The following is a 56,003-nucleotide window of genomic DNA, read 5'->3' as shown; positions in this document are numbered from 1 at the left end:
GCGGTGGCGGTCTACCAGGGCAATCCGAGCGTGCACAACTACGGCCTGATGACCCATAGCAACTACTTCCTCGGCCTGCTGAAAACGCGCAACCGCTTCTCCGCGACTTCCGTCGACCAGTTGCCGCATCACCTGGTCAGCCAGCAGATGTACGGCCATGGTTTGTTGATCCCGATCCCCGACATCGACCACACCGACTTCATGCTGGTGCTCGGCGGCAACCCGCTGGCGTCCAACGGCAGCATCATGACCGTGCCGGACGTGGAGAAGCGCCTGAAGGCGCTGAAGGCACGCGGCGGCCGGTTGGTGGTGGTCGATCCCCGGCGCAGCGAGACCGCGGCTATCGCCGACCGGCACCTGTTCATTCGTCCCGGCCAGGATGCGGCGCTGTTGCTCGGGATACTCAACACCCTGTTCGAGGAGAACCTCGGTCGCCCCACGCCGCTGCCGGTCGACGGGCTGGAGCGGGTGCGCGAGGCGGTCGCGGCCTTCGACGCCGAGTCCATGAGCGCGCGCTGTGGCGTGCCGGCCGAAAGCATTCGCCAACTGGCGCGGGATTTCGCCGCCGCCGAACGGGCGGTCTGCTATGGCCGGATGGGCGTTTCCACCCAGGCCTTCGGCACGCTCTGCCAGTGGCTGGTGCAACTGATCAACCTGGTCACCGGCAACCTCGACCGGGTCGGTGGCGCGCTGTGCACCTCGCCGGCCCTGGACCTGGTGGCGAGTACCTCGGGTGGCCACTTCGGCCGTTGGCGCAGCCGCGTCTCGGGGCTGCCGGAATATGGCGGCGAACTGCCGGTGGCGGCATTGGCGGAAGAAATCCTCGGTGAAGGCGAGGGGCAGGTGCGCGCGCTGGTCACGGTAGCCGGCAACCCGGTGCTGTCCACGCCCAACGGGAGGCGGCTCGAACAGGCCCTGGACGGCCTGGAGTTCATGCTCAGCATCGACCTCTACATCAACGAGACGACCCGCTACGCCGATCTCATCCTGCCGCCCACCGCGCCGCTGGAGCACGATCACTACGACACCACCTTCAACGTCTTCGCCGTGCGTAACGTGACCCGTTTCAACGAGGCCGTGCTGCCGCGTCCCGAGGGTGCGCTGCACGACTGGGAGATCTTCGTCGGCCTGGCGCGGGCCTTCGCCGCGCGCAACGGCCTGGAGCTGAAACCGACCCTGGAGCCGCAGCAGATGATCGACCTCGGCCTGCGCGCTGGCGCCTACGGCGACCGTTCCGAGCACAGGCTGAGCCTGGCCACTCTGCGCGAACATCCCCACGGCATCGACCTCGGGCCGCTGCGGCCGAACCTGGCGCCGCGCCTGAAGACCGCCGACCAGCGCATCCAGGCCGCGCCGCCGCTGTTCGTCGACGACCTGCAACGCTTCGCCGCACAGCCGCTGCCTGCGTCCGACCAGTTGCTGCTGATCGGACGACGCCACGTGCGCAGCAACAATTCCTGGATGCACAACTACCATCGCCTGGTGAAGGGCAAGCCGCGTCATCAGTTGCTGATGCACCCGCGGGACCTGGAGGGTCGCGGCCTGGTCGACGGGCAACGGGTGCGGGTGCGCTCGCGGGTCGGCAGCGTGGAGGTGGAGGTGGCGGCGAGCAGCGAGATGATGCCCGGGGTGGTCAGCCTGCCGCACGGCTGGGGCCACGCGCGGCCCGGCGTGCAACTGGCGATCGCCCGCGCCCAGGCCGGCGTCAGCGCCAACGACCTGACCGACGAGCGTCATCTCGACCTGCTGTCGGGTAACGCCGCGCTCAACGGCCTGCCGGTGGAGGTGGAAGCGGCCTGAGCGGGTCGACGGAACGCGAGAGTAAAGCCGAGCGTCGCGCTAGGCTTTCCGATACAATACCGGTCATTATTTGCCGAGTTACCGTGTCGAAACGTTCCTGTTGAGGTAAGCCATGGACATCATCGAAACCATTAAAGAGCAGATCGCCAACAACCCCATCCTGCTGTACATGAAGGGTTCGCCGAACGCCCCGCAGTGCGGTTTCTCCTCGCGCGCGGCCCAGGTGCTGATGGCCTGTGGCGAGAAGTTCGCCTACGTCGACATCCTGCAGAACCCGGAAATCCGCGCCAACCTGCCGAAGTACGCGAACTGGCCGACCTTCCCGCAGCTGTGGGTCAATGGCGAACTGGTCGGCGGCAGCGACATCCTCGCCGAGATGTTCGAGAAGGGCGAACTGCAGACCCTGGTCAAGGACGCGGCGGCCAAAGCCAACGCCTGATCCGCGCATCCGACGAAGAGCCCCGCCTTGTGCGGGGTTTCTTTTTTGTCCGGAGAAACCAGCAAGGAAACCGGGAGCCTCCATGTCGGAAGTCAATCCTCGCCAGGGTCGCCTGGCTTGCATCTATTTCTTCGCCATGGCCGGGCTGGTCATCGGCAACCTGATGGGACGCATCCCGGCGCTCAAGGAGCAGACCCAGCTGGACGAGCGCGCGCTCGGCCAGGCCCTGCTCGGCGTCGGGGTCGGCGCGCTCACGGCGTTCCCGTTGAGCGGTTTCCTGGTCCAGCGCATCGGCAGCCGCAGCGTAGTGATCGGCGGTTGCCTGATCATGCTGCTGGTGTTTCCGCTGCTCGGCCTGAGCCAGGGCTGGTGGCAACTGGCGTTGGCCTTCTACGTGCTGGGCGTGAGCTTCGCCGGGATGGACGTGGCGATGAACATCCAGGCGGTGGATGTCGAGCGCCTGCTCGGCAAGCCCTGCATGTCCATGCTGCATGGCATGTACAGCCTCGGTTGCCTGGTCGGTGCGTTGAGCGCCGCGGCCCTGGCCGGACTGACGCCGTTCTGGCACTTCCTCATTCTCACCGCACTCGGCCTGCTGAGCCTGCCATTCTTCGTACGCGCGTTGCTTCCGCCGGACCCGAGCAAGGCGGGCGCGCGCAAGGGCGGCGGCTTCACCTTGCCGCCGCGGGCCTTGCTCGGCCTGGGCCTGCTGATTCTCTGCGCGTTCGTTTCCGAGGGCGGCGTGGCTGACTGGAGCGCGCTGTTCCTGCACAGCGTTCTGGATGCTTCCGAGCGGGTGGCGGCGCTGGGCTTCGCGGCGTTTTCCGCGGCGATGGTGGTGGGGCGGCTGTTCGGCGACCGCCTGCGCGGACGCATCGACGATGCGCCGTTGCTGCGCGGCCTGGGTTCGCTGGCCACGCTGGGCATGCTGGTGGCGCTGTTCAGCCCCTGGCCGGCGCTGAGCATCGCCGGTTTCGGGGTGGTTGGCCTGGGACTGTCGGTGATGGTGCCGATCGTGATCAGCGCTGCTGGCAACCAGCCGGGCATCGATCCGGTGATCGGGGTCGCCGCCGTCTCTACCGTGGGGTATGGCGGACTGCTGATGGGACCGCCGCTGATCGGCCTGCTGGCCCACGAGATCGGCCTGCGCTGGGCATTGCTGGTACTGGTCGGTCTTTGCCTGTTGCTGGCCCTGCGCGCCGATCTGGTCCGGCGCAGGCCGCGCAGCGCCTGAGGCTTTCTGGCGGCAAGAAAAAAGCGCCGGCGGGGCAGGCCGCCGGCGCTTCGTCGTGGTTCCCGATCAGTCGTCTTCGTGCATGTGCGACTGCAGGTAGTTCTCCAGGCCGACTTTCTGGATCAGGCCCAGCTGGGTTTCCAAGTAGTCGATGTGCTCTTCTTCCGACTCCAGGATGTCCTTCAGCAGGTCGCGGCTGACGTAGTCGTGCACCTGCTCGCAATGCACGATGGCTTCGCGCAGGTCCTTGGTCGCCTTCAGCTCCAGGTTCAGGTCGCACTGCAGCATTTCCTGGGTGTTCTCGCCGATCAGCAGCTTGCCGAGGTCCTGCAGGTTGGGCAGGCCTTCGAGGAAGAGGATGCGCTCGATGAGCTTGTCGGCATGCTTCATCTCGTCGATCGACTCGTGGTACTCGTGGGCGCCGAGGCGCTTCAGGCCCCAGTCGTTCCACATGCGCGAGTGGAGGAAGTACTGGTTGATCGCGATCAGCTCGTTGCCGAGGATCTTGTTGAGGTGCTGGATGACTTTCTTGTCGCCTTTCATGCCGAATCCTGCCGTCGTAGTGGGTGTGATTCGCCAAGTTTGGCCGCGACGAAGCAGGGTGTCAAACCTAAGTTATTGAAATATAAGGGAAAAAGAATATGAATACGAATGTTTTCTTTCCGCGTTCTGCCGCTAAGTCATTGAATTGAAGGCATAAAAAAATCGGGCGCCAGGCCCGGTTCTTCTGAAAGAGGGATAAAAAATATTTTTCAGGCAGCGACGAACGCCGTAGTCCCGAACGCCGGTACCGGCTGGGCACTCTGCAGGTCGTTGAGGGTTTCGCGTACCACCTGCTTGGCCAGGCATGCGCACTTGCCGCACTGGGTACCGACGCCGGTGGCTTCGCGAACCTCACGATAGCTGCAGCAGCCTTCGTAGATGGCATCGCGGATCTGGTTGTCGGTAACACCTTGGCAGAGGCAGACGTACATGGCGATCTGGCTACTGGGAAGTTGAGTTGGAAAAGATACTAATAATAATGAGAATGATTGTCAAAGTTCCCTGGAGCGTTTTAGTCGGGTTTTTTTCGCCCCCCGACAAATGGCTTTGTCGGACAAAGACTTAGCGCCGGCTGGGGCGGGGTGTATGATGGTTGTTTCCCGGGGAACGGCGCCCCTGCCATCGAGGCTTCACGAGGAGCCGGCAGGCTGCGGTGCCGTCCTTCAACCTTCCGCTTAAAGGAGACATGGAATGAGCGTACTCGTAGGTAAGAAAGCGCCTGACTTCAACGTTGCCGCGGTACTGGGCAATGGCGAGATCGTCGAGAGCTTCACCCTGTCCGAGGCCATCAAGGGCAAGTACGGCCTGGTGTTCTTCTATCCGCTGGACTTCACCTTCGTCTGCCCGTCCGAGCTGATCGCCCTGGACCACCGCATCCCGGAATTCCAGGCGCGCAACGTCGAGGTGATCGGCGTTTCCATCGACTCCCACTTCACCCACAACGCCTGGCGCAACACCCCGGTGGACAAGGGCGGCATCGGCGCCGTCAAGTACACCCTGGCGGCCGACACCAAGCACGAGATCGCCAAGGCCTATGACGTCGAGTCCGACGGCGGCGTGGCCTTCCGTGGCGCGTTCCTGATCGACAAGGAAGGCGTTGTGCGCTCGCAGATCGTCAACGACCTGCCGCTGGGCCGCAACATGGACGAGCTGCTGCGTCTGGTCGATGCCCTGCAGTTCCATGAGGAGCACGGCGAAGTCTGCCCGGCCAACTGGAAGAAGGGCGACAAGGGCATGACCGCATCGCCCGAAGGCGTGGCCAAGTACCTGGCCGAGAACGCCAGCAAGCTGTAAGAAGAGCCTGCTTCGCGCGTTGGAAAAAGCCCCGCTTCGGCGGGGCTTTTTCATGGGCTCGCGAGGGCCGGCAGCCCCATCCCAGGTCACGCGCCTCGCTCCGAAGAGGGGGAGATTGCCTGACCGGTCGCGTAGGACGGATAACGTCCTGGCGTTATCCGCCTAAGTGGGCCGAGGCTCAGTCGTCGTCATCCATCCAGCCGCCCATTTCCTTCCAGCGGTTGACGATGCCGCAGAACAGCTCGGCGGTCTTCTCGGTGTCGTAGCGTGCCGAGTGCGCCTCGCGGTTGTCGAACTCCATGCCGGCGGCCTGGCAGGCCTTGGCCAGGACCGTCTGGCCGTAGGCGAGGCCAGCCAGGGTGGCGGTGTCGAAGCTGGAGAAGGGATGGAACGGATTGCGCTTGATCCCGGTACGCGCCACGGCGGCATTGAGGAAACCGAGGTCGAAGCTGCTGTTGTGGCCGACCAGGATCGCCCGCTTGCAGCCATTGGCCTTCAGCGCCTTGCGGATGCCGCGGAAGATCTCGGTGAGTGCCGCTTCCTCCTGCACCGCCATGCGTAGCGGGTGGTCGAGCTTGATGCCGGTGAATTCCAACGCGGCCGGCTCGATGTTGGCGCCTTCGAAGGGCTCGATGCGGAAGAAGTAGGTGTGTTCCGGGAACAGGAAGCCTTTCTCGTCCATGCCGACGGTGGTCGCGGCGATTTCCAGCAGCGCGTCGGTGGCCGAGTTGAAGCCGCCGGTCTCGACGTCCACCACTACCGGCAGGTAGCCGCGGAAGCGGCGCGCCATCGGATGGCGCGGGCCGCTGGGGAGGCTGCCGTCGAATTCGTCGTCGAAGTTGTCTTCGTTCATGCCCCGGCCTCCAGCAGTTTCCAGCGGAGTGTCTCGCCGGCGCGCAGCGGCACCACGTCGAAGTCGCCGAAGGGGAGGCTGGCGGGCGCCTGCCATTCCTCGCGGACCAGGGTGATCCGGTCGGTGTTGCGCGGCAGGCCATAGAAGTCCGGGCCGTGCAGGCTGGCGAAGCCTTCCAGCTTGTCCAGCGCATTGCGCTGTTCGAAGGCCTCGGCATACAGCTCGATGGCGGCGTAGGCGCTGTAGCAGCCGGCGCAACCGCAGGCGGCTTCCTTGGCGTGGCGGGCGTGCGGCGCCGAGTCGGTGCCGAGGAAGAATTTCGGATTGCCGCTCACCGCGGCGTCCAGCAGGGCTTCCTGGTGGGTGTTGCGCTTGAGGATCGGCAGGCAATAGAAATGCGGGCGGATACCGCCGACCAGCATGTGGTTGCGGTTGTACAGCAGGTGATGGGCGGTAATGGTCGCGCCGACGTTGGCCGGGGCTTCCCGGACGAACTGGGCAGCGTCGCCGGTGGTGATGTGCTCGAAGACCACTTTCAGGGTCGGGAAGCGCTCGACCACCCGGCGCAGGTGCTCGTCGATGAACTGCTTCTCACGATCGAATACGTCGACCTCGGCGCGGGTCACCTCGCCATGCACCAGCAGCGGCATGCCGACCTCGGCCATCGCCTCGAGCGCTTCGAAGATATTGTCGATGCGGGTCACGCCAGAGTCCGAGTTGGTGGTGGCGCCTGCCGGATAGAGCTTGGCGGCATGCACGAAGCCGCTGGCCTTGGCGGTACGGATTTCCTCAGCGCTGGTGCGGTCGGTGAGGTACAGCACCATCAGCGGCTCGAAGCGGCTGGCGGCGGGGCGGGCGGCGAGGATGCGCTGCCGGTAGGCGTCGGCTTCGGCGGCGTTGCGCACCGGCGGCACCAGGTTCGGCATGACGATGGCGCGGCCGAAGGTGCGGGCGGCGTCGCCGACGGTATTGGCCAGCGCGGCACCGTCACGCAGGTGAATGTGCCAGTCGTCGGGGCGCAGGAGGGTGAGACGGTCGGACATGGGGCTTCCAGGACGGGATTTCGTGGGGGGAAATGCTACCGGAAAAGGGGGGGCGGGGCACTCGCTATCAAGTTTTGTCCGGGCCGTCCGATACATCCTTCGTATTTGGACGCTTTCCCCGGAGCCCGCCGTCGTGCAGCCGCGCCTTCTTCTATTGCCTTTCCTGCTCAGCAGCCTGCCGGCGCTGGCGGTGACCTTCCAGACGCGGCTGGAGAGCGTCGAGTGGAAGGTCGAAGGCGACCAGTTCGAATGCCGCCTGTCGCAGCCGGTGGCGAATTTCGGAGTCGGCGAGTTCGTCCGGCGTGCCGGCGAGCAGGCGACCTTCCGCCTGAAGCCCGAGGCCCAGTGGCTGGGGCGCGGGTCGGCGACCCTGCTGGCTGCCGCGCCGCCCTGGCGACCGGGGCAGGGCGACATCAACCTTGGCCAGGTCAGCATCGGTAGCGGCGAGGTGCCGTTCAACAGCAGCCAGCAACAGGCCGGTCGGTTGCTCACCGGCCTGCTCGAGGGGCGCAGCCCGCTGGTCCGCCATCGCACCTGGCAGGGCGATCGCCTGGAGGTGCGCCTGCTGCCGGCGCGCTTCGCCAGCGTCTACAGCCAGTACCAGGCCTGCATCGCCAAGCTGCTGCCGGTGAACTTCGACCAGGTCAAGCTGGCCCAGGTCGGCTTCCCCGACGGCGGCACGGCGCTGAACGACGTGGCGCGAGCCAAGCTGGACATCATCCTGCAACTGCTCAAGGCCGATCCGAGCATCAACCGGATCGAACTCGACGGGCACTCCGACAACAGCGGCAACCGCCTGACCAACCGCGACCTGTCGCGCCGCCGCGCGCTGGCGGTGCAGGAGTACCTGAAGAGCAACGGGGTGCCGGAAAGCCAGATCAACGTGCGCTTCTACGGCGAGCGCTACCCGCTGGTGGCCAACAACAGCGCCGCCAACCGTGCGCGCAACCGCCGGGTCACCGTGCACCTGTCGCGCGAGGCGGTGGTCGAGCCGGCGACGGAAGCGCCGAAGGCCGAGGACAAGCCGGCGCCGCCCGCGGCAGAACCTGCCGCACCGAAGCCTCCGGCCGCCTCGCTTCAGGGAAAACCCACGGTTTGAGTCGCGCAAACGATAGAATCTGTCGCTTTTGCGTCTAAAGCTGTCGCCCCTCTGTAATTTCCCGAATGCCCTGCGTAGAATTGTCGCTTTTCGTGACGACCCCCGTGGAGTGATGGCATGGCGGATGTGAAGAAGGTAGTCCTGGCGTATTCCGGCGGCCTGGATACCTCGGTAATTCTGAAGTGGTTGCAAGATACCTATAACTGCGAAGTGGTGACCTTCACCGCCGACCTCGGCCAGGGCGAGGAAGTCGAACCGGCTCGCGCCAAGGCCCGCGCGATGGGCGTCAAGGAAATCTACATCGACGACCTGCGCGAAGAATTCGTCCGCGACTTCGTCTACCCGATGTTCCGCGCCAACACCGTCTACGAAGGCGAGTACCTGCTGGGCACCTCCATCGCTCGTCCGCTGATCGCCAAGCGCCTGATCGAGATCGCCAACGAGACCGGCGCCGACGCCATCTCCCACGGCGCCACCGGCAAGGGCAACGACCAGGTCCGCTTCGAGCTGGGCGCCTACGCGCTGAAGCCCGGCGTCAAGGTGATCGCGCCCTGGCGCGAGTGGGACCTGCTGTCCCGCGAGAAGCTGATGGACTATGCCGAGAAGCACGGCATCCCCATCGAGCGCCACGGCAAGAAGAAGTCGCCGTACTCGATGGACGCCAACCTCCTGCATATCTCCTACGAAGGCGGCGTGCTGGAAGATACCTGGACCGAGCACGAAGAAGACATGTGGAAGTGGACCGCTTCCCCGGAAAACGCGCCGGACACCCCGACCTACATCGAGCTGACCTACCGCAAGGGCGACATCGTCGCCATCGACGGCAAGGACATGACCCCGGCCGAGGTGCTCACCGAGCTGAACCGCGTCGGCGGGATCAACGGCATCGGCCGCCTCGACATCGTCGAGAACCGCTATGTCGGCATGAAGTCCCGTGGCTGCTACGAGACCCCCGGCGGCACCATCATGCTCAAGGCCCACCGCGCCATCGAGTCGATCACCCTGGACCGCGAAGTGGCCCACCTGAAAGACGAGCTGATGCCCAAGTACGCCAGCCTGATCTACACCGGCTACTGGTGGAGCCCGGAGCGCCTGATGCTGCAGCAGATGATCGACGCCTCGCAGGTCAACGTGAACGGCGTAGTGCGCCTGAAGCTGTACAAGGGCAACGTCGTGGTGGTGGGCCGCAAGTCCGACGACTCGCTGTTCGACGCCAACATCGCGACCTTCGAGGAAGACGGCGGCGCCTACAACCAGGCCGATGCCGCGGGCTTCATCAAGCTCAACGCGCTGCGCATGCGCATCGCCGCGAACAAGGGCCGCACGCTGTCCTGACCGACGCGCGCCGCCTGAGATGGAACGAAGAACCCCGGCCATGAGCCGGGGTTCTTCGTTCCTGATTGCTGAAAGCGATAGCCGGGGCCGTTCAGGAAGACTTCTGGATCAGTTCGATCTTGTAGCCGTCCGGGTCGGTCACGAAGGCGATCACGGTGGTACCGTGCTTCATCGGCCCGGCTTCGCGGGTGACCTGGCCGCCGTTGTTGCGGATGTCGTCGCAGGCCTGGTAGGCGTCGTCGACCTCGATGGCGATATGGCCGTAGCCGGTGCCGATCTCGTAGGCATCCACGCCCCAGTTGTGGGTAAGCTCGATCACCGCGGAATCCGCCTCGTTGCCATAGCCGACGAAGGCGAGGGTGAACTGGCCGTCGGGATAGTCGTTCTTCCTGAGCAGGGTCATGCCTAGCACCCGGGTATAGAAATCGATCGAGCGATCGATGTTTCCGACCCGGATCATGGTATGGAGAATGCGCATTTTCATTGCCTCGAGCTTCACGGTCAAAGGCGGATTTTACCATGTGGCCGGCAACCGGCTGCGAGATCGGGATCGTCCCCGTCCCGGCGACCGGCCCTTTGCCGGACTTCCCTTCCTACAGGGCGTTTCGCCTCTTCCCTGGGCCGGCCGTCGATAGCCGGTCGGCCTGCCTCCGCCACCCTCCCGAGCTGCCCGCTGCGTCTCCGAGCGTGCCAGGCGTCCCGCCCCCGGTGACCGGCCGAAAGCTCGCTGCGCCTTCGCCATGAGGTCGGAAAAAAGGGGGGTTGACCTTGCCAAGGTGTCAAGGTCGATAACCGGCCACGGAAGCGGTTTCGTCCAGCCAGGCCACGCAGGCTCAGACCAGGAAGGCACAACAATGAATCTCAGACACTTCATCCGCATCACCGCGACGCTAGGTGTCGCGGCCCTTATCGCTGGCTGCGGGGAGTCGGCGCCGCCGGGGGCGGCGAGCGCCCCGCCAAGCGTTCCCGTCGCCGAGGTGGTGGTTCGCCCGGTGACACCCTACGCCGAGTTCACCGGCTCGCTGACCGCTGTCGAGCAGGTAGAACTGCGGCCGCGCGTCGCCGGCTACATCCAGGACGTTACGGTGCCGGAAGGCCGCCTGGTGGAGAAGGGCCAGCAACTGTTCCTCATCGACCCGCGCGTGTTCAAGGCGGCGCAGGATGCCGCCAGGGCACGCCTGCGCGAGGCCGAGGCCGCGGCGTTGCTGGCGCGCACCGAACACGAGCGAGCCGAGCTGCTGTATGCGCGGAAGGTCGTCGCCCGGGAGCGGCTCGACAGCGCCATCGCCTCGCGCAATGCCAGCAAGGCCCAGGTCGATGCGGCCAGGGCCGCCCTCGACGCGGCGCAACTGGATCTCGGCTTCACGCGGGTGACGGCACCGATCGGCGGGCGTGTCGGGCATATCCAGGTCACCGAGGGCAACTACGTCACCAATGGCGTCACCGCGCTGACCAGCATCGTTTCGGTCGATCCGCTGTACGTGTACTTCGATGTCGACGAGCGCACCTACCTGCAGGCCCTGGCGCCGACCCGCGGCAGGGAAGGCGAGCAGGCCCCCAGGGTCAAGGTGGCGCTGCTCACCGACGAGTCCTATGGACGAAGCAGTCGCCTCGATTTCCTCGCCAACGCCGCCGACCGCGGGACCGGCACGGTCCGGGTTCGGGCGGTGGTGGACAACCCGGACGGGCAACTGACGCCGGGGCTGTTCGCCAAGGTCAGGCTGGAGACCGGCAAGCCTCGCGCGCAGGTGCTGGTCGCCGACCATTCCATCGGCACCGACCAGGGCAGGCGCTATGTGCTGGTCGTCGACGAAGGCAACAAGACCCAGTACCGGCCGGTGGAACTCGGCCCGATGGTCGACGGCCTGCGGGTCGTCCGCCAGGGCCTGCAGCCGGGCGAGCGCATCGTCGTCAAGGGCCTGGTGCGGCCGGACATGCAGATCACGCCGCTCCTTGCGGAAATCGATGGCACGCCCGTCGACCTGTCGAAGACCGTGGGGGCCGCACAATGACATTCCCACGCTTCTTCATCGATAGGCCGATCTTCGCCATCGTTCTTTCGGTGCTGATGATGATCGGAGGCATCGTTTCGTTCTTCCAGTTGCCGCTGAGCGAATACCCGGCGGTGACGCCGCCGACCGTGCAGGTGACTACCGCCTATCCCGGCGCCAACCCCGACGTGATCGCGCAGACGGTGGCGACACCGCTGGAGCAGGCGATCACCGGGGTCGAGGGGATGCTGTACATGTCCTCGCAGTCGGCCACCGACGGGCGAATGATCCTGACCATCACCTTCGACCAGCACATCGATCCCGACATGGCCCAGATCCAGGTGCAGAACCGGGTCTCGCGGGTGCTCTCGCGCCTGCCCGACGAGGTGCAGCGGCAGGGCGTGGTCACCCAGAAGACCTCGCCGGACATCCTCATGGTGGTGCACCTGCTGTCGCCGGAGCAACGCTACGACCCGCTGTACATCTCGAACTACGCCTACCTCCAGGTGCGCGACGAACTGCTTCGCCTGCCGGGGATCAGCGATGTGGTGGTGTGGGGCGCCGGCGAGTACAGCATGCGCCTGTGGCTCGACCCCGACCTGATCGCCGCGCGCGGGCTGACGGCGGGCGAGGTGATCGCCGCGGTACGCGAACAGAACGTCCAGGTGGCGGCCGGCGCCGTCGGCCAGGCGCCGGACTCCACCGCGGCCTTCCAGGTCACGGTGAATACCCTCGGGCGGCTGAGCGACGAAGAGCAGTTCGGCGACATCATCGTCCGCACCGGCGCCGACGGCCAGGTGACGCGCCTGCGCGACGTCGCGCGGATCGAGATGGGCGGCGATGCCTATGCGCTGCGCAGCCTGCTGGACGGCGAGCCGGCGGTGGCCTTGCAGATCATCCAGAGCCCCGGAGCCAACGCGCTGGATACCGCCGAGGCGGTGCGTGCCACCGTGGCGAGGCTCGAAGGCAACTTCCCGGCCGGCCTGAGCGCGCGCATCGCCTACGACCCGACGGTGTTCGTCCGCGCTTCGTTGCAGACCGTGGCCACCACCCTGCTGGAGGCGATCCTGCTGGTCGTGGTGGTGGTGGTGCTGTTCCTGCGTAGCTGGCGTGCTTCGCTGATTCCGCTGATGGCCGTGCCGGTCTCGCTGGTCGGCACCTTCGCCGTCATGCACCTGATGGGTTTCTCGCTGAATACCCTGTCGTTGTTCGGCCTGGTGTTGTCGATCGGCATCGTCGTCGATGACGCCATCGTGGTGGTGGAAAACGTCGAGCGCCACATCGAGAACGGCGAGCCGCCGCTCCAGGCCGCGCGGCGTGCGATGGACGAGGTCACCGGGCCGATCATGGCGATCACCTCGGTGCTGGCGGCGGTGTTCATCCCCACGGCCTTTCTCAGTGGCCTGCAGGGCGAGTTCTATCGTCAGTTCGCCCTGACCATCGCCATCTCCACCATCCTGTCGGCGCTCAACTCGCTGACCCTCAGCCCGGCCCTGGCGGGCCTGCTGTTGCGTCCGCGGCCGGCCGGAGGTGCGGTGGCGGGGCGCTTCCAGCGACTGCTCCAGGCCCTCGGCCGACCGTTGCGAAATGCCCCCGAGGCCTACGGCAACGCGGTGCGCAAGGTGGTGCGGGTGAGCGGCCTGGCCCTGGTGGTGTATGGGGGCCTGCTTGGCCTGACCTGGGTCGGTTTCCAGGCGGTGCCGCCGGGCTTCGTGCCGATGCAGGACAAGTACTATCTGGTCGGCATCGCCCAGTTGCCGAACGGAGCGTCGCTGGAGCGTACCGATGCGGTGGTCAGGCAGATGTCCCGGATCGGCCTCGACGAGCCGGGGGTGGAGAGCGTCGTGGCCTTTCCGGGCCTGTCGGTGAACGGTTTCGTCAACGTGCCGAACGCCGCGGTCATGTTCTTCATGCTCGATCCGTTCGAATCGCGCACCTCCGCCGATCTCGGCGCGCTGGCCATCGCCGGGCGCCTGCAAGCCAGGTTCGCCAGCATTCCCGACGGCTTCCTCGGGGTCTTCCCGCCGCCGCCGGTACCGGGGCTGGGAACCATCGGCGGCTTCAAGATGCAGGTCGAGGATCGCGGCGGCGCCGGGCTGGAAGCCCTGGCCAGGCAGACCCAGGTGCTGATGATGAAGGCCACTGAGTCCGGCCAGCTCGGGGGCTTGATGACCAGCTTCGATATCAATGCCCCGCAGCTCGAGGTGGTGGTCGACCGCACCAAGGTGAAGAGCCAGGGCGTTCGCCTGGCCGATGTGTTCGAGGCATTGCAGGTCTACCTCGGCTCGCTGTACATCAACGACTTCAACCGCTTCGGTCGCACCTACAAGGTCACTGCCCAGGCCGATGCGCCGCACCGCATGCAGGCCGAAGCCATCGGGCGCCTGCAGGTACGCAATGCCGCCGGGGCGATGTTGCCGCTGTCCTCGTTCGTCACCGTGACGCCCAGCTCCGGTCCCGACCGGGTGATCCACTACAACGGCTATCCGTCGGCGGATATCAGCGGCGGCGCGCTTCCCGGCGTCAGTTCGGGACAGGCGGTGGTGTTGATGGAGCGCCTGGCCGGCGAAGTGCTGCCCGAGGGCATGACCTTCGAATGGACCGACCTGACCTACCAGCAGAAGCTGGCCGGCAACAGCGCGCTGTTCATCTTCCCGCTGTGCGTGCTGCTGGCCTACCTGATCCTCGCCGCGCAGTACAACAGCTGGCTGTTGCCGCTGGCGGTCCTGCTGATCGTGCCGATGTGCCTGCTCAGCGCGATCGCCGGGGTGTGGCTGGTGGGCGGCGACAACAACGTGTTCGTCCAGATCGGGCTGGTGGTGCTGGTAGGCCTGGCGGCGAAGAACGCGATCCTGATCGTCGAGTTTGCCCGCACGCTGGAGGCCGAGGGCGCCCGTGCGCTGGAGGCGGTGGTCGAGGCTTGCCGCCTGCGCCTGCGGCCGATCCTGATGACCTCGCTGGCGTTCATCGCCGGCGTGGTGCCGTTGGTCATGGCCAGCGGCGCCGGAGCGGAAATGCGCCAGGCGATGGGCGTCGCGGTATTCGCCGGGATGCTCGGGGTGACGCTGTTCGGCCTGTTCCTCACGCCGGTGTTCTACGTACTGGTACGGGCACTGGCGGCGCGCCTGGAGCGACGCGCCGGCGGCAGCCTGGCGCATCTGGAGGGAGGCCGTCCATGAAGCCATACCTGCGGTCTTCGTTGAGCGCGCTGATCCTGCTGGGCGGCTGTGCCGCGGTGGGGCCCGACTATGCGCCGCCGAGCGCGTCCGCACCGGCCAGCTTCGGCGCGATGCCGGCGGGTATCGATGGCGGTGGCGTGGAGATCGAGTGGTGGCGCGGGTTCGACGAGCCAGCCCTGGAGTCTCTGATCCAGCGGGCGCTCGCGGCGAACCTCGACATCGCCCTTGCCGGCGCGCGCCTGGACGAAGCGAAGGCGCTGCTGCGCGAGAACCGCGAAGAGTTCCTGCCGCGCGGCGGCCCGGCGTTCGATTACCAGGCCCGGCGGCGCGGCGAGGTGGAAACACCGGCCGGCCAGCAGCGCGACATCGAGACTTATCGCGGCGCGCTGGATGCTTCCTGGGAAATCGACCTGTTCGGTCGGGTGCGGCGCTCGGTGGAGGCCGCCGAGGCGCAGGCGGGCTCGCGCGAGGCCCTGCTGCGCAACGTGCAGGCGAGCGTCGCGGCTACGGTTGCCATGACCTGGTTCCAGCTACAGGGCATCGAGGCCGAACTTGCGGTGGTCCATGACATCGCCGGCAACCAGCGCGACAGCCTGGAGATGGTCGAACGCCTGGTCAGCGCCGGCTCCGCCCACGAGTTCGACCGGTTGCGCGCCGAAGCGTTATTGCACAACGTCGAGGCGGCCGTGCCCGACCTCGAACGGCGCCGCGCCGCCACCCGCAATGCGCTGGCCGTTCTCCTCGCGGAAGCCCCGCAGGCCTTCAGCCCGCCGGTCGCCCGTGCCTCCGGGGAAAGGCTGACGCTCCGCACCCTCGGGGTCGGCGACCCGGCGGGACTGCTGGCGCGTCGCGCCGACATCGCCGCGGCCGAACGCAACCTGGCGGCCGCGACCGCACGTATCGGCGTCGAGACCGCGGGGCTGTATCCGCGGGTCGAGGTACGCGGCTCGATTGGCCTGGTCGCCGGCAATCTCGATGCTTTGGACGAGAGTGGTACGTCCTTCAACGTCCTGAACCCGGTGATTCGCTGGGCGCTACTCGACCGCGGTCGCGTGCGGGCGCGGATCGCCGCCAGCGAGGCCCGTGCGCAGGAGGCATTGATCCTCTACGACCGGACGGTGCTGCGCGCCCTGCAGGAGACCGATGATGCCTTCAACGGCTATGGCGCTGCCGCTGACAGGCTCCGCCTGCGCCTGCTCGAGGCGACGGCCAATCGCGAGGCGGCGCGCCTGGCCCGGGAACGCTTCGTCCAGGGGGAGTACCTGGACGTGCTCGAGGCGGAACGCTCGGACTACCTCAGCCGGCGCGCATTGAGCATCGCGCGCACCGAGCAGCGCCTTGCCGTCGTGGGTATCTACAAGGCGCTGGGTGGTGGCTGGGAAGCCTGCGCGGGGGCGCGGCGCTGTGGCGTGGCTACCGACGATACCTCTCCAGGCGTGGCACGGCAGCGCGACAGTCGCTCCTGATCAGCCGCCGGCGGTTTCCGGCCGCCGGCCTTCGCTCGACTGCCTAGGTCGAGGGCCGTGCGGCGCGTCCTCCGGTTATTTGGCGAACCCCGGGAGTACGGATTGCCTGGCGCGGATCGCTCGTCCCTGTCCGCCTTATCGATAAGTCGGTTCCGAACTCTTTTTCGGTAGTTCATTCAGATGGATGAGTGAAGAGGGCAGATGGAAAGTATCTGCTCGGGACTTCAATGTTCAGAAGAGTGGGGAAGTATTACTTCCTCATTGTTCTTCAGGTACGTTCCGGCTGCCCGCCGTTTCTTATTGGATGAAGTCACTCCTGTGCCTCTGCGCTCGCGCCGCACGGAGACGTCGAATACATATCGTCGAGAGGTTCTTCAGTGGTGAGTGGAGCTGGCTGACGCGGTATCTCGGTTGTCGGGCGGAGTTGTTCTATATGTTCGAACTTGGCTTTGCTCGTTGTTTTAAGTTTGCGGAATAACCTCTGGAACTATTCATATGAATTTTTGAAAGTTTGGTTTACCTGAGAGATTTATGAGTTGACCTTGTCACGATGGCAGGACTCATGGTTCGCAGGAGTCAACAAACCAGGAGGTTGCGATGTTTTCTTTCCATATTCCGAACATGACCTGCGGCGGTTGTGCCAAGACTGTCACCCGTATCCTGCACGGCGTCGATCCCCAGGCGCGCGTAGAGACCGATCCTCCTCGGCGCGAGGCCAGGGTCGAGAGCACTCTGGACAAGCACGCATTCCTCGAGGCGTTGAGCGAGGCCGGTTATCCGGAGGGCCGTTGAGTGCATGGGCATGACGCAGGCGTAGGGTCGGATAGTAGCGTTTCGCCCAGTGCCGGCAATAGGAAAATGATTTTCATTGAAGTCCGCGTTCCATATGCCATCAATGGCGCTTGGCTATTGTGGAAAGAACTCTTTGGAATTTGTAAATCAATATTTCAGTCGGCCGCGAGGTGACAGTTATGTGAACGGCAAGAGGCGCTGACAGGAAACCCTAAAAGTTATTCTCCGATGGATTCGCAGGCCTTTAGATCGGGGTTTTTCGCAGCGCATCCAGTGTTATCGAAGAGCACCTTTCGGCGAACTCCGTTGTCCGCCGACATGGCCACTGCATTGCTTGACCTTGCCACCGTGGCAAGCTTTACGGTCGCCCCGCACAACAACAAAAACAAGGGTGATCCAAATGACTTCAAATCCGTTACAGCAATGCTGCAATTCTTCCTCCGATATGAATATCCGCCCCCAGCGGACAATGTCGGAACCTGCCCGAAATGCATCGGCTCTCCTGGCTGAAGCCTTGAAACCGGGTGCCTCCCTGGACCAGATCACGCTCGCGCTCGAGGCGATTCTCGCGGTCACGGCCAAAGGCCTGGGCGGTGATGCTTCGGCTTACGCGCAGTACCAGGCGTTGCTCCTGGAACTGCACGTAGGCAGCGATCCGCATACGGAGCCGACCCGCCGCTGGATGGCGAGCCAGGTCTACCTGGTCGAGGATCGTTTCGCTCCCGAGCCGGCCGGTTTCAGCGCCGTCCCGGTGGAGGAGTTCCGCAAGAAGGTCGACGCCGAGATCGAGGCGCGCAGCCGGGTGCGCCATCCCATGTCGGTCCACCTGTTCCAGGGCACGCCGCCGGTCGAGGACGTGCGCTTCTTCCTGGAACACCATTGGGTCCGTTCCTACAACTTCTACAGCCTCCTGGCGGAGCTGGCCTTCCGTTTCGAAAACATCGAGGACGCCTCGGTGTTCTACCGCAACCTCTACGGCGAGGCCGGGGCGGAGACGCCGGAGCGCTCGCACCCCGCGTTGCTGTCCCACCTGATGACCTACTTCGACATTCCGCTGCGCATCGATTTCCCGGCGCTGCATCCGCTGGAGAAGGCCTACCTCAACAACCGTATCCGTTGCGTGCGGCACACCGATGTCGCCTGGGGCCTTGCGCTCCTGTACGCGGTCGAGTCGGTGAGCTGCGTCAACCACCGGCGTATCTACGAACTCCTGCAGCGCCTGGGCGTGCCCGAGCAACCCAGCGAGTTCCATCGCCTGCACGGCACCCAGGACGAGATCGATACCGAGGAGATGTGGGCGCTGATCGCCAAGTTCGCGCCGAGCGAAGACTTCCAGCGCAAGTTCATGCAGTCGCTGGCGCGCCACTTCGAAATCAACCGGGCCTACTTCGACCTGCTCTGGGAGCAGATGCAGGCGAATTCCCTGGCCATGGCCTGATGCCTATCCAGAACAAGAACAAGGAGTACAGGATGAATACCCGCAATTTTTCCCTGCCGCAGTTGCAGAACCTGCCCATCGATGAAGCACGCATCGTTGCCGATGCGCTGGCCGTCCACGCTACTTCCCGCCAGATCGATAGCGCCGCGAGCAAGCTGGCCGCGCTGGCCGAGGCAGGGCTCAAGGGCGACCGCCAGGCCTATGCCGCGTACCAGCAGTTGCTCTACGTCCTTTCGTTGAGCGACGACGTGGCGACCGCCCAGACCCGGCGCTGGCTGGCCCGGGCGATCTATCGCGTCGAAGAGCGTTTCATGCCCGCCGCCGATCTTTCCAGGGCGTTGTCCGAGGAGGATTTCCAGAAGCGACTCGAACAGGAAATCGCCGCGCAGTCCCGCGAGCGGCACCCGATGTCGCAGTACGTGTTCTCCGGCTCGGCCTCCCGCGCGCAGCTCCAGGTGTTCCTCCGTCACCAGTGGTTCCGCACCTTCCGCCTGTACCGCGATGCGGCCGACCTGTTGGTCAACCTGACCGATGTGGACGAGGCCGCGGCGCTCGCGCGTTACCTCTATGGCGAGTTGGGCGAGGAAGACGAAAAGGGTTCGCATCCGCGCCTGCTGGCCAAGCTGCTCGAGGCCATCGGCCTTGAGGCGGACTTCCAGGCCGTGTCGACGATGCCCGAGGAAATCGCCTACCTGAACAATCGCGCCCGTGCCTTCCGGCATGCCGAGGTCGGTTGGGGGCTGGCGGTGTTCTACATCACCGAACTGGTCGTGCCGGGGAACCACGAAAAGCTCTATCGGGCCCTGCTCCAGGCCGGCCTGAGCGAGGACCAGGCGGAGTACTACAAGGTCCACATCAGCCTCGTACCGCCGCGGGCCAAGCGCGAATGGCAACTCATCGCGCGGCGGGTTCCGGACGTGCAGTTCCAGAATGCGTTCCTGACCTCGCTATCGCAGCACTTCCGTGTGGAAAGGGCCTATTACGACGCGATCTGGGAAGAGATGCAGAGCGTCAAGTGACTTCCACCGGGACAAAGCGAGCACTCGAAAATGCCAAGTCACATTACGGAATCCCGTATACACGGGGGCGCCTACTCGTCCCCGGCATTCGCCGCGATCTTTTCCGATACCAACCAGGTGCGGAGGTGGCTGGATGTCGAGCGAGCCTTGGCGGCGACCCAGGGCGAGATGGGCATCATCCCCCACGAGGCGGCGCGGGAGATCGACCGCGCCGCCCAGGTGGAGCGCTTCGACCTCACCCAACTGGGCCGCGAAAGCCTGGAGACAGGGCACCTGCTGGTGCCTACCATCCGCGCCCTGGCGAGGTTGTGCGAGGGTAGCTGGGGGGAGTACGTGCACTATGGCGTGACCACCCAGGACATCCTCGACACCGGGCTGATGCTGCAGGTCAAGGAAGCCTGGGGCCATGCGCTCGGGCTCCTGCACTCGATCCGTGGCCATCTGCTGGCGCTCGCCCTGCGCCACCAGCACACGCCGATGGTTGCACGCACCCACGGGCAGCAGGCGCTGCCCACGACCTTCGGCTACAAGGTCGCCGTCTGGGTGGATGAAATCGACCGTCACCTGGCGCGCTTCGACGAGGCGCGCGAACGCGTCCTGGTCGGCAATCTGACCGGTGCCGTGGGAACCCTGGCGTCGTTCGGCGCCCAGGGCTTCGAGCTACAGCGGCGAACCCTGGCCAGGCTTGGTCTCGGCGCGCCGTCGACCAGTTGGCACAGCGCCCGGGACCGGGTGCTGGAGGTTGCCGGGTTGCTGGTCCAGGTGTCGGTGACGCTGGGCCGGGTGGCGAACGAGATCTACCACCTGCAGCGCAGCGAAATCGACGAGGTACGCGAGGGCAGCCGGCCGGGACAGGTGGGCAGCAGCACCATGCCGCACAAGCGGAACCCGTCGTCGGTCGACCTGGTCAGCGCGCTGTCGCGGCTGGTGCGGGCACAGATGGTGGCGCTCACCGATGCCGCGTTCCAGTTGCACGAGCGCGACGGCACCGCCTGGCGCATCGAGTGGGCGGCGTTGCCGGAGCTGTTCGTCTACGCCGGCGCCTTGCTGACCCGCATGGAGGCGGTGCTGGCCGAGGGGCTCGAGGTGCGCGAGGAACGCATGCGCGCCAACCTCGACCTGCTGGGTGGGCTGATCCTGTCGGAGCGGGTCATGCTCGCGCTGGCGGGGCAGTTCGGCAAGCAGACCGCCCACGAACTGCTCCATGAGATAACCCAGGCCTCCCAGCGGCAGGGCGTTCCGTTCCGCGAGGCGCTGCTCGGGCAGCCAAGGTTGCGCGGCTGTTTCAGCGCCGAGGCGCTCGAAGAACTGCTCGACCCCGTCGGCTACGTCGGCCTCGCCGCGGAGATGGTCGACCTGGTCGCCGGCAAACCACGAACCGGCGCGTCGGGCGACAGGCCCGAAGGCGCCGCCTCTTCCCAAGGAAATCCCGGTCAGTCCCAGTACGTGATGGAGGATAGGTGATGGATGCTGAATCGCTGGAAATGCTTGCCCGTTCCTCGTGCACCGCGCATCCGCAGAGCTTCGGCGGCGCACCGGCCGAGTCGTCCTGCAAGCACGAACACAGTCACATCGTTGACTCTAAAACCCATGGCGGCGGCTACGCCGGTCCGGTGAGCCGACGGATCTTCTGTAGCCACTGCCGCCTGCAACGCTGGCTCGACGTGGAGGCGGCGCTGGCGCTGGCGCAGGCCGATGTCGGCGTCATCCCGCCCGAGGCCGCGCTGGAGATCGCGAAGGCCGCCAGGCTTTCGGCCGTCGACCTGCAGCAGATCGCCGACGGCGTGGCCAGCACCGGGCACTCGCTGATGCCCCTGCTGGGCGCGCTGCAAAGGAACTGCAGCCCCAGCGCGCGCGAGTACGTGCATTTCGGCGCGACCACGCAGGATATCCAGGACACCGCGCAGTCCCTGGAAATGCGCGATGTGCTGGATGAAACGGAGCGGGCGCTGGACATCCTCCTGGACCGGCTCTCGGTGCTGGCGAGCGGGACCCGCAATGCGTTGATGGTCGCCAGGACCCACTCGATCCCGGCGTTGCCGACCACCTTCGGGCTGAAGGTGGCCGGCTGGATCGACGAGTTGCTGCGTCACCGCGAACGCCTGGGCGAGGCGCGCAAGCGGATCCTGGTGGTGCAACTGTTCGGCGGCGTGGGCACGATGGCCGCCTTCGGCGACGAGGCCATGCTCCTGCTCGAAAGCTTCGCGCGGCGGCTGTCGCTGGACGTGCCGCTGGCGGGTTGGCACGTGTCCCGCGACCGGGTTACCGAGTTCGTCAGCACCCTGGCCATGGTCACCGCGTCCCTGGCGCGGATCGCCGACGAGATCCGCACCCTGAACCGCTGGGAGATCGGCGAGCTGGAGGTGGGCTGGACGCAGCAGCAGATCGGTAGCAGCACCATGCCCCACAAGCGCAATCCGGAAGGCTGCGAGCAGGTCGTGGTGCTGGCCCGGCTGGCCAAGGCCCAGGTCCTGCTCGCGTTGGACGCCATGATCCTCGAGCACGAGCGGGACTACCGCGGCACGCGCCTGGAATGGTGTGCGGTGGCGGACGTTTCCCACTATGCGCTGATGGCGCTGTCGCTGCTGACCGACACCATCGACGGGCTCACGGTCCACGACGAGACCATGGCGCGGACGGCGAATGCATACAGCGATGCGATCTGTACCGAGGCGTTCGTCTTCGAGATGGCCAAGCAACTGGGCAAGAGCAGCGCTTACGAAATCATCTTCGAGATCACCCAGGCCTGCCAGCGCAAGCGGATTCCGATGCGCCAGGCGCTCGAGTCGGATCCGCGGGTGGGCGCCGTCATGCCGAAGGAAACCCTGGCCAGGCTGTTCGAGCCGCGGACCCATCTCGGCATGGCCGGGACCATCGTCGACAAGGTGCTGGACAAGGTCGCCAGCCACCACTGAATCACCCGCCGCCAGAGGCGGCGGTACTGCATATCAACGGAGAACAAGAATGACAAAGGCTAACGAGATCGAAACCGCGAAGGTCAAGCAGTTTTCAGCACGGATCATGGAGGACTACGGCAATACCCTGCGCGGCGCGATGCTCTACATCGGCGACCGCCTGGGGCTGTTCAAGGCGCTCGCCCATGGCCAATGGGTGACCCTGGAAGAGCTGGCGCAGCAGACCGGCTACACCACCCGCTACCTGCGCGAATGGCTGGGCAGCATGGTCACCGGCAACTACCTGGCCTACGATCCGCAGAGCAGGAGCTATCGGTTGCCGGCCGAGTTCGTCCCGGTGCTCGCCGACGAGGACTCGCCTTATTTCGCCGGCGGGATCATCCAGTTGAGCGTGCCCTTCGTGAGCATGGCGCCGAAGATCATCGAGGCCTTCCGCTGCGGCGGCGGTTGCCCCGAGGAATCCTTCCCGCTGGAAACCTGGGAAGGCATGGAGCGCATGACCATGCCCTGGTACAAGCACTTCCTCGTGCAGCACTGGATTCCTTCGCTGGATGGCGTCAAGGAAAAGCTCCAGGCGGGTGGCAGCGTGCTCGATTTCGGCTGCGGCAGCGGGCTGGCCGCGATCATGATGGCCAAGGCGTTCCCCGAAGCCCAGGTCTATGGCTGTGACTTCCACGCGCCGTCCATCGAACGCGCGCGGGCGAACGCCGAGGCCGCGGGGGTCGGCGACCGGGTGCGCTTCGAGGTCAGCGATTCCGATGCGTTGGCGGGCAAGAAGTTCGACTTCGTCACGACCTTCGTGGTCATCCACGACGCGACCGACCCGCAGCAGATGATGAAGGACCTGCGCGAGTCGACCGCCGACGATGGGACCTACCTGATGGTGGAACTCAACCTGTCGCAGGAACTGCACGAGAACATGAACCTGTTCGGTCGCGTGATGTACCCGCAGAGCACGCTGTATTGCATGACCTGTTCGCTGTCCCACGGCGGCGAGGGCCTCGGCGCCTTCATGGGCGAGGACCGCGCGCGGCAGATGGCCGAGGCCGCCGGCTTCAGTCGCTTCCGCAAGGTGCCTTCGGAGTGGCCGCCGCTGCCGGCGCTGTTCGAACTGCGACCCTGACGGCGTTATCCGGGACGGCCGGGACGGCGACCGTCGGATAGCGGTTGCCGTGGCCGCCGCCCGGCGCGTGCCGGCTGGGCATGGCGGTCTCGGCTCGATCGCACCGGTGTTCAGGCCCGCTTCGGCGGGCTTTTCATGGCCCCCGGAAAAACGAAGCCCCGCCAATTGCGGGGCTTGCTTGCGGTGTGGGCGGCGCTCTCACAGGTCGAAGTCGTAGTCCGACAACTGGCGCTGCAGGCGGCGTTCTTCCAGCAGGTTGTCGATGATGCGACGCTTGGTCAGGTTGGTCTTGGCCACCTCGACGCTGGTTTCCTCGCCGTCATCCTCTTCAACGCCGGCTTCGTCGTCGATCTCGAGTTCTTCTTTGGCTTTTGCCATGACATTCACTCCAACTTATGGGGTGGTAATGGCGCACCTTATAGCGACAAAGCCGTGGCTGGTAAAAAAGATTTTTTCAATCGTAAAGATAGGATTTCGAATAGTTGATCAATCGTCTGAAGTCTTGTGCTTGTATTCGCACAGGTCCTCGATCCGGCAGCTTCCGCATTGCGGCTTGCGCGCCTTGCAGACGTAGCGGCCATGCAGGATCAGCCAGTGGTGGGCATCGAGCAGGTACTCGCGCGGCACGAACTTCAGCAGTTTCTTCTCCACCTCCAGAACGTTCTTTCCCGGTGCTATGCCGGTGCGGTTGGCGACGCGGAAGATATGCGTGTCCACCGCCATGGCCAGTTGCCGGAAGGCGGTGTTGAGCACCACGTTGGCGGTCTTGCGGCCAACCCCGGGCAGGGCTTCGAGGTCCTCGCGGTTGTCGGGGACCTGGCCGCCGTGCTTTTCGATGAGGATGCGGCAGGTTTCGATGACGTTCTTCGCCTTGCTGTTGTAGAGGCCGATGGTCTTGATGTACTCCGACAGCCCCTCGACGCCGAGGGCGTGGATCGCCTCGGGGGTGTTGGCCACCGGATAGAGGCGGGCGGTGGCCTTGTTCACCCCGACGTCGGTGGCCTGGGCGGAGAGGATCACCGCGATGAGCAGTTCGAAGGGGGTGGTGTAGGCCAGTTCGGTCCTTGGCTCGGGGTTGTCTTCGTGCAGTCGGCGGAAGATCTCCGCGCGCTTGGCGGCATTCATTCAATCACTCCGGTGACGCGGACGCGCTGGCGCTGGGTGGCGAGTACGTCGCCCGCCTGCACCTTGGCGCGTTCCGCCAGGCTTTCATCGATACGGTTCTTCAGGGCGATCAGCAGGCCGAGCATGATGAACGCGCCCGGCGGCAGGATCGCCAGCAGGAAGCCCTGGTACTGCGGGAACGGCTGGATCTTCCAGTCCGCCGCCGCCGGGCCGAACAGCAAGTGCATGTCGGCCAGCAGGGTACCCTGGCCGAGCAGCTCGCGCAGGCCGCCGAGGACCAGCAGGACCAGGGCGAAGCCGAGGCCCATCAGCAGTCCGTCGAAGCTGGCGCGCAGCACGCCGTTCTTCGCCGCGAAGGCCTCGGCGCGACCGAGGATCACGCAGTTGGTGGTGATCAGCGGGATGAAGATGCCGAGGACCTGGTACAGCTCGTAGGTCCAGGCCTGCATCAGCAGTTCGATGCAGGTGGTCAGCACGGCGATGATCATGACGAACGCCGGTAGCCGGATCGCCTCGCTCACCGCGCCGCGCACCAACGATACCGCGGCATTGGAGCAGGCCAGCACGAGCATGGTGGCCAGGCCCAGGCCGAGGGCGTTGACCGTCGAGTTGCTGGTGCCCAGCAGCGGGCACAGGCCGAGCAACTGGACCAGGCCCGGGTTGTTGCGCCACAGGCCGTTGCGGGCGATCTCGCGGAAATCTTGTTCACTCATGTCCGGCAGCCTCTTCGGGGGCGAGCAGGCGTTCGCGGTTGGCGTCGAAGTAGCGCAGCGCCTTGTGCACGGCGCGGACCACGGCGCGCGGGGTGACGGTGGCGCCGGCGAACTGGTCGAACGTACCGCCGTCCTTCTTCACCGCCCAGCCGGCGTCCGCCGGATCGCCCAGGCTCTTGCCGTCGAAACCGTGCACCCAGGGACTCTTGGCCAGTTCGATGCGGTCGCCGAGGCCGGGGGTTTCCTTGTGCGCGACGACCCGCACGCCGAGCAGCCGGCCCTGGGCGGTGACCCCGACCAGTAGCTGGATGGCGCCGCTGTAGCCATCCGGCGCGCTGGCCTGGAGGATGACTGCGCTGGCCTGGCCGTGCAGGCGGGCGACATAGGCCGGACGCGGCGCATCCAGGCCGAGCAGCTTCGGCGCGAAGGTTGGCACCTGGCTGTCCAGCGGATGGTTGTCGTAGCTGCCCGGCGGCAGCAGTTCCAGCAGGGCGCGGCCGCGCGCCTCGCGCTGGGCTTCGGCGATGCGCGCCTCTGTGAATTGCTGCACCAGGGCCACCAGGCCCACCCCGACCAGGGCGAAGAGCCCGAGCAGGAGGGCGTTGCGCAGCATCGAACGGCGAGTCGCGGCGTCCATCAGTCGCCTGCCTTGAAGCCGCGCTCGGCCTTGCGATGGCCGTAGGTGCGCGGCCGGGTGTAGTAGTCGATGGTCGGCGCCGCCAGGTTCATCAGCAGCACGGCGAACGCCACGCCATCGGGATAGCCGCCCCAGGTGCGGATGACGTAGGTGAGGACGCCGACGCCGAGGCCGAAGACCAGCCGCCCGCGATTGCTGGTGGCGCCGGACACCGGGTCGGTGACGATGAAGAAGGCGCCGAGCATGGTCGCCCCGCTGAACAGATGGAACAGTGGCGAGCCATGGGAATCGGAGCCGGAACCATTCCAGAACAGCAGGCTCATGGCGAACAGGCCGGCGAGCATGCCCAGCGGCGCGTGCCAGGTGAACAGCCGGCGCCAGAGCAGGAACAGGCCGCCGAGGAGGAACGCCAGGTTGACCCACTCGCTGCCGGCGCTACCGAGGTGGCCGAAGGCCGGGTTGCCGGCGAACAGCTCATCGACGGTCAGGCTGCGGTCGGTCTTCAGCACGTCGAGGGCGGTGGCGTGGGCCCAGGCGTCCGGCCGGCTAGCGAGGCCGAGGAATTCGCGGAGGCTGTCGGGCAGGCCGAGGGCGCTGTCCGGCGAGGGCCAGCGGGTCATTTCCAGGGGAAACGAGACCAGCGCCACGACGTAGCCGAGCATCGCCGGGTTGAACGGGTTCTGTCCGAGGCCACCGTACAGGTGCTTGCCGAATACCAGGGCGAAGAAGGTCGCCACCAGGGTCAGCCACCAGGGGGCGTAGGGCGGCAGGGCGACTGCCAGCAACAGGGCGGTGACCAGCGCGCTGCCGTCCTTGAGGAACACCCCCGGCGGACGTTTGCGCAGGGCCAGCATGGCGGCTTCGCAGGCCAGCGCGACGAGGCTGGCCCAGGCCAGGTTGAGCAGGGTGCCCGGGCCGTACAGCCAGGTCAGCGTCAGCAGGCCGGGGACGCAGGCGCCGAGCACCAGGCGCATGATCGCCGGGGTACGGTTGGAGCCGCGGGCGTGGGGCGAGGTGGGGCGGGGCAGGGCCATGGTCACTCCGTGCCGTGTTCGGTCAGGGCGCGCTCGGCGGCGCTCAGGCGCGCGCGGGCGGCGGCGAGTGCGGCGGCGTCGGCGTTCGCCAGGCGTTCGAGCTTCTTCAGGGCGGCGCGGGCGTAGGCCAGCTCGGTCTTCAGCTCGCGGGTGCGCGGGTCGACCGGGCGCTTGTCGATCCGCACCAGCTCCGGCGCCGGCTTGCCGCAGGCGTCCTCGGCGGCATGCAGGTCGCGCTCGGCGGCTTGCAGCTCGCCGCGCAGGCGTTCCAGCTCGCTGTCCATCACCCCGGCCTGCTCGGCCTTCTTCAAGGCCGCGCGCTTGCCGACCAGGGCGATCTTCGCCCGCTTCAGCGCCGCCTGGCCGTCGTCGCCGGGCGCCGCGGGCTTCGGCGCGTGACGCTCGAGGCGGGCCAGGGTGGCTTCGCAACGCTCGACCTCGGCGCGCAGTTCGTCGAGGGTCGCCCGTTGCTCGGCGCCGGGCGCTTCGCCGAAGGCCTTTTCCGAGCGCTTGAGCTGGGCGCGGGCCATGGCGGCCTGGGCCTTGGCCTTCTTCAGTTCGGCTTCGTCGTCGAGCGCGGCAGGCGGTGCGCTGGGTAGGTCGCGCGGCAGGCTGGCTTCGGCATCGGCCAGGGCCTTGTCGGCGGCCTCGGCGGCGGCGCGCAGTTCCGCGACCAGGCCATGCTGTTCCGGGGTGTCGTGGCTGAGCAACTGTTTCTCGGCCTTCTTCAGGGCCACCCGCGCCATGCTCGCTTCGATCTTCAGCCGTTTCAGCCGTTCGCTGCCGCTACCGGCCTGCTTGCGCGCCCTGGCCCGCTCGATCGCCGCCTGCACCGGGTCGACCGCCGTGGCGGGGGCGGCTTCCTCGCGCTCGGCCTGGGCGGCGCGCGCCAGCGCGGCCTTCTCCGCGCGTTGGGCGCGTTCTGCGGCCCGGCGCTCCTCGTCGCGGCGCAGGCGAGCCTGGCGTTGCTCGAAACGCTCACGGGATTGTTCGGCCTTCAGCAGCTTCTGCCGCTGCTCGCGGATCTCCGCCTTGGACGCGCGGTAGTACTGCACCAGGGGAATGCTCGACGGGCAGACGTAGGCGCAGGCGCCGCATTCGATGCAATCGAACAGGTTGTGGGCGAGCAATTGCTCGTGCTCGTCGCCCAGGGCGAAGAAATGCAGTTGTTGTGGCAGCAGGCTGACGGGGCAGACCTGGGCGCAGTCGCCGCAGCGGATACAGGGCATGGCCGGCACTGGTTCCGGCAGCTCCGTGGCATCGCCGGCGAGCAGGCAGTTGCAGGTCTTGATCAGCGGCACCGAGAGATCGGGCAGGGCGAAGCCCATCATCGGCCCGCCCATCAGCACGCGTTCCAGGCGTCCCTCGGCGAGGCCGGCGAACGCCAGCAACTCGTGTACCGGCGTACCGATCAGCGCCTCGACGTTCATCGGCCGCTCCAGGGCGCCGCCGGCGAGGGTAGTGATCCGCGAGATCAGCGGCCGACCGAGGACGACGGCATCGTGCACGGCGGCCAGGGTGCCGACGTTCTGGCACAGGATGCCGATGTCCGCCGGCAGGCCGTCCGCCGGGACTTCCCTGCCGGTGAGCAACTGGATCAGCTGGCGCTCGCCGCCCGAGGGATAGCGGGTCGGCAGGGCGACGATGCGATAGGGCCGTTCACCGAGGGCGGCGCCGAGGGCGGCGATGGCTTCCGGTTTGTCGTCCTCGATGCCGACCAGCACCTCTTCGGGGCACAGGATCTGCACCAGGATATCGATGCCGCCCAGCACCTGCGTGGCGCGCTCGCGCATGAGCAGGTCGTCGGCGCTGATGTAGGGCTCGCATTCGGCGCCGTTCACCACCAGCGTATGGATCTTTTCCGCCGGGCGCGCGGCGAGCTTGGCCGCGGTGGGGAAGCCGGCGCCGCCGAGACCGCCGATGCCGGCCGCGCGGATGCGTTCGAGCAACGCCAGCGGACTTTCGGCGCGGAAGTCCGGGCAGGGATGCAGCTCGGTCCAGCGCTCCAGGCCGTCGCTGGCGATGACGATGGCCGGCGCGGGAAGACCGGAGGCATGCGGATAGGGGTGTGCGCCGATCGCCACCACGGTACCCGAGGTCGGGGCATGCAGCGCGGCGCTGACGGTGCCGTCCGGGAGGGCGATGGTCTGGCCCTTGAGTACGGCCTGGCCGACTTCCACGCAAGGTCGCGCCGGCGCGCCGATGTGCTGGCCGAGCGGCACGATGTAGCGCTGCGCCAGCGGCGCCTGCTGGATCGGCAGGGCGGTGGAGCGCTCCTTGTTGGCCGGCAGGCAGAGGCCGCCGGGGAAGGCGTGCAGGGCGCTCATGCCGCTCGCTCCCGGTCGCTGGCGATCAGTCGCGGCGACGGCTGGGGCCACTTCCAGTGGCGCACGTCGTCCGGTATCTCGCGCATCTCGATGCAGTCCACCGGACAGGGCTCCAGGCACAGGTCGCAACCGGTGCATTCGTCGGCGATCACCGTGTGCATCAACCGTGCGGCGCCGACGATGGCGTCCACCGGGCAGGCCTGGATGCACTTGGTGCAGCCGATGCATTCGGCCTCGCGGATGTAGGCTACCCGCGGCGGGGTTTCCTCGGCGGCGTCGAGCGGCTCGGGCTCCAGGTCGAGCAGGTCGGCGAGGGCGCGGATGGTCGCTTCGCCGCCCGGCGGGCACTTGTTGATCTTGTCGCCGGCGGCGATCGCCTCGGCGTAGGGCTTGCAGCCGGGGTAGCCACACTGGCCGCACTGGGTCTGCGGCAACAGGGCGTTGACCTGCTCGGCGACCGGATCGCCCTGGACGCGGAAGCGCACCGCCGCATAGCCGAGCAGCGCACCGCCGGCCAGGCAGATCGGCAGCAGCGCGCCGATCGCCAGGAACACGCCGTTCATGGCCGGACCAACCCACTGAAGCCCATGAACGCCAGCGACATCAGGCCGGCGGTGATCATGCCGATGGCCGCGCCGCGGAACGGCGCCGGCACGTCGGCGATGGCGATGCGCTCGCGCAGGGCGGCGAACAGCACCAGCACCAGGGAAAAGCCCAGCCCGGCGCCGAAGCCCTGGGTAGTGGCCTGGAGGAAGCCGTATTCAGCCTTGTTGGCGTTGAGCAGGGCGACGCCGAGGACGATGCAATTGGTGGTGATCAGCGGCAGGAAGATGCCGAGCACCCGGTACAGCAGCGGGCTGGTCTTCTTCACCAGCATCTCGGTGAACTGCACCACCACCGCGATCACCAGGATGAAGCCGATGGTGCGCAGGTACTCCAGGTCCAGCGGGCGCAGCACGTAGCGTTGCAGGATATGGCTGCACATCGCCGCCAGGGTCAGGACGAAGGTGGTGGCGAGGGACAGGCCGATGGCCGTCTCGATCTTCCGCGACACGCCCATGAACGGGCACAGGCCGAGGAACTGCACCAGGACAAAGTTGTTGACCAGGATGGCGCTGACCAGGATCAGGGCGAGTTCAGTCATACGCGAAGCATTCGTTGCAGGGCCGGGGCCGTCGGGGGAAATCCCCTATTATCGGGTGGGATTGCCCTGCAAGGCTAGCGCAAACACGTACGAAAGACCGGGAGACGGACTGCCGTTGCGTCTCCCGGGGTCGCGCTCACTGCAACCTGGCCCGCTCCAGCAGCGCCCAGGCCAGGGCGAAGGTCGGTTCGCCATCCTCGCTCTGCTCGCTGGCGCTGACCACGATCCACCGCGCGCCCGCCGGCTTGGCTGCCCACAGGCGGTATTCGCTGCCTGCGGAGCCGCCGTCGTCTTCCTCTACCTTGTAGCGCGCCTCGCCGTCGCCCAGGCGCCTGCTCGCCAGGTCGGTCGGGGGCGGCGCGTCCCGGCGCTGGACCTCCAGTTGGCGTGGGTTGCGCAGCTTGCCGCCTTCGTCGAAGCGGAAGCCCTCGGCGCTGCGCCGCGCGTCGAAGCCGACGGGGCGCTCCACCACCAGCCCGTTCGGGTGGGTCAGGGTCTTGTCGAAGTCCACCCCGGACTCCGCGGTGCAGGCCAGCAGGGCGAGGCTGGCGAGAATCAGGGCGACTGTCTTCATGGGAACCTCATTCCAGGGTCGAGGAAGGTGGCGTAGGCATCGTCGACGAACATCGGCCAGCCCGGCGACAGGTTGTCGTCCCAGGGCCGCGAGGTGTATTCCGAGGCCAGCGCGCGGACATTGTCCCGCGGCCAGTTGCGCGGATTGCCGGCGTAGGCGCGGAGATCGATGGAGGGAAATGCGCCGCGGGTCTTCGGCAGCTTGCGCAGGTCCTGTTGCGACGCGAGGTTGGCGACGTAGCGGATGTAACGGGCGGTGGCGAAGATGTTGAATTCGTCGGAAGCCAGCAGGGTGGCGACCGCCTTGCGCGACAGACCGCGGCGCACCGGCTGGCCGAGCAGGTCGGTGAACAGCTCGTACTTGATCGCGGTGGAGACCACCACCTGGCCGAGGCCGATGGAGGTGTTGGCGCTCTTGATGCTGACTGCCGCCTGATAGTCCTTGGCGTCTTCGTCGCGGGTCTGGTCACGCTGCTCGGCGAGGATGATCGCGCCGATCAGTTGCGGCGTCAGGTCGTACTTGCGCGCGGCCGCGGACATGACCTTGGCCCGCGACGGCGGGTTGCCCGGATAGGCGTCGGGGAACAGCGTGCTGATCGGCTGGCCGACCAGCGTCTGTGCCTGGTTCAGCTTGTCTTGCGGCGAAAGCTGGCTCAGGTAGGCGCCCAGGTCGCCGAGCGGGTTGCTGTACTTGGTGACGGTCGCCGGGTCCTTGTTGAGCAGCTTGAGCTGGTCGCCGAAGGCAATGGACGGCAGGTCGGTCGGATTGACGCCGGTGGCGCCGACCCCGCTGAACGGACCCTGGATCGCCTGGCTGGCCACCCCGGTGGCGCCGGCCGCGGCGAAGCCCAGGCGGCCAGCGGCGTCGGCGAGGTCGGCGCAGATGTCGAAGAAGGTGATGGTGGGGAAGTAGATCCAGTTGTCGGTCTGGGTGCCCAGGGGATTGTTGATCAGGCTGCGGATCAAGGCATTGCGTGCCTGGTAGCGCTGCATGGTGGTGCGCCCGGCGATGCTGGCGATCAGCGAGCGCGCCAGTTCCGGCGGGCCCACCCGCTGGAACAGCTTGATCAGCGAGCCGCTCTTGTCGAGTGCGGCGATGGTCGCATCGGGCACGTTGTCGTTGCGGATCGCGGCGATCACCCGGCGGGCTTCCTGGCGGGTCACCTGCCAGTCGTCCCAGCTATAGGAAATCAGTGACTCGATCAGGTCGCTGGTGGCGGTCATCGGTCTTCCTCCTTGTGAGTTGCCAGGCCCGTCAGGCGGTCCTGGGCGAAAGAGCGGACCCTCCCGGTCCGCCCGTATGCCTGGGCTCAGCGCGCCTCGTTCTTGCCGGGCCGCCGCAGCCAGCGCCACAGGCCGCGCAGCAACAGGCCCAGCGGCAGCAGCACGACGAGGAACGGCAGGCTGTAGGCGAAGAATTTCATCGCGGCGATGGTGCCATCGACAAGGTCGTCGAGCAGTTGCCCGGCGGCCGTGGCGAGCTGGCCGAGGCGGCTGTCCGGCTGCGCCTCGCTGCTGAAGCTCAGGGTCAGCAGGTTGGTGGCGATGCGCCGCTGCTGCTGGGCGCCGGCCTGGGCGTTGTCGGCCAGTTGGGCTTCCACCGCGGCGATTTCCTTGGCCAGGGCCAGCAGGTCGCCGACGCTCATGTCCTTGCGCCCCTGGTATTGCTGCAGGGTCTGGTACTCGCGTTGCAGGCGCTCGCGTTGCTGGCGGGTGTCGGCGACCGCCTGGGCCAGGTCCTCGGCGCGGGTCTGCCGGCTTTCCAGCGTGCCGCCCTGGGCAGCGGCCGCGACCAGCTTCTCCACGCCGTCCGGGACGATGCGCACGGTGAGTTCGGCGTAATGGCCGATACCGCCGCGTTGTTCGATGGCGAGCACGTCGCACTGGCCGAAGCGCTCGCTGTTGCAGGCGTCGCGGCTGGCGGCGAGTTGCGCGTCGATACGCGCGGCGGGAAGGCGGATGCCGACGCGGTGTTCGTAGGCGAGGGCGGTGCCGGGTTTGCCCGTCTCGCCCTGGAAACCGGCATTGCCGGAGACGCTTTCGGCGTGTTCGGCGGAGCATCCGTAGAGCGCCGCCAGCAGGACGCCGGCGGCAAGCTTCCATGCGTTCATTCTATCGAGCCCTCCGTGGCTTCGTGGTCTGCGTTACTTGACGCGCTGGCCCGGCTTGGCGCCGCTGTCCGGACTCAGCAGGTAGATCTCCTGGCCACCCGGGCCGGCGGCCAGGACCATGCCCTCGGACACCCCGAACTTCATCTTGCGCGGCGCCAGGTTGGCCACATAGAGCGTCAGGCGGCCTTCCAGGGCACTCGGGTCGGGATATGCGCTCTTGATCCCGGAGAACACGTTACGCTTCGCGTCGCCGATGTCCAGCGACAGGCGCAGCAGCTTGTCGGCGCCTTCGACGAATTCGCACTTCTCGATCAGGGCGATGCGCAGGTCGACCGCGGCGAAAGCGTCGAAGTCGATCTCCGCGGCGATGGGTTCCTTGACCAGCTCGCCGTTGCCGGCGGGTTGGGATGCGGCGGCGAGGTCTTCCTTGGAGGCTTCGATCATGGCTTCTACTTTCGCGGGCTCGATACGGGTCATCAGGGGCTGGAACGGGTTCAACTGGTGGTTGGCCAGCAGGGTCTGGTGGTCGGCCCAGGTCAGCGGGGCGACGTTGAGGAAGGCTTCGGCGGCGGCGGCCAGCTTCGGCAGCACCGGCTTGAGGAAGATCACCAACTGGCGGAACAGGTTGATGCCCAGGCCGCAGACGGCCTGGACCTTGTCCTGCTGGCCTTCCTGCTTGGCCAGCGCCCAGGGCGCCTGTTCGGCGATCCAGGCGTTGGCGCGGTCGGCGAGGGCCATGATCTCGCGCATGGCGCGATTGAAGTCGCGGGCCTCATAGGCCTCGGCGATGCCCGGTGCGGCCTCGCGGAAGGCGGCGAGCAGCTCCGGCGCCGGATCGGCGCCGACCAGCACGCCGGCGTTGCCCTTGTGGATGAAGCCGGCGCAGCGGCTGGCGATGTTGACGACCTTGCCGACCAGGTCGGAGTTGACCTTCTGCACGAAGTCCTCGAGGTTCAGGTCGAGGTCCTCGACGCCGCGGCCGAGCTTGGACGCGTAGTAGTAGCGCAGGTATTCCGGGTCCAGGTGGTCGAGGTAGGTGCGCGCCTTGACGAAGGTGCCGCGCGACTTGGACATCTTCTGGCCGTTCACGGTCAGGTAGCCGTGCACGTTCAGCGCGGTCGGCTTGCGGTAGCCGGCGCCTTCGAGCATGGCCGGCCAGAACAGCGCGTGGAAGTTGACGATGTCCTTGCCGATGAAGTGGTACAGCTCGGCGCTGGAGTCCTTGCCCCAGAACGCGTCGAAGTCCAGCTCGGGACGCCGCGCGCAGAGGTTCTTGAAGCTGGCCATGTAGCCGATCGGCGCGTCCAGCCAGACGTAGAAGTACTTGCCGGGAGCGTCGGGAATCTCGAAGCCGAAGTACGGCGCGTCACGCGAGATGTCCCACTGCTGGAGGCCGCTGTCCAGCCATTCGGCGAGCTTGTTGGCCACCGACTCCTGAAGGGCGCCGCTGCGGGTCCATTGCTTGAGCATGGCCTCGAAGTCCGGCAGCTTGAAGAAGTAGTGCAGCGATTCCTTGAGCACCGGGGTGGCGCCGGAGATCGCCGATTTCGGGTCCTTCAGTTCGGTCGGGGCGTAGGTCGCGCCGCAGGCCTCGCAGTTGTCGCCGTACTGGTCGGCGGTGCCGCACTTCGGGCAGGTGCCCTTGATGAAGCGGTCGGCGAGGAACATCTGCTTTTCCGGGTCGAAGTACTGGGTCACCGGGCGGGTGTCGATGTGCCCGGCGTCGCGCAGTTTCAGGTAGATCGCGCTGGACAGCTCGCGGTTCTCTTCCGAGTGGGTCGAGTGGTAGTTGTCGAAGTCCACCAGGAAGTCGGCGAAGTCGCCCATGTGCTCGGCGCGCACGGCGTCGATCAGTTGCTCGGAGGTGATGCCCTCGCGCTCGGCGCGGAGCATGATCGCCGAACCGTGGGCGTCGTCGGCGCAGACGTAGACGGCCTGGTTGCCACGCATCTTCTGGAAGCGCACCCACATGTCCGTCTGGATGTACTCCAGCATGTGTCCCAGGTGAATGGAACCGTTGGCGTAGGGGAGGGCGCTGGTAACGAGGATCTTGCGTGGTTCGGACATGGGTTCGGCTTATCGGCTGAGAGCTAAACGGATCGGTCACTATAAAGAAGCGGCGGTTTTTTTTCATCCGCGCGCCACTCGGGTAGGATGACCGGCATCGATTCCCCGCTTAACCCTCAGGAAATCCCCCATGTCCGCTATCACTCGCCAAACGGTGGAAGCCACCCTCCGCCAGTACCAGGACCCCTATCTGAACCAGGACCCCGTCAGCGCCGGCTGCCTGCGCGAGGTGGAGATCCAGGGCGACCGCGTGCGGGTGCGCCTGGAACTGGGGTACGCCGCCGGGCTGTTCAGAAACGGCCTGGCGCAAACCCTGCAAATGGCCCTGGAGGCGCTCGACGGCGTCGCTCGCGCCGAGGTCCGGGTCGACTGCGTGATCCAGCCGCACAAGGCACAGCCGCAGGTCGAGGTGATGGGCAACGTGAAGAACATCGTCGCGGTGGCTTCCGGCAAGGGCGGCGTCGGCAAGTCCACCACCGCCGCCAACCTGGCCCTGGCCTTGGCCCGCGAGGGTGCGCGGGTGGGCATCCTCGACGCGGACATCTACGGACCCAGCCAGGGCATCATGTTCGGCCTGCCGGAAGGCACCCGGCCGAAGGTCCGTGAGCAGAAGTGGTTCGAGCCCCTGGAGGCGCACGGGGTGCAGGTGATGTCGATGGCCTTCCTCACCGACGACAGCACGCCGGTGGTCTGGCGCGGGCCGATGGTCTCCGGTGCCCTGATCCAACTGATCACCCAGACCGCCTGGGACAACCTCGACTACCTGGTGGTGGACATGCCGCCGGGCACCGGCGACATCCAGCTGACCCTGGCGCAGAAGGTGCCGGTGGCCGGCGCGGTGATCGTCACCACCCCGCAGGACCTGGCGCTGCTCGACGCGAAGAAGGGCGTGGAGATGTTCCGCAAGGTGAACATCCCGGTGCTCGGCGTGGTGGAGAACATGGCGGTGCACATCTGCTCCAACTGCGGCCATGCCGAGCACCTGTTCGGCGAGGGCGGCGGCGAGAAGCTGGCGGCGCAGTTCGGCGTCGAGCTGCTGGCGTCCATGCCGCTGTCGATCGCCATCCGCACCCAGGCCGACAGCGGCCGGCCGACGGTGATCGCCGACCCGGAAAGCCAACTGGCGATGCTCTACCAGGAAATCGCCCGCCATGTCGGCGCGCGCATCGTTCTCAGCGAGCGGGCCAGCGTCGGCCTGCCGAACATCAGCATCAGCGACGACTGAGGCGCTCGGGCAGCCGTCGGCGACGGCTGCCTTTGCCCTGGGGCGGCGGCCCCGGTAAGATTCGCGATCATTTTTCGCAGCTTTCGACAGGACACCCTCCATGACCATCAAATCGGACAAGTGGATTCGCCGCATGGCTCAGGAGCACGGCATGATCGAGCCGTTCGTCGAGCGCCAGGTGCGCGGCGCGGACGACAGCCGGGTGATTTCCTACGGGGTGTCCAGCTACGGCTACGACGTGCGCTGCGCCGCCGAATTCAAGGTGTTCACCAACATCCATTCGGCGGTGGTCGATCCGAAGAACTTCGACGAGAAAAGCTTCGTCGACATCAACAGCGACGTCTGCATCATCCCGCCGAACTCCTTCGCCCTGGCGCGCACCGTCGAGTACTTCCGCATCCCGCGCGACGTCCTGACCATCTGCCTGGGCAAGAGCACCTACGCGCGTTGCGGCATCATCGTCAACGTCACCCCGCTGGAGCCGGAGTGGGAAGGCCATGTGACCCTCGAGTTCTCCAATACCACCAACCTGCCGGCGAAGATCTACGCCAATGAAGGCGTGGCGCAGATGCTCTTCCTGCAATCCGACGAGGCCTGCGAAGTGTCCTATAAGGACCGTGGCGGCAAATACCAGGGCCAGCGCGGCGTGACCCTGCCAAAAGCCTGACGCCAGAGCGTTTCGACACCGGAAACCGGGCCTGGCGCCCGGTTTTTTCATGCCTTTTCCGCCAACCCCTCGCTGTTCCCCGCCGGCCGCTCTGGCACGCCTTATCGCGGGCGGGCAGGGGCTTATGCGCAGGCGGCCGCCCGTCCTGTGAAATCTGGCAGTTACCGTTAGCTTTCGAATTGGCTAAAAAGTGTTCATCGGCTACGCGTGAACACGGACGCCAATCGTTTGCGCAGGCCGATCTGCAAGACCCACACAAGCCCCTCGCCTGAAGGGGTACGCATCCGCCGTGGCTGGTCCGCGCGGATGGCCGCTGAGTTACTTGTCTGCCGTTCGAACAATAAGAACGAACTCTACGTAATGCCGGGATACCCGTGGCAGCGATAGCTGTTTGCCTGTTCGAAAATTTTTGGGAGGTGTGAAATGCGGCGCGAAAGTCTGTTGGTATCGGTTTGCAAGGGCCTGCGGGTACATGTCGAGCGCGTTGGGCAGGATCCCGGGCGCAGCACGGTGATGCTGGTCAACGGCGCGATGGCGACCACCGCCTCGTTCGCCCGGACCTGCAAGTGCCTGGCCGAACATTTCAACGTGGTGCTGTTCGACCTGCCCTTCGCCGGGCAGTCGCGTCAGCACAACCCGCAGCGCGGGTTGATCACCAAGGACGACGAGGTGGAAATCCTCCTGGCGCTGATCGAGCGCTTCGAGGTCAATCACCTGGTCTCCGCGTCGTGGGGCGGTATCTCCACGCTGCTGGCGCTGTCGCGCAATCCGCGCGGCATCCGCAGCTCGGTGGTGATGGCATTCGCCCCTGGACTGAACCAGGCGATGCTCGACTACGTCGGGCGGGCGCAGGCGCTGATCGAGCTGGACGACAAGTCGGCGATCGGCCATCTGCTCAACGAGACCGTCGGCAAATACCTGCCGCCGCGCCTGAAAGCCAGCAACCATCAGCACATGGCTTCGCTGGCCACCGGCGAATACGAGCAGGCGCGCTTTCACATCGACCAGGTGCTGGCGCTCAACGATCGGGGCTACCTGGCTTGCCTGGAGCGGATCCAGAGCCACGTGCATTTCATCAACGGCAGCTGGGACGAATACACCACCGCCGAGGACGCCCGCCAGTTCCGCGACTACCTGCCGCACTGCAGTTTCTCGCGGGTGGAGGGCACCGGGCATTTCCTCGACCTGGAGTCCAAGCTGGCCGCGGTACGCGTGCACCGCGCCCTGCTCGAGCACCTGCTGAAGCAACCGGAGCCGCAGCGGGCGGAACGCGCGGCGGGATTCCACGAGATGGCCATCGGCTACGCCTGAACCCTTGACCTGCGAAGACCCGGCCTGGCCGGGCTTTGCGGTTGCATAACGCACGGAGTAGCCCCATGCACGCCATCCTCATCGCCATCGGCTCGGCCGGCGACGTATTTCCCTTCATCGGCTTGGCCCGGACCCTGAAATTGCGCGGGCACCGCGTGAGCCTCTGCACCATCCCGGTGTTTCGCGACGCGGTGGAGCAGCACGGCATCGCGTTCGTCCCGCTGAGCGACGAACTGACCTACCGCCGGACCATGGGCGATCCGCGCCTGTGGGACCCCAAGACGTCCTTCGGCGTGCTCTGGCAAGCCATCGCCGGGATGATCGAGCCGGTCTACGAGTACGTCTCGGCGCAGCGCCATGACGACATCGTGGTGGTCGGCTCGCTCTGGGCGCTGGGCGCACGCATCGCTCACGAGAAGTACGGGATTCCCTACCTGTCCGCGCAGGTCTCGCCATCGACCTTGTTGTCGGCGCACCTGCCGCCGGTACACCCCAAGTTCAACGTGCCCGAGCAGATGCCGCTGGCGATGCGCAAGCTGCTCTGGCGCTGCATCGAGCGCTTCAAGCTGGATCGCACCTGCGCGCCGGAGATCAACGCGGTGCGCCGCAAGGTCGGCCTGGAGACGCCGGTGAAGCGCATCTTCACCCAATGGATGCATTCGCCGCAGGGCGTGGTCTGCCTGTTCCCGGCCTGGTTCGCGCCGCCCCAGCAGGATTGGCCGCAACCCCTGCACATGACCGGCTTCCCGCTGTTCGACGGCAGTATCCCGGGGACCCCGCTCGACGACGAACTGCAACGCTTTCTCGATCAGGGCAGCCGGCCGCTGGTGTTCACCCAGGGCTCGACCGAACACCTGCAGGGCGACTTCTACGCCATGGCCCTGCGCGCGCTGGAACGCCTCGGCGCGCGTGGGATCTTCCTCACCGGCGCCGGCCAGGAACCGCTGCGCGGCTTGCCGAATCACGTGCTGCAGCGCGCCTACGCGCCACTGGGAGCCTTGCTGCCATCGTGCGCCGGGCTGGTCCATCCGGGCGGTATCGGCGCCATGAGCCTGGCCTTGGCGGCGGGGGTGCCGCAGGTGCTGCTGCCCTGCGCCCACGACCAGTTCGACAATGCCGAACGGCTGGTCCGGCTCGGCTGCGGGATGCGCCTGGGCGTGCCGTTGCGCGAGCAGGAGTTGCGCGGGGCGCTGTGGCGCTTGCTCGAGGACCCGGCCATGGCGGCGGCCTGTCGGCGTTTCATGGAATTGTCACAACCGCACAGTATCGCTTGCGGTAAAGCGGCCCAGGTGGTCGAACGTTGTCATAGGGAGGGGGATGCGCGATGGCTGAAGGCTGCGTCCTGAACGGTGCTGGCATAACAGATAGGGTTGCCATGATTTTGCCGTATCGGCAAGGCTGCGCGCTTGACAGCGTCATACCCCGGGCCAATTCTGCTGTGATGCATTTTATCGATCAGGGCTTACTGCAATGAGGAATGACGGAGGCTTTTTGCTGTGGTGGGACGGTTTGCGTAGCGAGATGCAGCCGATCCACGACAGCCAGGGCGTGTTCGCCGTCCTGGAAAAGGAAGTGCGGCGCCTGGGCTTCGATTACTACGCCTATGGCGTGCGCCATACGATTCCCTTCACCCGGCCGAAGACCGAGGTCCATGGCACCTATCCCAAGGCCTGGCTGGAGCGATACCAGATGCAGAACTACGGGGCCGTGGATCCGGCGATCCTCAACGGCCTGCGCTCCTCGGAAATGGTGGTCTGGAGCGACAGCCTGTTCGACCAGAGCCGGATGCTCTGGAACGAGGCTCGCGATTGGGGCCTCTGTGTCGGCGCGACCCTGCCGATCCGCGCGCCGAACAATTTGCTCAGCGTGCTTTCCGTGGCGCGCGACCAGCAGAACATCTCCAGCTTCGAGCGCGAGGAAATACGCCTGCGGCTGCGTTGCATGATCGAGTTGCTGACCCAGAAGCTGACCGACCTGGAGCATCCGATGCTGATGTCCAACCCGGTCTGCCTGAGCCATCGCGAACGCGAGATCCTGCAATGGACCGCCGACGGCAAGAGCTCCGGGGAAATCGCCATCATCCTGAGCATCTCCGAGAGCACGGTGAACTTCCACCACAAGAACATCCAGAAGAAGTTCGACGCGCCGAACAAGACGCTGGCTGCCGCCTACGCCGCGGCGCTGGGCCTCATCTGATGCTTAGGGCGCGCCGGCTGGCGCGCCCTACCAGATCTGGCAGGTTGCCTGCCGTTCATCCTCCTTTAGTCTTCCCCCTCATGTGTGTGCTGGTATGTCCTCCGACTGAGAGGGCCCAGGAGTATCAGGGTAGGGATGCCGCCTTTTTTTCTCGGCCGGCACGACACGGGGACTTGGTCATGATCGAATTGCTCTCTGAATCGCTGGAAGGGCTTTCCGCCGCCATGATCGCCGAGCTGGGACGCTACCGGCATCAGGTCTTCATCGAGAAGCTGGGCTGGGACGTGGTCTCCACCTCCAGGGTCCGCGACCAGGAGTTCGACCAGTTCGACCATCCGCAAACCCGCTACATCGTCGCCATGGGCCGCCAGGGTATCTGCGGTTGTGCCCGCCTGTTGCCGACGACCGACGCCTACCTGCTCAAGGAAGTCTTCGCCTACCTGTGCAGCGAAACCCCGCCCAGCGATCCGTCGGTATGGGAGCTTTCGCGCTACGCCGCCAGCGCGGCGGACGATCCGCAACTGGCGATGAAGATATTCTGGTCCAGCCTGCAATGCGCCTGGTACCTGGGCGCCAGTTCGGTGGTGGCGGTGACCACCACGGCCATGGAGCGCTATTTCGTTCGCAACGGCGTGATCCTCCAGCGCCTCGGCCCGCCGCAGAAGGTCAAGGGCGAGACGCTGGTCGCGATCAGCTTCCCGGCCTACCAGGAGCGCGGCCTGGAGATGCTGCTGCGCTACCACCCGGAATGGCTGCAGGGCGTACCGCTGTCGATGGCGGTGTGAGGTCGTCAGCCATTTCGCGCACTTTTTTCCGCTTCTCCTGCCGCATGCTCGGCCCGCGCCCCGGCGTCATCGGGCGTTCCCCTGCATTCCGGGATTTGGCCGCGGCTGCCGACTTGCGTAGTCTCTCTGCGGTCCGCCATCCCGAGGAGTCGCCATGCCGAAGTCATTCCGCCATCTCGTCCAGGCCCTGGCCTGCCTTGCGCTGCTGGCCAGCGCCAGCCTCCAGGCGCAGGAGAGCCGCCTCGACCGCATCCTCGAGAGCGGCGTGTTGCGCGTCGCCACCACTGGCGACTACAAGCCCTTCAGCTACCGCACGGAGGAGGGCGGCTATGCTGGCTTCGATGTGGACATGGCGCAGCGCCTGGCCGAGAGCCTGGGGGCCAAGCTGGTAGTGGTGCCGACCAGTTGGCCGAACCTGATGCGCGATTTCGCCGACGACCGCTTCGACATCGCCATGAGCGGCATCTCGATCAACCTGGAGCGCCAGCGCCAGGCGTATTTCTCGATTCCCTACCTGCGCGACGGCAAGACGCCGATCACCCTCTGTAGCGAAGAAGCGCGTTTCCAGACCCTGGAGCAGATCGACCAGCCGGGCGTGACGGCCATCGTCAACCCCGGCGGCACCAACGAGAAGTTCGCCCGGGCGAACCTGAAGAAGGCCCGGATCCTGGTGCATCCGGACAACGTGACGATCTTCCAGCAGATCGTCGACGGCAAGGCCGACCTGATGATGACCGACGCCATCGAGGCCCGCCTGCAGTCGCGTCTGCACCCGGAACTCTGCGCCGTGCATCCGCAGCAACCCTTCGACTTCGCCGAGAAGGCCTACCTGCTGCCGCGCGACGAGGCCTTCAAGCGCTACGTCGACCAGTGGCTGCACATCGCCGAGCAGAGCGGCTTGTTGCGCCAGCGCATGGAGCACTGGCTCGAATACCGCTGGCCCACCGCGCACGGCAAGTAATACAGGGCCGGCGAGGGTGGCCGCGGGCCCGCGCGGCCTTCCTTGGCGGCGGCAAAAACGTTATGGTCGGCGCCCCATCCTGGTGCCTGGTCCATGCGTTATCTACTGTTCGTCACCGTCCTCTGGGCGTTCTCCTTCAACCTGATCGGCGAGTACCTCGCCGGCCAGGTCGACAGCTACTTCGCCGTGCTTACCCGGGTCCTTCTCGCTGGCCTGGTGTTTCTCCCGCTGACCCGCTGGCGCGGCGTCGAACCGCGTTTCGTCGGCGGGGTGATGCTGGTCGGCGCGCTGCAGTTCGGCATCACCTACGTCTGCCTGTACCTGAGCTTCAACGTGCTGACGGTGCCCGAGGTGCTGCTGTTCACCGTGCTGACGCCGGTCCACGTGGCCCTGTTCGATGACCTGCTCAACCGCCGCTTCAACTTCTGGGCCCTGGCCGCCGCGCTGGTGGCGGTGCTGGGCGCGGCGATCATCCGCTACGACGGGATCACCGGCGAGTTCCTCCAGGGCTTCCTGCTGCTGCAACTGGCCAACGCCACCTTCGCCGCCGGCCAGGTGCTGTACAAGCGCCTGGTGCGCAAGTACCCGTCCGAGCTGCCGCAGCGCCAGCGCTTCGGTTATTTCTTCGTTGGCGCGCTGCTGGTGGCGTTGCCTGCCTGGCTGCTGTTCGGCGATCCGCAGCGCCTGCCGGCCGGCGAGCTGCAATGGGGCGTACTGGTATGGATGGGGCTGCTGGCCACCGCCCTCGGCCAGTTCTGGTGGAACAAGGGCGCCACCGAGGTGGACGCCGGTACCCTGGCGGTGATGAACAACCTGCACGTGCCGGTCGGGTTGCTGCTCAACCTGCTGATCTGGAACCAGCACGCCGACCTGCCGCGCCTGGCCCTGGGCGGCGCGGTGATCGTCGCTTCGCTGTGGGTCAACCGGCTCGGCCGGCGCGAGGTGCGTGCATGAGGATTTCCGGACAGGGCGTGCTGCTGTCGCTGGCCGCCTCGGTGCTGTTCGTTACCCTGCCGGGCTACGTCCACCTGCTGGAGCCGCTGGACAGCCTGCAGGTGGTGGCGCATCGGGTGGTCTGGTCGATCCCGATGGTATTCCTGCTGGTCGTCGCCACCCGCCAGTGGCCGACCCTGCGCGCCGCCTGGTGCCGGCTGTTCGCCGAGCCCTGGCTGCTGGCCTGCTTCCCGCTGACCGCGGCGATGATGCTGCTGCAATGGGGCATCTTCATCTGGGCGCCGTTGGCCGGGAAAACCCTTGAACTGTCGCTGGGCTACTTCCTCCTGCCGCTGGCGATGGTGCTGGTGGGGCGGGTGTTCTACGGCGAGCGCCTGACGCCGCTGCAGGCTATCGCCGTGGCCTGCGCGCTGGCCGGGGTGCTCCACGAGTTCTGGCTGACCCGCGCGTTCTCCTGGGTCTCCCTGGTCACCGCGCTGGGCTATCCCCCGTACTTCATGCTGCGGCGCAGGATGGGCGTGGACGCGCTGTCCGGGTTCGTCTTCGAGATGCTCTTCCTGCTGCCGCTGGCGTTGGCCGCGCTGTACTGGCTGGGCGACGAGAGCCAGGCCTTCCGCGAGGCGCCGCGCCTGTGGCTGCTGCTGCCGATGCTGGGGCTGATCAGCGCGCTGGCCTTCGGCGCGATGATGGCTTCCAGCCGGCTGCTGCCGATGGGGCTGTTCGGGATTCTCAGCTACGTCGAACCGGTGCTGCTGTTCCTGGTGGCGGTACTGTTCCTCGGCGAGGCGTTCCGTCCCGAGCAGCTATGGACCTACGCGCCGATCTGGCTGGCGGTGCTGTTGACCGGCTGGGACAGCGCGCGCCTGCTGAGGAAACAGGCGCGGCGGGGCATCTGAGCGAGCCGCAGGCGCCGGAATCAGCGCTTGCGGGTGCTTTCGACCTGGGCGAGGGTGGTCGGCAGGATGCGCTTGCCGGCCAGGTAGTGGCGTTTCCAGTAGCTGCTGTTGAGGTCGGAGACGCGGACCTTCTTGCCGCGCCGCGGCGCATGCACGAAGCGGTCGTTGCCGACGTAGATGCCGACGTGGTCGACGCTGCGGCTGCGGATCCGGAAGAACACCAGGTCGCCCGGTTGCAGCTTGCCGCGGGAGACCTTGTTGTTGTCCATGTTGTAGATGGCGCGGGCGGTCCGCGGCAGGTCGACGTCATCGACGTCCTGGAACACATAGTTGACCAGGCCGCTGCAATCGAAGCCTTTCTTCGGCGTGGTGCCGCCCCAGCGGTAGGGGGTGCCGATCATGCTGAAGGCGCGGTCGGTGACTTCGGAAGCGGCGGCCGCGACCACCGAGCGGTTGGCGGACTGGCGGGTGCTGACGACCCGGCTGGGCGACAGGGTGGAATTCTTCGACGGCTTGAAGGTGTGGGTGACCTGGTTGGAAGCCAGGCTGGGCGTCGAGAGGGCGGCCAGAAGGGCCGCGAAGCCTACAGACAGGCATGTCAAAAAGGGTGAACGCATTTCGGCATGTCTTCGCGTGCGTGAATAACGGTCCAGGCTTCCGCTGGTTCGTGGTTACTCTCTGTTCATCGGAGTGTCTTCTGGGTGACCGGAACGAGCCCTCCTGACTCTTCCGACCAGGCCGTCAAACGAAACGGCCAACTGCTTCCGGGCCTGGATGCATTCAGGTTGTCCCGGCGATAACGGGCTTAACGAAGGAAAATCGGGGACTCATCGGCGTTCCCAGCGTATTCCCCTACGAAAGCGGCGGCTATTGTGACCTATTTTGACGCCAGCCTTCTGACCATTCGTCGAATGATCGGTTCCGGATGTGACGCGCCGGTTTCGCCGTGCAAGTGGCGATACTTGCGGGTCCGGCAATGACCTGTTGTTCGCCGTGGCCTTGGAAAGCCTCTGCGCCGGGGGTATGTTCGTGGTCCCCGTACCCGAGTGAAGCCCGTAGAAGCGAGTCCAGATATGACCGAAACAGCCAAGCGTCCCTTGTACGTTCCCCATGCCGGCCCATCGCTGCTGGAGATGCCGCTGCTGAACAAAGGCAGCGCGTTCAGTACCCAGGAACGCATCGATTTCAACCTGCAGGGCCTGCTGCCGCACAACATCGAGACCATCGAGGAGCAGACCGAGCGCGCCTACAGCCAGTACAACCTGTGCAACACCGATCTGGACCGCCACATCTTCCTGCGCTCGATCCAGGACAACAACGAGACCCTGTTCTTCCGCCTGCTCGAGGAGCACCTGGAAGAAATGATGCCGATCATCTACACCCCCACGGTCGGCCAGGCCTGCCAGGAGTTCTCGAAGATCTACCGGACCCACCGCGGCCTGTTCATCTCCTACCCGGACCGCGAGCGGATCGACGACATCCTGCGCAGCGCCACCAAGAACAACGTGAAGATCGTGGTGGTCACCGACAGCGAGCGGATCCTCGGCCTGGGCGACCAGGGCATCGGCGGGATGGGCATCCCGATCGGCAAGCTGTCCCTGTACACCGCCTGCGGCGGTATCAGCCCGGCCTACACCCTGCCGGTGGTGCTGGACGTAGGCACCAACAACCCGGACCTGCTCAACGACCCGATGTACATGGGCTGGCGCCACGAGCGGGTGAGCGGGGCGCAGTACGAGGAGTTCGTCGACCTGTTCATCCAGGCGATCAAGCGCCGCTGGCCCAACGTCCTGCTGCAATTCGAGGACTTCGCCCAGACCAATGCCATGCCGTTGCTGGAGCGCTACAAGGACGAGCTGTGCTGCTTCAACGACGACATCCAGGGCACCGCCGCGGTGGCCGTGGGCACCCTGCTGGCGGCTTGCAAGGCCAAGGGCGAGAAGCTCAGCGAGCAGACCGTGACCTTCGTCGGCGCCGGCTCCGCCGGTTGCGGCATCGCCGAACAGATCATCGCCGCCATGCAACTGGAGGGCCTGGACGAGGCCCAGGCGCGTCGGCGCATCTTCATGGTCGACCGCTGGGGCCTGCTCACCGACGACATGAGCAACCTGCTCGACTTCCAGCACCGCCTGGCGCAGAAACGCGCCGATCTCGGTGCCTGGGGCGGCCAGCAGGGCGACGACCTGGCGTTGCTGGAAGTGATCCGCAATGCCCGGCCGACGGTGCTGATCGGCGTCTCCGGGCAGCGCGGGCTGTTTTCCGAAGAGGTCATCCGTGAGCTGCACAGCCATTGCAAGCAGCCGCTGGTGATGCCGCTGTCCAACCCGACCTCGCGGGTCGAGGCGACTCCGCAGGAAATCCTCAACTGGACCGACGGCCAGGCGCTGGTCGCCACCGGTAGCCCGTTCCAACCGGTGCAGGTGGGCGACAAGCGGATTCCCATCGCCCAGTGCAACAACGCCTATATCTTCCCCGGCATCGGCCTGGGGGTGATCGCCGCGCGGGCCAACCGGGTCACCGAAGGCATGCTGATGGCCGCGGCCAACGCCCTGGCCAACTGCTCGCCGATCGTTACCCGGGGCGAGGGCGCCGTGTTGCCGGCGCTGGGCGACATCCGCGAGGTCAGCAAGCGCATCGCCGTCGCCGTGGCCAAGCAGGCCCAGGCCGAGGGCAAGGCCCTGCATACCAGCGACGAGGTATTGAACGACGCCATCGAGGCGAACTTCTGGTTCCCGCGCTACCGTGCCTACCGCCGGACTTCGTTCTGAGGCTTAGCCGCAGGCTGCGCACAAGGGAGAGGCGTTAACCGCCGATATTCCGCGCGATCGGTGCGAGAACGCGAAAAGGCCACCCCGAGGTGGCCTTTTTCGTTGACGGTAGCGCTAGCGCTCAGCGCACATGATCGGGGCGCGTCCGGTGTTCGGCCTGGGTTTCCGGGTTTTCCGCCGCGCGCCGCGCCAGGGCCGGCAGGACATGATCGCGCAGCAGCGGCGCGAGATTGTCCGGCTGCGCTTGGCCGGGGACCAGCCAGGCCAGTTCCTCCAGCTCCGCCTGCGCACAGACGGCGTGGGGCAAGCGGGCGACGTAGATATCGGCATCGACGCGGGTGTTCGCCTCGTTGGCCGCCGGCGCCTGGAAGCTGCCGAGGTGCTCGAAGGTCGAGGCGCCCATCGGCAGGCGCAGTTCCTCCAGCAGTTCGCGCTGTAGCGCGGCGAGGGGCGTTTCGCCCGGCTCGCGCTTGCCGCCCGGGAGCATGAAGGCCTGGGTGCCGCGCTTGCGCACCAGCAACAGGTTGCCCTGGTCGTCGAACAGGCAGGCGGCGGAAATGCTCAGCAGGTTGTCGGTCATTGCGGGTCGTCCTCGGCGATCACCTGGTAGCGCATCTGTACGATGCCGCTGTTGTAGCCATGTTGTTCCAGCAGTTGCAGGCGCCGCTCGCGGCCGCCGGCGAACAGCGGGATGCCGGCGCCGAGCAGCTGCGGAATGACGCTGACGATCACCTCGTCGAGCAGCCCGGCCGCCAGGCAACTACCGGCGAGGCTGCCGCCGCCGGCCAGCCAGACCCGCCGGCAGCCCTGTTCGCCGAGGCGTGCGAGGCCTTCCTGGGGCGTGTCATGGCGCAACTCGACGCCTTCCACCGCGCTCTCCCGGGGATTGCGGGTGAGCACCTGGCAGGGCTTGCCCGGATACGGCCAGTCGCCGAAGCCGCGCACGATATCGTAGGTGCCGCGGCCCATCAGCAGCCCGTCGATGCCCTGGTAGAAGCCGTTGTAGCCATGGTCGTTGCCGCCCTCGGCGAAACGGTCGAGCCAGTCGACGCTACCGTCGGGACGGGCGATGAAGCCGTCCAGGCTGGTGGCGACGTAGTAGATCAGGTGCGGTTTCATGGACGGCGCTCCCCTCGCTTCAGACAGTGGCTTCGTCGCTGCGGCTCGGTGCGGCCAACGCCTCGAACGAACGGGCCTCGGCGTCACGCCCTTCGAGCATGCCCTGCAGCCCCTGGCGCAGGTCCTGGCCGCTGGGCTGCTGGTAGGCGCCGAGGCCGAACTCCGGCATCACCGCCAGCAGGTAGTCGAACACGTCGCCCTGGATGCGCTCGTAGTCGACCCAGGCGGTGGTGCGGGTGAAGCAGTATATCTCCAGCGGGATGCCCTGGGCGGTCGGCTGCAACTGGCGGACCATGCAGGTCATGTGCGGATGGATGTCCGGATGGTTCTGCAGGTAGGCGAGGGCGTAGGCGCGGAACGTACCGATGTTGGTCAGCCGGCGGCGGTTGGCGGCCAGCGGGGCGACCCCGCCGTTGGCGGCATTCCACTCCTGCAACTCGGTCTGCTTGCGGGCCATGTATTCGGTGAGCAGGCGCACCTGGCTCAGGCGCCGCTCTTCCTTCTCGTCGAGGAAACGCACCTGGCTGGAGTCGACGTAGATCGCCCGCTTGATCCGCCGTCCGCCGGACTGCTGCATGCCGCGCCAGTTCTTGAACGACTCCGACATCAGGCGCCAGGTCGGCACCGAGACGATGGTCTTGTCGAAGTTCTGCACCTTCACGGTGTACAGGGTGATGTCCACCACGTCGCCGTCGGCGCCGACCTGCGGCATCTCGATCCAGTCGCCGACTCGCAGCATGTCGTTGCTGGTGAGCTGCACGCTGGCGACGAAGGACATCAGGGTGTCCTTGTAGACCAGCAGGAGGACCGCCGACATCGCGCCGAGGCCGGACAGCAGCAGGAGCGGCGAGCGGTCGATGATGATCGAGACGATGATGATCGCGCCGAACACGAACACGGCGATCTTCGCCAGTTGCACGTAGCCCTTGATCGAGCGGGTGCGGGCGTGCTCGGTACGCGCGTAGATGTCCAGCAGGGCATTCAGCAGCGCTGTGAGGGCGAGGATCAGGAACAGCACGGTGAAGGCCAGTGCCAGGTTGCCGAGGAAGTGCGCGGCCTTGTCCGGCATCTCCGGGATCCATGGCAGGCCGAATTGCACCAGCAGCGAGGGCGTGGTCTGCGCCAGGCGCTGGAACACCTTGTTGCGGATCAGGTCGCCGAGCCAGTGCAGCGCGGGCTGGCGGGCGAGCAGGTTGGCGGCGTAGAGGACGATGTAGCGGGCCACCCGGCCGAGGATCAGGGCGCCCACCAGCAGCAGGCCGAAGGCCAGGCCGGCGTGCAGGATAGGGTGTTGGTCGAGCGCCGACCAGTACCCGGAGAGCTGGTCGAGAAGGGATGTGGAGTCCATGGACAGGCGACTTCCTTTGTTGCGGGCGGGGGGGACGGGCCGGCCCCGCGGTTGAACGGACATCCCGACGCGGGGGCCGGGAACGCACAAAGGAACCAAGAGTGCCCCATCGGGCGCCGGATCGCATCCCCGACGTGTCTACAAAGGTTTTCCGCCGACGCGCGGGCTCAGCCGGCAAGCTCCTCCAGGGTGCGCCCGCGGGTCTCGATGCCGAAGGCCCAGACCACCAGGGCGGCGACGCCGAAACAGAGGGCGCCGAGGGTGAACACCCCGCCCTGGCCGGTGAGCGGCAGGACCAGCCCGGTGACCAGCGGGCCGAGCAGCGAGCCGATCCGCCCGACCGCCGAGGCGAAGCCCGAGCCGGTGGCGCGCGCGGAGGTCGGATAGAGTTCCGGGGTATAGGTGTAGAGCACCGCCCACATGCCGAACAGGAAGAACTGCATGGCCAGGCCGAAGCCGATCAGCAGTGCCAGGCTGCCGCCGAACACCGCGGTCTGGCCGTAGGCGTAGGCCATCGCGCCGCCGCCGAGGAGCATCAGCACGCAGCTCGGCTTGCGGCCCCAGCTTTCCACCAGCCAGGCCGCGCAGAGGAAGCCGGGTATCCCGGCCAGCGAAATCAGCACCGTGTAGTACACCGACTGGGTGACGGCGAAGCCGGATTGCTGGAGCAGCGCGCTGAGCCAGGAGGTCAGGCCGTAGAAACCGAGCAGGGCGAAGAACCACAGGCCCCAGACGGTCAGGGTGCGGCGCCGGTAGGCTGGCGACCAGAGCTCGGCGAAGGCGCTGAAGAAGCCCGGACGGCTGCGTTCCCGCTGCGGCTGGCGCAGCGGCGGCGGCAGTTCGGTCAGGCCCAGCGAACGCATCACCCGTGCTTCTATGTCGCGCAATACCCGGTCCGCCTGTTCGCGCCGGCCGGCCTGCTCCAGCCAGCGCGGCGACTCGGGAATCAGGAAGCGGATGGCGAGGACGAACACCGCCGGCAGCGCCAGCACCAGGAAAATGCTGCGCCAGCCGGTCAGCGGCAGCAGGAAGTAGGACAGGCAGCCGGCAGCGACGAAGCCCAGCGGCCAGAAGCCGTCCATCAGCGCAATGTACTTGCCGCGGCGGCTGGCCGGGATCATCTCCGACAGCAGCGACTGGGCGATGGGAAACTCCATCCCCATGCCGATCCCCAGCAATACCCGGTAGAAGGTCAGGCTGTCGAGGTCGCCGGCGGTGGAGCACAGGTAGCTGGCCAGGCCCCAGAGCACGATGCTGGCCTGGAATACCGGCTTGCGCCCGAAGCGGTCGGCGAGCATGCCCGACAGGGCCGCGCCGATCACCATGCCGAAGAAGCTCGAGCTGGCCAGCAGCCCGGCCTGCGCCGAGTCGAGCCCGAACTCGGCTTTGATCGAGCCGAGCAGGAAGGTCATCATCGCCAGGTCCATCGAGTCGAAGAAGAACGCCAGCGCGATGATCACGAAGACCAGTCGGTGATACGGACTCAGCGGCAGCCGTTCGAGGCGTTCGGCGGCGGATGCGGGCGCGTCGGGCATGACCTGGTTCCTCTGGGCGGCGGGCGTCGAACGAGTCTGCGATCGCCGCCCGCGCCGTGCTTGCCTGGCGGCGACCCGGCGTCGAGCCGATTGCGACGCCGGCGCTGGCCGTCGCGCCGCGCGAATAAAGCCTGCGCGCCGGCGCGGCAACCGTTAGGCTATGCACCTGTCCATTTTCACGTGCAATGCCGAGGTCTCCCTTGTTCAGCCAATTTCCCCTCCACGAACGCCTGCTGAAGGCACTGGAAAGCCTGTCCTTCAGCGAGCCGACGCCGGTCCAGGCCGCGGCCATTCCCAAGGCGCTGGAGGGGCACGACCTGCGGGTCACGGCGCAGACCGGCAGCGGCAAGACCGCGGCCTTCCTGCTGCCGCTGCTGCACCGCCTGCTGGCCGAGGACAAGCCGCGCTCCCTGGCGCGCGCGCTGATCCTCCTGCCGACCCGCGAGCTGGCCCAGCAGACCCTCAAGGAAGTCGAGCGCTTCGCCCAGTTCACCTTCATCAAGGCCTGCCTGATCACTGGCGGCGAGGACTTCAAGGTGCAGGGCGCGCGCCTGCGCAAGAACCCGGAGATCATCATCGGCACCCCCGGCCGCCTGCTCGAGCAGCGCAACGCCGGCAACCTGCCGTTGCAGGACATCGAGGTGCTGGTGCTGGACGAGGCCGACCGCATGCTCGACATGGGCTTCGCCGACGACGTGCTGGCCCTGGCCAATGCCTGCCCGGCCGAGCGCCAGACCCTGCTGTTCTCCGCCACCCACAGCGGCGCCGGATTGAACAAGGTGATCGCCGAGGTGCTGCGCGAGCCGCAAGTGCTGCGCCTGAACCAGGTCGGCGAGCTGAACGAGAACGTCCGCCAGCAGGTCATCACCGCCGACGACGTGGCGCACAAGGAACAGTTGCTGCAATGGCTGCTGAGCAACGAGACCTACACCAAGGCCATCGTCTTCACCAATACCCGGGTCTCCGCCGATCGCCTGACCGGGCGGCTGATCGCCAACCAGCACAAGGTCTTCGTCCTGCATGGCGAGAAGGACCAGAAGGACCGCAAGCTGGCCATCGAACGCCTGAAGCAGGGCGCGGTGAAGATCCTCGTCGCCACCGACGTCGCCGCACGCGGCCTGGACGTCGAAGGCCTGGACCTGGTGATCAACTTCGACATGCCGCGCAGCGGCGACGAGTACGTGCACCGCATCGGCCGGACCGGTCGCGCCGGCGCCGAGGGCCTGGCGATCTCGCTGATCTGCCATGGCGACTGGAACCTGATGTCGAGCGTCGAACGCTACCTCAAGCAGAACTTCGAACGACGCAACATCAAGGAACTGAAGGCCGCCTACCAGGGGCCGAAGAAACTCAAGGCGTCGGGCAAGGCCGCCGGCAGCAAGAAGAAAAAGCAGGACAGGAAGGGCGCCGCCGCCAAGCCCGCGGCCAAGCGCAAGCCCGCCGCGCGGCCGAAGGCCGGGCCGTCGGCGGTGGTCAGCGCCGACGGCATGGCGCCGCTCAAGCGCAAGAAGCCGACGGCGGAGTGATTGCGCGCCGCCGACCGCTTCGGAGGGTGGATAACCGTTTGCGGTTATCCGCCGCGCCGGCGTTGGATGGCGGATAACGCCGCTGGCGCTGTCCGCCCCGGGGGACTGCCTGGCCCCGTTCTCAGCTCCCCGCCGTCGCGCCCGCCTCGTCGTTGGCCGGCGGCGTGGCACTCTTCACCAGCGGCGTATCGTAGCTGCTGGCCTCGTAGCTCACGCAATGGCGGATCTGCGGCGGACCGTCGCCGGCATGCAGGGCGGTGACGTTGTCGATGACGATCTTGTCGGCCAGGGTCATGCGGTCGAGCATGCGCAGGTGCTGGATCCAGTTGTCCACCAGGAACAGTTCCTGCCAGACCTCCGGGTTGCTCACGTCGCGGAACAGCGACCAGCGCTCCGCGCCGTTGCGCAGGCGCAGGCGGCGCAGCGGCTGGGCGGCGCGAACGAAGTCGCGGGTGCGCTCGGCGGGAATCCGGTATTCGATGGAGACCAGCACCATGCCCCGCCGCGTGTTGAAGACGAAGCTCGGCTGCCCGGGCATGCTCGCCGGCGCGCGGGAAATACTGGCGGCGTCCATTTCCGGCAGGCGCGAGTTGTACAGGAGGATCACCGAGGCCAGCAGCAGGCAGCCGGCGGCCAGCAGCGCGCCGTGCACGGTCATGGTCTCGGCGAGATGGCCCCAGAGGAACGAACCCAGCGCCAGGCCACCGTACAGCGCGGTCTGGTACAGCGCCAGGGCGCGCGCCTTGATCCAGTCGGGGACGAGGATCTGCACCGCCGAGTTGTAGGTGGCGAGGGCGCCGATCCAGCAGCCGCCACCGAGGATCAGCACCGGGAACAGAACCCAGAGGTTGTCCACCAGGCCGAGGGTCAGCAGGATCAGCGCCAGGGTGAAGCCGGCCAGGCTGATCAGCCGGCTGCTGCCGATCCGCTGGCGCAGGCGCGAGACCTGGGTGCTGCCGAGGATCGCGCCGAGGCCGAGGGCGCCGAGCATGTAGCCGTAGATCGCCGCGTCGCCGTCCGGGTTGCGGTGCGCCAGCAGCGGCAGCAGAGCCCAGACCGCGCTGGCGGAGAGGCCGAAGGCGAAGGAGCGCATCATCACCAGGCGGGTGACGGTTGAGTACTGGGTGAAGCGCAGCGCCGCGGTGACGCCTTCGAGGATGCCTTCCGGCGGCAGGCTGCGCTTGGGCACCTCGCGCCGCCACTGCCAGATCGCCCAGATCAGGGCCATGTAGCAGAAGCTGTTGAACAGGAACACCCAGGCCGGTCCCACCGCGCTCAGCAGCAGGCCGCCGAGGGCCGGGCCGGCGGCGCGGGCGACGTTGTAGTTGACGCTGTTGAGCAGCACCGCGTCGCTGACCATGCGCGCCGGCACCTGCTCGTTGACCGCCGCCTGCCAGGCCGGGATGGTCACCGAGCCGCCGAGGGAGATCCAGAGGATGGAGATGATCAGCAGCACCGGGTCTAGGTAGCCGAGGAAGGCCAGCAGGGTGGCGAACATCGCTCCGGTCATCTCGAAGCTGAGCCCCCAGAGCATGATCTTGCGCCGGTCGTGGTTGTCGGCGATGACCCCGGAGAGGATCGACAGCAGCACCAGCGGCAGTGCCGCGGCGACCTGGATCATCGCCACCATCAGCGGGCTGGCGTGGGCGTCGGTGACCACCCAGGCGGCGGCCACCGACTGGGCCCAGGTGCCGAGGTTGGCGAACAGGTTGCAGATCCAGATGATGCGGAAGGCCTGGATCGAGAACGGCGCCCAGGTGCCGGTGCGTTCTGGCTTGGCCGCTTGGCCTTCGGGTTTGAGGGGCAGGTCGTGCTTGGGCGAAACGGACTGGAGCATCAGATGGGTGCCTTGTATCAGCGTGCCTGATGTCGGGAAAGTCTAGCCGCCTGGCGCCTGGGCGCCATTGATGGCGGTCATGGGGCCGGCCCGGCGTGGATAGACATTGGTCCGATGGCGCTATCGGAGAGTTCTGATGTCCAGGCAGGACAGTGCCCTGGGTGTCCCGCATTGGTAGGCTTGCCGGCACCGAGTCGAGACAAGAGCGAAAAGCCGATGAAGTTGCTGTTGCGTTGCCTGCTGCTGGGGGCGTGGGTCGTCTCGCCGAGCCTGTGGGCCTGGTCCAACCATACGGTAGGCAGCTACCTGGCATTGCGCGAGCTGGCGGCCATCCGCGAGGCGCCGGAAGTCGAGGTGGAGCCGCTGGAGGCGTTCCTCGCCGCCGAGCGCGGCGGACTGGCCGCCCTGCTGGACGAGCAGGAAGCCTACGCCCGAGCGCATATCGGCAACTACCCGGCGCGTCCGGACGCCCTGCGCTTCGCTGCCGAGGGCGAGGCCGGCGACTTGCGTCAGGCGTTCCTCGCGGCGCTGCGGGTCAACCCGGAGATCCGCCTGGCGCTGGCGCTCCAGCCGCTTCCCGGGCAGGACCAGCCGCAGCGCCCGCACCTCAAGCCACAGGAGGTGCTGGTGTTCCAGAACCTCTCGCCGTGGACCGCCTGGCGTTTCATCCGCCTGGAGCCCGGCGAGCGAGTCGCGCCCCTGGCAGTGCTGGCCACCGCCGCCGACGAACCGGACTACGGCCACGACATCAACCTGTTCAGCGACAACCCCGGCGAAGCCGGCCAGCGCTACGGCTTCGGCACCCAGCCATTCGGCGACCCGCGCTTCGAGTTCAGCTCCCAGGCGCCGTTCCACATGGGCTTCTATCACGAGGCGGCGGTGATCTACAGCGGCGCGCCGTTCCTCGCCCGGGCCTGGCCGGAATGGCGTGCCTACCAGTACTTCGGCCTGTCCCGCTTCGCCTTCGCCAACGGTCATCCCTACTGGGGCTACCGGTTCCTTGGCTGGGGCATGCACTACATCCAGGACATCACCCAGCCCTACCACTCCACGCCGCTGCCCGGTGCCAGCCTGGCGGCGATGCTACAGATGGAGGGCAAGGCATTGCTCGGCTACCCGGAGGAAAAGCAGGCGGCCATCGAGCGTGTCGCGAACCGCCATACCGCGGTGGAGAAATACCAGTTCGACTGGCTGCGCCAACTGCTCCGCGACGGCCGCCCGCAGCCGATGCTCGACGCCTACGCCGACACCCGCCGCGACGGTGCCTATCCGGCCTATTCGCCGACCTACTTGCGCGACGTGGTGGCCGCCGAGTCGAACGCCCACGCCGCGGCCTTCGACGCCGCCATCGGCGAATGGCTGGCCGCCCGCCCGGCCTCCGCCGCGCAGGACTTCAGCGAGAGCAACCAGCCACGCCCCGAGGCCCACGACAATGCGGGGCTGAACGCGCAACTGATCGAACTGATCGGGCATTTCGGCGCGCATAGCCGGAACATCGCCAGGGCGGCGTTGGAGACGGAGGAGGGTGGGGCGAAGGAGTGAGGGGGCGGGCGGATAAGCGGCGGATAACCGCGAGCGGTTA

At 66.6% G+C, this 56,003-nt stretch carries 50 protein-coding genes (1 of these 50 running past the window's edge); 27 read left to right on the top strand and 23 right to left on the bottom strand.

Translation table 11 applies throughout. The features are described from left to right. From HMPREF3014_RS26865 to HMPREF3014_RS26855, 3 genes are all read left to right on the top strand, one after another. A protein-coding gene (locus HMPREF3014_RS26865) for a molybdopterin oxidoreductase family protein (RefSeq protein ID WP_003104264.1) crosses the window boundary here: on the top strand, positions 1 to 1,800 show its 3' portion. Its footprint begins 309 nt before the window's first position; only the last 1,800 of its 2,109 coding nucleotides appear in the window; its start codon lies beyond the left edge, outside the window; its stop codon occupies positions 1,798 to 1,800. Positions 1,801 to 1,912: 112 nt separating this feature from the next. Further along, positions 1,913 to 2,239: a Grx4 family monothiol glutaredoxin gene (gene grxD, locus HMPREF3014_RS26860; protein ID WP_003092082.1), complete on the top strand. Its 327-nt coding sequence runs from the start codon at positions 1,913 to 1,915 to the stop codon at positions 2,237 to 2,239. An 82-nt stretch (positions 2,240 to 2,321) separates the two neighbouring features. Next, complete coding sequence (locus HMPREF3014_RS26855) at positions 2,322 to 3,473, top strand: MFS transporter (protein ID WP_003104266.1); 1,152 nt, start codon at positions 2,322 to 2,324, stop codon at positions 3,471 to 3,473. A gap of 66 nt (positions 3,474 to 3,539) precedes the next feature. Here the strand turns inward: HMPREF3014_RS26855 and bfrB are convergent, their stop codons facing one another. Further along, on the bottom strand, positions 3,540 to 4,016 hold the full coding sequence (bfrB, locus tag HMPREF3014_RS26850; protein WP_003092078.1) for a bacterioferritin BfrB: 477 nt from the start codon (positions 4,014 to 4,016) through the stop codon (positions 3,540 to 3,542). A gap of 209 nt (positions 4,017 to 4,225) precedes the next feature. Beyond that, positions 4,226 to 4,447, bottom strand: a complete 222-nt coding sequence (locus HMPREF3014_RS26845) for a bacterioferritin-associated ferredoxin (RefSeq protein WP_003092075.1) — start codon at positions 4,445 to 4,447, stop codon at positions 4,226 to 4,228. Between the two features lie 259 nt (positions 4,448 to 4,706). On the opposite strand from HMPREF3014_RS26845, the gene HMPREF3014_RS26840 reads away from it, so the two are divergent. Further along, complete coding sequence (locus HMPREF3014_RS26840) at positions 4,707 to 5,309, top strand: peroxiredoxin (protein ID WP_003092073.1); 603 nt, start codon at positions 4,707 to 4,709, stop codon at positions 5,307 to 5,309. A gap of 178 nt (positions 5,310 to 5,487) precedes the next feature. Here the strand turns inward: HMPREF3014_RS26840 and rnt are convergent, their stop codons facing one another. Beyond that, the gene (gene rnt / locus HMPREF3014_RS26835) at positions 5,488 to 6,162 is read right to left on the bottom strand and encodes a ribonuclease T (RefSeq protein ID WP_023087111.1); all 675 of its coding nucleotides are present in this window, start codon (positions 6,160 to 6,162) and stop codon (positions 5,488 to 5,490) included. Continuing rightward, the gene (pyrC, locus tag HMPREF3014_RS26830) at positions 6,159 to 7,205 is read right to left on the bottom strand and encodes a dihydroorotase (RefSeq protein ID WP_003092068.1); all 1,047 of its coding nucleotides are present in this window, start codon (positions 7,203 to 7,205) and stop codon (positions 6,159 to 6,161) included. The genes rnt and pyrC overlap by 4 nt, the downstream gene beginning before the upstream one ends. A 133-nt stretch (positions 7,206 to 7,338) precedes the next feature. On the opposite strand from pyrC, the gene motY reads away from it, so the two are divergent. Beyond that, a complete protein-coding gene (motY, locus tag HMPREF3014_RS26825; RefSeq protein ID WP_003104269.1) occupies positions 7,339 to 8,304 on the top strand; it encodes a flagellar protein MotY in 966 nt (321 codons plus the stop codon). A gap of 117 nt (positions 8,305 to 8,421) precedes the next feature. Continuing rightward, positions 8,422 to 9,639, top strand: a complete 1,218-nt coding sequence (locus HMPREF3014_RS26820; RefSeq protein ID WP_003092065.1) for an argininosuccinate synthase — start codon at positions 8,422 to 8,424, stop codon at positions 9,637 to 9,639. 91 nt (positions 9,640 to 9,730) lie between these two features. Here HMPREF3014_RS26820 and gloA read toward each other — a convergent pair whose 3' ends face one another. Continuing rightward, the gene (gene gloA, locus HMPREF3014_RS26815; protein ID WP_003110007.1) at positions 9,731 to 10,117 is read right to left on the bottom strand and encodes a lactoylglutathione lyase; all 387 of its coding nucleotides are present in this window, start codon (positions 10,115 to 10,117) and stop codon (positions 9,731 to 9,733) included. A 376-nt stretch (positions 10,118 to 10,493) separates the two neighbouring features. Between gloA and mexP the strand changes: the two genes are divergently transcribed. From mexP to HMPREF3014_RS26770, 9 genes are all read left to right on the top strand, one after another. Continuing rightward, on the top strand, positions 10,494 to 11,651 hold the full coding sequence (mexP, locus tag HMPREF3014_RS26810) for a multidrug efflux RND transporter periplasmic adaptor subunit MexP (protein WP_003124272.1): 1,158 nt from the start codon (positions 10,494 to 10,496) through the stop codon (positions 11,649 to 11,651). After that, a complete protein-coding gene (gene mexQ, locus HMPREF3014_RS26805) occupies positions 11,648 to 14,809 on the top strand; it encodes a multidrug efflux RND transporter permease subunit MexQ (protein ID WP_023087112.1) in 3,162 nt (1,053 codons plus the stop codon). Before mexP ends, mexQ begins: the two co-directional genes overlap by 4 nt. Further along, complete coding sequence (gene opmE / locus HMPREF3014_RS26800) at positions 14,806 to 16,275, top strand: multidrug efflux transporter outer membrane subunit OpmE (protein WP_070734508.1); 1,470 nt, start codon at positions 14,806 to 14,808, stop codon at positions 16,273 to 16,275. Before mexQ ends, opmE begins: the two co-directional genes overlap by 4 nt. Before the next feature lie 597 nt (positions 16,276 to 16,872). Beyond that, a complete protein-coding gene (locus HMPREF3014_RS26795; RefSeq protein WP_003092060.1) occupies positions 16,873 to 17,067 on the top strand; it encodes a heavy-metal-associated domain-containing protein in 195 nt (64 codons plus the stop codon). Between the two features lie 400 nt (positions 17,068 to 17,467). After that, positions 17,468 to 18,505 (top strand): HOASN domain-containing protein, encoded by a 1,038-nt coding sequence (locus HMPREF3014_RS26790; RefSeq protein WP_023087114.1) that lies wholly within the window; start codon positions 17,468 to 17,470, stop codon positions 18,503 to 18,505. A gap of 32 nt (positions 18,506 to 18,537) precedes the next feature. Next, on the top strand, positions 18,538 to 19,524 hold the full coding sequence (locus HMPREF3014_RS26785; RefSeq protein ID WP_023087115.1) for an HOASN domain-containing protein: 987 nt from the start codon (positions 18,538 to 18,540) through the stop codon (positions 19,522 to 19,524). 30 nt (positions 19,525 to 19,554) lie between these two features. Next, complete coding sequence (gene purB, locus HMPREF3014_RS26780) at positions 19,555 to 20,988, top strand: adenylosuccinate lyase (protein ID WP_023087116.1); 1,434 nt, start codon at positions 19,555 to 19,557, stop codon at positions 20,986 to 20,988. Continuing rightward, complete coding sequence (locus HMPREF3014_RS26775) at positions 20,988 to 22,439, top strand: class-II fumarase/aspartase family protein (protein WP_003092055.1); 1,452 nt, start codon at positions 20,988 to 20,990, stop codon at positions 22,437 to 22,439. The genes purB and HMPREF3014_RS26775 overlap by 1 nt, the downstream gene beginning before the upstream one ends. A gap of 49 nt (positions 22,440 to 22,488) precedes the next feature. After that, positions 22,489 to 23,562, top strand: a complete 1,074-nt coding sequence (locus HMPREF3014_RS26770; RefSeq protein ID WP_003092054.1) for a class I SAM-dependent methyltransferase — start codon at positions 22,489 to 22,491, stop codon at positions 23,560 to 23,562. Between the two features lie 198 nt (positions 23,563 to 23,760). Here HMPREF3014_RS26770 and HMPREF3014_RS26765 read toward each other — a convergent pair whose 3' ends face one another. The 12 genes from HMPREF3014_RS26765 to metG form a co-directional block, all read right to left on the bottom strand. Next, complete coding sequence (locus HMPREF3014_RS26765; RefSeq protein WP_003092052.1) at positions 23,761 to 23,940, bottom strand: PA3496 family putative envelope integrity protein; 180 nt, start codon at positions 23,938 to 23,940, stop codon at positions 23,761 to 23,763. Positions 23,941 to 24,048: 108 nt separating this feature from the next. Further along, on the bottom strand, positions 24,049 to 24,687 hold the full coding sequence (gene nth / locus HMPREF3014_RS26760) for an endonuclease III (protein ID WP_003092050.1): 639 nt from the start codon (positions 24,685 to 24,687) through the stop codon (positions 24,049 to 24,051). Then, positions 24,684 to 25,400, bottom strand: coding sequence for an electron transport complex subunit E (locus HMPREF3014_RS26755; protein ID WP_023087117.1), 717 nt, complete (start codon positions 25,398 to 25,400; stop codon positions 24,684 to 24,686). Before HMPREF3014_RS26755 ends, nth begins: the two co-directional genes overlap by 4 nt. Beyond that, entirely contained in the window at positions 25,393 to 26,037 is a 645-nt protein-coding gene (rsxG, locus tag HMPREF3014_RS26750) for an electron transport complex subunit RsxG (RefSeq protein WP_003092047.1), read from the bottom strand. Before rsxG ends, HMPREF3014_RS26755 begins: the two co-directional genes overlap by 8 nt. After that, a complete protein-coding gene (locus HMPREF3014_RS26745) occupies positions 26,037 to 27,071 on the bottom strand; it encodes an RnfABCDGE type electron transport complex subunit D (RefSeq protein WP_010793281.1) in 1,035 nt (344 codons plus the stop codon). The genes rsxG and HMPREF3014_RS26745 overlap by 1 nt, the downstream gene beginning before the upstream one ends. 2 nt (positions 27,072 to 27,073) lie before the next feature. Then, entirely contained in the window at positions 27,074 to 29,398 is a 2,325-nt protein-coding gene (gene rsxC / locus HMPREF3014_RS26740; RefSeq protein ID WP_009876886.1) for an electron transport complex subunit RsxC, read from the bottom strand. After that, positions 29,395 to 29,961, bottom strand: coding sequence for an electron transport complex subunit RsxB (rsxB, locus tag HMPREF3014_RS26735; RefSeq protein ID WP_003103780.1), 567 nt, complete (start codon positions 29,959 to 29,961; stop codon positions 29,395 to 29,397). Before rsxB ends, rsxC begins: the two co-directional genes overlap by 4 nt. After that, positions 29,958 to 30,542 (bottom strand): electron transport complex subunit RsxA, encoded by a 585-nt coding sequence (gene rsxA, locus HMPREF3014_RS26730; protein ID WP_003092041.1) that lies wholly within the window; start codon positions 30,540 to 30,542, stop codon positions 29,958 to 29,960. The genes rsxB and rsxA overlap by 4 nt, the downstream gene beginning before the upstream one ends. A gap of 136 nt (positions 30,543 to 30,678) precedes the next feature. Next, positions 30,679 to 31,116 carry a T6SS effector muramidase immunity protein Tsi3 gene (tsi3, locus tag HMPREF3014_RS26725; RefSeq protein WP_003117529.1) on the bottom strand — a complete coding sequence of 146 codons (438 nt, stop codon included), beginning with the start codon at positions 31,114 to 31,116 and terminating at the stop codon, positions 30,679 to 30,681. After that, positions 31,113 to 32,339, bottom strand: coding sequence for a type VI secretion system effector muramidase Tse3 (gene tse3, locus HMPREF3014_RS26720; RefSeq protein ID WP_003092026.1), 1,227 nt, complete (start codon positions 32,337 to 32,339; stop codon positions 31,113 to 31,115). The genes tsi3 and tse3 overlap by 4 nt, the downstream gene beginning before the upstream one ends. A gap of 86 nt (positions 32,340 to 32,425) precedes the next feature. Next, positions 32,426 to 33,226, bottom strand: a complete 801-nt coding sequence (locus HMPREF3014_RS26715) for a DUF4349 domain-containing protein (RefSeq protein WP_003103776.1) — start codon at positions 33,224 to 33,226, stop codon at positions 32,426 to 32,428. Between the two features lie 33 nt (positions 33,227 to 33,259). Then, entirely contained in the window at positions 33,260 to 35,293 is a 2,034-nt protein-coding gene (metG, locus tag HMPREF3014_RS26710; protein WP_003163410.1) for a methionine--tRNA ligase, read from the bottom strand. 130 nt (positions 35,294 to 35,423) lie between these two features. Between metG and apbC the strand changes: the two genes are divergently transcribed. The 9 genes from apbC to rarD all read left to right on the top strand — a co-directional run bounded on the left by apbC (position 35,424) and on the right by rarD (position 44,288). Next, a complete protein-coding gene (apbC, locus tag HMPREF3014_RS26705) occupies positions 35,424 to 36,518 on the top strand; it encodes an iron-sulfur cluster carrier protein ApbC (RefSeq protein ID WP_003092020.1) in 1,095 nt (364 codons plus the stop codon). Between the two features lie 100 nt (positions 36,519 to 36,618). Further along, the gene (gene dcd, locus HMPREF3014_RS26700) at positions 36,619 to 37,185 is read left to right on the top strand and encodes a dCTP deaminase (protein WP_003092017.1); all 567 of its coding nucleotides are present in this window, start codon (positions 36,619 to 36,621) and stop codon (positions 37,183 to 37,185) included. 423 nt (positions 37,186 to 37,608) lie between these two features. Then, the gene (rhlA, locus tag HMPREF3014_RS26695; protein ID WP_003092013.1) at positions 37,609 to 38,496 is read left to right on the top strand and encodes a 3-(3-hydroxydecanoyloxy)decanoate synthase; all 888 of its coding nucleotides are present in this window, start codon (positions 37,609 to 37,611) and stop codon (positions 38,494 to 38,496) included. A 65-nt stretch (positions 38,497 to 38,561) separates the two neighbouring features. Beyond that, positions 38,562 to 39,842 (top strand): glycosyltransferase, encoded by a 1,281-nt coding sequence (locus HMPREF3014_RS26690; protein ID WP_003092007.1) that lies wholly within the window; start codon positions 38,562 to 38,564, stop codon positions 39,840 to 39,842. A 124-nt stretch (positions 39,843 to 39,966) separates the two neighbouring features. Further along, positions 39,967 to 40,692, top strand: coding sequence for a quorum sensing system transcriptional regulator RhlR (rhlR, locus tag HMPREF3014_RS26685; protein WP_003119559.1), 726 nt, complete (start codon positions 39,967 to 39,969; stop codon positions 40,690 to 40,692). 179 nt (positions 40,693 to 40,871) lie between these two features. Next, positions 40,872 to 41,477 (top strand): acyl-homoserine-lactone synthase RhlI, encoded by a 606-nt coding sequence (gene rhlI, locus HMPREF3014_RS26680; RefSeq protein ID WP_003111059.1) that lies wholly within the window; start codon positions 40,872 to 40,874, stop codon positions 41,475 to 41,477. Between the two features lie 154 nt (positions 41,478 to 41,631). Further along, positions 41,632 to 42,438 carry a cyclohexadienyl dehydratase gene (gene pheC, locus HMPREF3014_RS26675; protein ID WP_003092003.1) on the top strand — a complete coding sequence of 269 codons (807 nt, stop codon included), beginning with the start codon at positions 41,632 to 41,634 and terminating at the stop codon, positions 42,436 to 42,438. Between the two features lie 93 nt (positions 42,439 to 42,531). Next, a complete protein-coding gene (locus HMPREF3014_RS26670; protein WP_003092000.1) occupies positions 42,532 to 43,392 on the top strand; it encodes a carboxylate/amino acid/amine transporter in 861 nt (286 codons plus the stop codon). Further along, the gene (gene rarD, locus HMPREF3014_RS26665) at positions 43,389 to 44,288 is read left to right on the top strand and encodes an EamA family transporter RarD (RefSeq protein WP_003103767.1); all 900 of its coding nucleotides are present in this window, start codon (positions 43,389 to 43,391) and stop codon (positions 44,286 to 44,288) included. Before HMPREF3014_RS26670 ends, rarD begins: the two co-directional genes overlap by 4 nt. A 20-nt stretch (positions 44,289 to 44,308) precedes the next feature. On the opposite strand, the gene HMPREF3014_RS26660 is transcribed toward rarD, so the two are convergent. After that, positions 44,309 to 44,905, bottom strand: a complete 597-nt coding sequence (locus tag HMPREF3014_RS26660; RefSeq protein ID WP_003103763.1) for a C40 family peptidase — start codon at positions 44,903 to 44,905, stop codon at positions 44,309 to 44,311. Positions 44,906 to 45,361: 456 nt separating this feature from the next. On the opposite strand from HMPREF3014_RS26660, the gene HMPREF3014_RS26655 reads away from it, so the two are divergent. Further along, positions 45,362 to 47,056, top strand: coding sequence for an NAD-dependent malic enzyme (locus HMPREF3014_RS26655; protein WP_003091987.1), 1,695 nt, complete (start codon positions 45,362 to 45,364; stop codon positions 47,054 to 47,056). A gap of 121 nt (positions 47,057 to 47,177) precedes the next feature. On the opposite strand, the gene HMPREF3014_RS26650 is transcribed toward HMPREF3014_RS26655, so the two are convergent. From HMPREF3014_RS26650 to HMPREF3014_RS26635, 4 genes are all read right to left on the bottom strand, one after another. Next, positions 47,178 to 47,636, bottom strand: coding sequence for an NUDIX hydrolase (locus HMPREF3014_RS26650; RefSeq protein ID WP_003113894.1), 459 nt, complete (start codon positions 47,634 to 47,636; stop codon positions 47,178 to 47,180). Next, on the bottom strand, positions 47,633 to 48,175 hold the full coding sequence (locus tag HMPREF3014_RS26645) for a dihydrofolate reductase family protein (RefSeq protein ID WP_003103756.1): 543 nt from the start codon (positions 48,173 to 48,175) through the stop codon (positions 47,633 to 47,635). Before HMPREF3014_RS26645 ends, HMPREF3014_RS26650 begins: the two co-directional genes overlap by 4 nt. A gap of 19 nt (positions 48,176 to 48,194) precedes the next feature. Beyond that, positions 48,195 to 49,523 (bottom strand): mechanosensitive ion channel family protein, encoded by a 1,329-nt coding sequence (locus tag HMPREF3014_RS26640; protein WP_003103754.1) that lies wholly within the window; start codon positions 49,521 to 49,523, stop codon positions 48,195 to 48,197. Positions 49,524 to 49,690: 167 nt separating this feature from the next. Next, positions 49,691 to 51,058 (bottom strand): MFS transporter, encoded by a 1,368-nt coding sequence (locus tag HMPREF3014_RS26635; protein ID WP_003113893.1) that lies wholly within the window; start codon positions 51,056 to 51,058, stop codon positions 49,691 to 49,693. A gap of 185 nt (positions 51,059 to 51,243) precedes the next feature. On the opposite strand from HMPREF3014_RS26635, the gene HMPREF3014_RS26630 reads away from it, so the two are divergent. Then, positions 51,244 to 52,584, top strand: coding sequence for a DEAD/DEAH box helicase (locus tag HMPREF3014_RS26630; RefSeq protein ID WP_003122185.1), 1,341 nt, complete (start codon positions 51,244 to 51,246; stop codon positions 52,582 to 52,584). 121 nt (positions 52,585 to 52,705) lie between these two features. Here the strand turns inward: HMPREF3014_RS26630 and HMPREF3014_RS26625 are convergent, their stop codons facing one another. Beyond that, on the bottom strand, positions 52,706 to 54,421 hold the full coding sequence (locus HMPREF3014_RS26625; protein ID WP_003091965.1) for an MFS transporter: 1,716 nt from the start codon (positions 54,419 to 54,421) through the stop codon (positions 52,706 to 52,708). Positions 54,422 to 54,637: 216 nt separating this feature from the next. Between HMPREF3014_RS26625 and HMPREF3014_RS26620 the strand changes: the two genes are divergently transcribed. After that, positions 54,638 to 55,963, top strand: a complete 1,326-nt coding sequence (locus HMPREF3014_RS26620; RefSeq protein ID WP_023087118.1) for a phospholipase C/P1 nuclease family protein — start codon at positions 54,638 to 54,640, stop codon at positions 55,961 to 55,963. Positions 55,964 to 56,003 lie beyond the last annotated feature (40 nt).

This window comes from Pseudomonas sp. HMSC065H01 (assembly GCF_001815235.1).
Classification (GTDB): Bacteria; Pseudomonadota; Gammaproteobacteria; order Pseudomonadales; family Pseudomonadaceae; genus Pseudomonas; species Pseudomonas aeruginosa.
This window is presented reverse-complemented; position numbering and strand designations above follow the sequence as displayed.

Excerpts from the sequence above, each read along its gene's own strand:
- bfrB (WP_003092078.1), bottom strand. The coding sequence starts at position 4,016 with ATGAAAGGCGACAAGAAAGTCATCCAGCACCTCAACAAGATCCTCGGC.
- HMPREF3014_RS26630 (WP_003122185.1), top strand. The coding sequence starts at position 51,244 with ATGCCGAGGTCTCCCTTGTTCAGCCAATTTCCCCTCCACGAACGCCTG.
- HMPREF3014_RS26775 (WP_003092055.1), top strand. The coding sequence starts at position 20,988 with ATGGATGCTGAATCGCTGGAAATGCTTGCCCGTTCCTCGTGCACCGCG.
- rarD (WP_003103767.1), top strand. The coding sequence starts at position 43,389 with ATGAGGATTTCCGGACAGGGCGTGCTGCTGTCGCTGGCCGCCTCGGTG.
- HMPREF3014_RS26655 (WP_003091987.1), top strand. The coding sequence starts at position 45,362 with ATGACCGAAACAGCCAAGCGTCCCTTGTACGTTCCCCATGCCGGCCCA.
- gloA (WP_003110007.1), bottom strand. The coding sequence starts at position 10,117 with ATGCGCATTCTCCATACCATGATCCGGGTCGGAAACATCGATCGCTCG.
- HMPREF3014_RS26765 (WP_003092052.1), bottom strand. The coding sequence starts at position 23,940 with ATGGCAAAAGCCAAAGAAGAACTCGAGATCGACGACGAAGCCGGCGTT.
- HMPREF3014_RS26845 (WP_003092075.1), bottom strand. The coding sequence starts at position 4,447 with ATGTACGTCTGCCTCTGCCAAGGTGTTACCGACAACCAGATCCGCGAT.
- HMPREF3014_RS26660 (WP_003103763.1), bottom strand. The coding sequence starts at position 44,905 with ATGCGTTCACCCTTTTTGACATGCCTGTCTGTAGGCTTCGCGGCCCTT.
- HMPREF3014_RS26620 (WP_023087118.1), top strand. The coding sequence starts at position 54,638 with ATGAAGTTGCTGTTGCGTTGCCTGCTGCTGGGGGCGTGGGTCGTCTCG.
- HMPREF3014_RS26795 (WP_003092060.1), top strand. The coding sequence starts at position 16,873 with ATGTTTTCTTTCCATATTCCGAACATGACCTGCGGCGGTTGTGCCAAG.
- rhlA (WP_003092013.1), top strand. The coding sequence starts at position 37,609 with ATGCGGCGCGAAAGTCTGTTGGTATCGGTTTGCAAGGGCCTGCGGGTA.
- HMPREF3014_RS26790 (WP_023087114.1), top strand. The coding sequence starts at position 17,468 with ATGACTTCAAATCCGTTACAGCAATGCTGCAATTCTTCCTCCGATATG.
- grxD (WP_003092082.1), top strand. The coding sequence starts at position 1,913 with ATGGACATCATCGAAACCATTAAAGAGCAGATCGCCAACAACCCCATC.
- HMPREF3014_RS26745 (WP_010793281.1), bottom strand. The coding sequence starts at position 27,071 with ATGGCCCTGCCCCGCCCCACCTCGCCCCACGCCCGCGGCTCCAACCGT.
- mexQ (WP_023087112.1), top strand. The coding sequence starts at position 11,648 with ATGACATTCCCACGCTTCTTCATCGATAGGCCGATCTTCGCCATCGTT.
- rnt (WP_023087111.1), bottom strand. The coding sequence starts at position 6,162 with ATGAACGAAGACAACTTCGACGACGAATTCGACGGCAGCCTCCCCAGC.
- pyrC (WP_003092068.1), bottom strand. The coding sequence starts at position 7,205 with ATGTCCGACCGTCTCACCCTCCTGCGCCCCGACGACTGGCACATTCAC.
- HMPREF3014_RS26770 (WP_003092054.1), top strand. The coding sequence starts at position 22,489 with ATGACAAAGGCTAACGAGATCGAAACCGCGAAGGTCAAGCAGTTTTCA.
- rsxG (WP_003092047.1), bottom strand. The coding sequence starts at position 26,037 with ATGGACGCCGCGACTCGCCGTTCGATGCTGCGCAACGCCCTCCTGCTC.
- HMPREF3014_RS26690 (WP_003092007.1), top strand. The coding sequence starts at position 38,562 with ATGCACGCCATCCTCATCGCCATCGGCTCGGCCGGCGACGTATTTCCC.
- rsxA (WP_003092041.1), bottom strand. The coding sequence starts at position 30,542 with ATGACTGAACTCGCCCTGATCCTGGTCAGCGCCATCCTGGTCAACAAC.
- HMPREF3014_RS26645 (WP_003103756.1), bottom strand. The coding sequence starts at position 48,175 with ATGAAACCGCACCTGATCTACTACGTCGCCACCAGCCTGGACGGCTTC.
- HMPREF3014_RS26650 (WP_003113894.1), bottom strand. The coding sequence starts at position 47,636 with ATGACCGACAACCTGCTGAGCATTTCCGCCGCCTGCCTGTTCGACGAC.
- purB (WP_023087116.1), top strand. The coding sequence starts at position 19,555 with ATGCCAAGTCACATTACGGAATCCCGTATACACGGGGGCGCCTACTCG.
- dcd (WP_003092017.1), top strand. The coding sequence starts at position 36,619 with ATGACCATCAAATCGGACAAGTGGATTCGCCGCATGGCTCAGGAGCAC.
- tse3 (WP_003092026.1), bottom strand. The coding sequence starts at position 32,339 with ATGACCGCCACCAGCGACCTGATCGAGTCACTGATTTCCTATAGCTGG.
- HMPREF3014_RS26785 (WP_023087115.1), top strand. The coding sequence starts at position 18,538 with ATGAATACCCGCAATTTTTCCCTGCCGCAGTTGCAGAACCTGCCCATC.
- HMPREF3014_RS26840 (WP_003092073.1), top strand. The coding sequence starts at position 4,707 with ATGAGCGTACTCGTAGGTAAGAAAGCGCCTGACTTCAACGTTGCCGCG.
- mexP (WP_003124272.1), top strand. The coding sequence starts at position 10,494 with ATGAATCTCAGACACTTCATCCGCATCACCGCGACGCTAGGTGTCGCG.
- rsxB (WP_003103780.1), bottom strand. The coding sequence starts at position 29,961 with ATGAACGGCGTGTTCCTGGCGATCGGCGCGCTGCTGCCGATCTGCCTG.
- apbC (WP_003092020.1), top strand. The coding sequence starts at position 35,424 with ATGTCCGCTATCACTCGCCAAACGGTGGAAGCCACCCTCCGCCAGTAC.
- HMPREF3014_RS26640 (WP_003103754.1), bottom strand. The coding sequence starts at position 49,523 with ATGGACTCCACATCCCTTCTCGACCAGCTCTCCGGGTACTGGTCGGCG.
- HMPREF3014_RS26715 (WP_003103776.1), bottom strand. The coding sequence starts at position 33,226 with ATGAACGCATGGAAGCTTGCCGCCGGCGTCCTGCTGGCGGCGCTCTAC.
- tsi3 (WP_003117529.1), bottom strand. The coding sequence starts at position 31,116 with ATGAAGACAGTCGCCCTGATTCTCGCCAGCCTCGCCCTGCTGGCCTGC.
- rhlR (WP_003119559.1), top strand. The coding sequence starts at position 39,967 with ATGAGGAATGACGGAGGCTTTTTGCTGTGGTGGGACGGTTTGCGTAGC.
- HMPREF3014_RS26820 (WP_003092065.1), top strand. The coding sequence starts at position 8,422 with ATGGCGGATGTGAAGAAGGTAGTCCTGGCGTATTCCGGCGGCCTGGAT.
- HMPREF3014_RS26670 (WP_003092000.1), top strand. The coding sequence starts at position 42,532 with ATGCGTTATCTACTGTTCGTCACCGTCCTCTGGGCGTTCTCCTTCAAC.
- HMPREF3014_RS26625 (WP_003091965.1), bottom strand. The coding sequence starts at position 54,421 with ATGCTCCAGTCCGTTTCGCCCAAGCACGACCTGCCCCTCAAACCCGAA.
- rsxC (WP_009876886.1), bottom strand. The coding sequence starts at position 29,398 with ATGAGCGCCCTGCACGCCTTCCCCGGCGGCCTCTGCCTGCCGGCCAAC.
- HMPREF3014_RS26635 (WP_003113893.1), bottom strand. The coding sequence starts at position 51,058 with ATGCCCGACGCGCCCGCATCCGCCGCCGAACGCCTCGAACGGCTGCCG.
- nth (WP_003092050.1), bottom strand. The coding sequence starts at position 24,687 with ATGAATGCCGCCAAGCGCGCGGAGATCTTCCGCCGACTGCACGAAGAC.
- metG (WP_003163410.1), bottom strand. The coding sequence starts at position 35,293 with ATGTCCGAACCACGCAAGATCCTCGTTACCAGCGCCCTCCCCTACGCC.
- HMPREF3014_RS26855 (WP_003104266.1), top strand. The coding sequence starts at position 2,322 with ATGTCGGAAGTCAATCCTCGCCAGGGTCGCCTGGCTTGCATCTATTTC.
- rhlI (WP_003111059.1), top strand. The coding sequence starts at position 40,872 with ATGATCGAATTGCTCTCTGAATCGCTGGAAGGGCTTTCCGCCGCCATG.
- pheC (WP_003092003.1), top strand. The coding sequence starts at position 41,632 with ATGCCGAAGTCATTCCGCCATCTCGTCCAGGCCCTGGCCTGCCTTGCG.
- opmE (WP_070734508.1), top strand. The coding sequence starts at position 14,806 with ATGAAGCCATACCTGCGGTCTTCGTTGAGCGCGCTGATCCTGCTGGGC.
- HMPREF3014_RS26755 (WP_023087117.1), bottom strand. The coding sequence starts at position 25,400 with ATGAGTGAACAAGATTTCCGCGAGATCGCCCGCAACGGCCTGTGGCGC.